The sequence below is a fragment of the Micromonospora sp. SL1-18 genome, assembly GCF_047921505.1.
GTDB lineage: Bacteria > Actinomycetota > Actinomycetes > Mycobacteriales > Micromonosporaceae > Micromonospora.
On record NZ_JBLROA010000042.1, the window covers coordinates 1 to 50,220 of the forward strand.

Sequence of the window (50,220 nt, forward strand, 5' to 3'; positions counted from 1 at the left end):
TGGCCACCGATTACCCGGTTCGCACCGGCAGACACTGCCCTTTCCTGCTCCACGCCCACTTGGTCTTGTCACGAAGCACCAAGCACGGGTCTTCACCGACGAACACCTGCGCTACCTCGAACAAGTGATGCGCCAGGTATGCGAACAGTTCGAGTGCGAACTGGTCGAGTTCAACGGCGACGACAACCACATCCACCTACTGGTGAACTTCCCGCCCAAGGTGGCCCTGTCCAAACTGGTCAACTCCCTCAAGGGCGTATCCTCCCGCTACCTACGCCGCGACTACCCCAACATCCGCCGCCACTTCTGGCGCGGCACCCGCCTGTGGTCCGGCTCCTACTTCGCCGGCACCATCGAAGGCCCACCCCTGTCAGTCCTGCACCAATACATCGAACAGCAGAACCAGCCGGGTTAAAACACGCCCGGGCCTTGGCGACCCTCCCGCACGGGCCTTCACCCCCGGCCCTAAACGGCGGAGCACTGCCCCGCATCCTGGTAGAAGCGGCTGGGCTCGACGACCGGCGGGTGGGCCGGGGACACATGGTGGCCCCGACCCACCCGTGTTTCTATGTGCTCGGCGTGGCGCCGCCGGCCCGCTCCGCGTCAGGGCGACCCCATTTGACGGTGACTTCGAGGTTCCCCGATATGCCGGTTCGCGCGATGATGGCACCGACCTCGGCATCCAACTGGACGCTGAACTTGATCTCGACCTCGTCCGGCTCGTGCACCATCCCACGGAACTTGTCTAGGGCGGCGGACGCGGCGTCGCGCACGTCGGTCAGGGCGTTGGCGAAGGACAGTCCGGCGTCCTGGATGAGTTTTCCCGGCTTGCCCGCTGGCTGTACGCCCTTTTTCTCATCGACCTCGACGAGCACCGAGCCGCCGCCGTCAAGGTCGAATCTTGCCAACTGGGTCACGTTACCGATTTCCCTTCAGTGGGTTGTACGGCGGGCATGGCGGCTATCGCGGCTCGGCGCACACGGTCGCCGGGTCCCACCAGTACTTTCGGGTCGCCGTCCCGCCGCTCGCCGTCCCGCCGCTGTCGCGCAGTGCGGCGAGTCTGACGGTGTCGAGCCGGCTCAGCAGGTGTTCGGGCGGTGCCGTGCGTCTGCTGTCCAGGCCGATCAGGTACTCCACGATCGTGCGGTAGAGGGCGGCGGTCACGGCCGGCGGCATCAGGTCCGAGGCGTCGAAGCAGAGGGTCGCCTGATCTGGATGGCCGCACCAGTCGGGGCCGTCATCGCAGGCGACTCCGGCGAGAACGGCCGCGATGTTCCGGCTCGCCGGGGTCGTGTAGACCGCGTCGGGGCCGGCGCGCTCGAATTTGTTCACGGAGAAGACGGTGCCTCGGCTGTTCTGGGGCCAGATCTGTTGGGCCTCATCACTCGCCAGGTACCGCAGCAGCTTGCGCGCCGGCTCCGTGTTGTTGAACATGCCCGCGAGGTTGGCCGACACCTCCCACCTTCGTCCCGGCCCGCCGGACGAGTCGGGAAACGGCACGACGTCGACAGCGTTGGCCGGGTAGCCGGCCAACGCGAAGGATCCTTGGTGGTTCGCGGCGCACTGCGGTGTCCTGCCGGCCCGGTCGGGGTCGGCCAGGTCGCGGTCGGCCTTGCCGAAGTTGGTGAGCAGCGCGGTGCTCAGGCCGCCGGGCACCGCGCCGGATGCGGTCAGCCGGTCCCCCCAGGCCTTCCAGGCCCGGCTGACGCTGGGGTCTGACCATCGCATGGCGCCGGAGGCCCATTGCCGATACGTGTCCGTGGCCAGCTTTGGGTCCGTGGACCCGTTCGCGTCCGGCGGGTGCAGCAGCAGGTCCTCTACCCAGTCGGTGCCGGGCCAGCCGGACGCGGGGGTGGCTTCCATGCCCAGGCACCATGGCTTTCCCTTGAAATCGGACCAGTTCGATGGCCGCTTCGGGAACTGGTCGGTGCGGTACCAGATGAGGCTTTTGAGGTCGGCTTTGATGGTGAGGCCGTACTGTTGGTCGGTACCCAGCTTTTCCAGCGTCTGCCACTGTTCGCTGCGGGTTGCTGGCGCCTCCAGCACCGTGTCCAGCGGCTTGAGGCCGTACCCGACGTAGCTTGCCAACTCTCCCGGGCTGGACAGCACCGCGATGTCGGGCGGGGATCCGCGCTGTACGGCCGAGGCGAGGACCTCGCTGACGGCGCGGGAGCCCGTGTACCGGACCTTGATGTCGGGGTTGTGCTCCTCGAACTTGTCCAGCACGGCTCGGAACTGGTCTTTTTCGTCCTCGGTCCATGGCACCAGCACCGAGACGCTGCCACTGCCTCCGCTGGCGCAGGCGCCCAGGCCCGTGGTCAGCAGCACGGCGGCCACCGCGGCGGCGGCGCGTACGTATCGTCTCGGTTCGAAAGTCATCTCGATCGGTACCTGTACTCGTCGATCCGTTTACGGAAGCCCAGCACCACGAGCGCGATGATGCTCAACGCCGCCGCGAGCACCAGTGCTTGGTTCAGGTTGGTGTTGGCGGCACCGGCTGCGAGCGCGTTGGCGGCGTGCAGGTCGTTTCCGGGGGACAGGGCGGCTGGCCGGGCGCCGCAGCCGATGTTCTGGTTCGCCGCTCCGAAGCTGCTGGCCGGGGTGGGGCATCGGGCGTCGGTCGTCTGCGCGCAGCCGCCCAGCACGGCGGAGTTCAGTTGCCGCTCCACCTGCTGTGCGGTGCTGGTCTGCTCGTCCTTCCAGCGGGCGGCGGCGGCATCGGTGGTGCGCCAGGCGTTCGACACCTGTTGTCCGTGGTGGGCCGTGACGGCCATGCCGGCCACGAGTCCGAGCAGCAGGATCGTGGCCAGGGCCAGCCATGGGTGCACTCGGCGGCGGAAGCGGCGGCTCAGGTAAAGCTGGGCGAGCACCAGCAGCGTGAGCAGGGCGGCGGACGGTAGCGCCCAGGCGAGGATCCACCATCCGCTGGTGCCGCCGAGGCGCAGTTGCCCCTCCAGCGCCTGTTTCTCGGCCTCGTAGAGCTCGTCGAGATGGTGCAGGATGCCTGCCTTCGGGTCGTGGAGCAGACGGAAGGCGTACCACAGGTAGACGGCGCCGAGGGCTTGGTTCTGCCGGTACGCCGCGTCGGCCTGCTCGATGAGGCCGGTGTACGTGACGAGCAGGCCGTTGACCAGTTGGACCGTCTGGATGGCGTCGTCGCCCGCCACGTTGTGCTGGGCGACCTGGGCGAGGCTCTGGTTGGCGACGGAGATCTGGTTCTGGTATTGCTCGCCGGGTCCGGCCACCCGAGCACCGCCGCTGGCGAAGCTGCACACCGCGCTCGCATCCGCTTCGATCAGCGCTCCCTGGGCGGCGCGTACGGCCACGATGGAGGGTGCGCCGTGGGTGTGGAATTCGCTGGCGGTGCCGCGCAGCGCCAACCCCGCACCCACCGAGATCAGCAGGACGGCCGTTGCGGCAGCGATGAGCGCGGCGAACCACCGCCGCAGCGCCAGCCGGGTCGACGAGGTTCCGCTCACGTCCCCACCCCCGGTGCGGGTCGGCTGCCGAGCCGCGTGTTGCACTGTTCGCAGAATGCCGCTCCGGCGGGCGCCCGCCGTTCGCACTTGGGACAGATCTGCTCGGGCCCGGTCGGTTGATCCGGGCGATCGGCGGTGGGGTCGTCGTGCGGGCGTGACGTGTGGGAAGCACCCACCTGTGCCGTGTGCAGCCAGATGGGTTGGATACCTTCCTTGATCCGTACCTGGCCGGTGGCGGCGTCCGTGATCTCGACGAGGCGCTCCAGGACGGCCATCGCCCGCTGGTCGTGGTGGGTGGCCGCCCACCGTGCGGCATCGCCCCATTCGGCCTGCGCGGCGGCCGGGTCGCCGCGTTCGTAGGCTCGGCACCCGGCGGCGATCGCGTGCTGGAACCCTTCCCAGCCCAGGTAGTGCGCCACGTCGGAGTCCACGACGCTGGACGCGATCCGGTCGTGGGTCCAGTGCACCAGCACCGGCACCGGGTCGGTCTGCCTGCGGTCCTGCAGCAGTAGGTCGACGCGGGCCACCCGGAGATCCTCGAATTCCGGGCTGTCGCCCCGGTCGAGGTCCAGGCAGAGGTGGTAGGCGCGTACGTCGCCGGCGCCCCAGGAACCGGTGGAGAAATCCGCGGCACGCGCGCCGATGGCCGCGGTGGCGTCGGTGAGGGCGGTCTCGGTGGGATACACCTGCTTGATGAAACGCAGGCGGGCCTGCGGTGTGGTGCTGATCCGGAGGCGTAGGTCGGGGATGAGCTTGCGCAACGCGGCTTGCATGGTGGCCTCGAAGTCTGCCCGCAGCTCGGATTCGGCGGTGACGGCGCGGGCGGCGCCGCGCAGCACCGAGGTGATCCGGAGCAGTTCGTCGGCGTGCCAGTCGTCTCCGATGCCACGGGCGTCGCAGACGAAGTGCCCGGCGCACTCGTCCAGCGCGGTGGTCAACTGCGCCGCGGTCTCGTGCTGGTTGTGGCCGTCGGTCAGCAGCAGCGCATGGCGCACGGCCGACGGGTACGGCTCCATCAGCCGCCGGGTGTGGCTCAGCCAGGAGCCGATCGCGGTTCCGCCGTACGCGTCAAGGCCGGCGACGGCCTGCTTGGCCTCGGCGCGGGTCTGGGCGCTGGCGACCGCGAGGGCATCCTTGTCCGGGTACACCATGGACGAAGTGCTCGTGCCCTTCACGATCGCGAACCGCACGCCGTCGGGGAGCATGTCGACCGCGGCCTTGGTGGCGCGTCTGGCCGCGGCGATCTTCGTGCTCGGGTAACCCATCGACCCGGAGCAGTCGATGACGATGACCTCGGCGATCTGCCGGGCATCCGGCTCCGCGGCCGGCACCGGGCCGTCCCTGGGCTCGGGGTGGGTCGCGGACACCGTGATGACCGCGTGCATCTCCCGGTCTTCCAGCCACAGGTACGGGTTCTGGCTGACCGTGAGCGCGAACCCGAGCGGAGCCGTCGTGTGCTGCATGCTCACCTCACCACAGTGTGATCGGGCGGACGGTGTTGGCCAGGTCGGTGAGCGCGCCGTGTTCGTCGACGCTTCGCGCCTGCCGAGCCAGCACGCGGTACGACTCTTCGAGGCGGCTACGCAGGCCGTGCTCGGTGACCGGGTCGCCCAGTACGGCGTTGCCGGCCAACAGCTCGTTCGTGCCGGCCAGGAACCACGCCAGCACGGCCCCGCGTACGGCGGCGGTCAGGCGTTCCCCGGCCTCGCCCGTGCCCGGCGAGCCGCCGTCCTCGCCGCGCGACAGCCGCGACACCGCATCGGTCAGGTCCGCGGCCGTCGGCGCCGCGCCCGAGGAGGCGTCGAGGTCGCTGATGCCCGCGCGGATAGCGGCGGTACGGGCCGCGCGGAAGTGCGGTGAGACCCGGGGAACCTCGTCCAGGATCGCCCGCGCGCGGTCTCGTTCGCCGCGGGCCAGATGGATGCGGGCCAACCCGAACGCGGCGCTGGCGTACGCGCGGTCCCGGTGCCACACCACCCGGTAGTAGCGTTCGGCCTCCTCGGCCTGCCCCGCCAGCTCCGCGCACAACCCGAGCGCCAGCTTCGGCGCCACCTCACCGGGCAGTGCGTCGTAGACCGTGTCGAACGCGCCCCTCGCCTCGTCGAGCTTCCGGCCGGCGAGCGCGAGCAACGCGCGGTACCAGGCCGTCTGCCAGTGGTGGCCGCCCGCTGCGGCACCGGCGAGTTCCTCGGCCCGGTCCAGGCACGCGCCCGCGCGGTCCAGCTCGGACAGCTCAAGGTGAGCACGGCAGCGGATGAGTTGCACCTCGACGGAGTCCGGCTCGATCGCGGCGGTCTGCCGCAGCAGGCTGTCCGGGTCGGGCGCGGTCATCGTGGCCAGCAGTTCGGCATTCGGGTCATCCGGATGCGCGAGCGGTACCGGCAGCCCGGTTGCCACCTGTCGCGGGTCCGGGCGGCCGGGCACGGAGACGATGTCCGCTGCCGTCCAGTCAGCCAGGGGCGGTGCCGCGCCGAGCCCGACGTCGAGCAGTACGGGCGTTGGCGCGAACAGGGTGGAGCGCTCGGGGTGCTCCTGGTGTTGCCGCAGCGCCAGCACCTCGCGCAGCACCCCGGTCAGCTGCTCGGACATGTCCGCCGCCGAGCGGAACCGGCCGTCGCGCTGCGCGGCGTCGAGGATGGCCCGGTTGACCAGACGCCGGAACGACTCCACGGCCGGCCCGACCTCGTCGTCGTGTCGGGGGCCGCTCCGTGCGAACAGGAATTGCAGGGTCATGCCGAGCGCATACAGGTCGGTCCCGACGCTCATGTCCCTGTGGTCTGCTTCCGCCCGGTCGCAGAAGCCGTCGGTGACGGCGAGCGGTGAGTCCCGGTCGCCGAGGCGGCGCACCCCGCCCGCGTCGATGAGCTTGACCCGGTCCTCGGTACACATCACGTTGGGCGGCTTCATGTCGGTGTACTGCAGCCCCCGCCCGTGCAGGTAGTCGAGTGCGGCGAGGATCACGTGCCCGTACCCGAGGATGTGCTCGAGTGGCATCGCCGCGCGCCGGGCCGCCGCCTCGCTGACGATCGTCTCCAGCGTCTTGCCGTTGAGGTACTCCATCACGATGTACCCGGTCTGCTCGCCGAGCTCGTCTGTCCCGTGTCGGGCGAAGTCGAATATCCGCACGATGTTCGGGTGGTCGATGCTCCTGAGGAAGTTTCGCTCGGCGATCGCGATGGCCACGTCTTTCCGGCTGTTGTTGATCAGTCCCTTGAGCGCCACGTAGTTGCCGCCCAGGTGCTGGTCCTTGGCCAGGTACACCCAGCCGAAGCCGCCGCGCTCCAGCGGGCCGATGACCTCGTACTGATCGGCCACCACATCACCCCGCTCGAGGTGGGGCTTGAAGGAGTACGGGGTACGGCATCGCGGGCAGAAACCCGTCAGCAACGCCGGCTGGTCGCCGTACGCCTTGCCGACGGGTTCCTGGCAGTTGGCGCAGCTGCCGCCGGTGCCGCGCGACAGGCTGCGCTCGTCCTTGACCCGGCTCGACGGGTCGGGGAACGTGTGCCGGGGCAGTCTGACCAGGCCGGCCACCGGCACGCCGGTGTCCGTGGGCCGGGGCGTGTCCGGCAGCGGAGGTGCGGCCTCGACGTTGGCCGCCGCCGGTTGGCGCCCGCACCCGTCGCAGTACCCCGTCTCGTCGATGGTCCCCTGGCACGGCGGATACGGGCACTTCCTCATGAGGCACCCCGATGGTTCAGCTTCTCGTGTACCGCCCGCACGTAGCGGGTCACCGCCTCTGCCGCCACCGCCAGGTCGCAGCGGCCGCGCCACAGCGGCCCCCGCGCCGCCCCGTACAACTCACTGAGGTCGATGTCCTCGACCAGCTCGCCCGCCGCGGCCATCGCCCGGTACGCCTCCAGCCGGCCCCGCAGCTCATCGCGGCGGGCGAGGGACTCGTCCAGCCGCGCCACCACGTCGCGGATCACCTGGCGGGCCCGCTCGGCGTCCCCCGCCGCCGCGGCCACCGCGGCAACCACCTGCCGTCCATCGGCGGCCGCCCGGAGGTCGGCCAGCCGCTGACGCAGCTCGGCCGCCTGGCTCGGTACCTCCGGTACGCCTGCGATCCGCGCGGCTACCCGCCGCTGCCGGACCTGCGCCGCGCGCTCTGCTTCGCCGATCTCGTCCACGAGGGTGGCCAGTGTCTCGACGCCGAGGGCTACGGCGCTGGGTGGCGCCGCCCAGCGGAACGCGGCGACCACTCGCCCGTTCCGGCGGACGAGTGGGGTGACCACCTCGGAGACCACCAGGTCGGGGTCGGCGGCCCCATCGATGTCCTCGAGGATCACCCTCTTCCCGGACATGCTGCCCTGGTAGTCGCTCAGCGCTCGTGCCCCCTCTGCATCGAGCCCGAGCGCGCTGGCGACCTGCACGGCCACCTCCTCGGCTGTCTTGCCCGACGCATCGATCCGCACGTTGCCGTCGCTGCCCGCTGGTTGCCCGTCGCCGGGCCGATCCCGCGGATCGCTGCCGGAGAGCACCCTCGACGCGGGCGAGTCGGCGGCACCGGTGAGGACCACGATCACGGGCATCGGTAGGTGCCCAGCCAGGTAGTCCTGGATCAGCCTGGCGACATCGACGGTTCCCGGTGGCCAGGGTCGCACCCGGTCCGCGAGCATCGGCAGGCGCCGCACGACCGTGTCCATCGGTACCATCCACGACGCCCCAACCGATTTGCCGTGCTCGTCCAGCGCCACGCTGACCACATACGCCGGGTCGTCCGGCGGCGCACAGACACCAGCACCGCTGAATCCCGGTGCCACCCTCAGATGTGGCTGATCCTTCTGGACGAGCTGCACCCGTTCGTCGCTGTCCCAGCCGATGAGTCGCACATCCACCCACAGCCCGTCAGGAAAGTCCTCCGGGTAGCCGTACGCCTTTCCCTCCGGCCACCAGTCCGGCAGCAGGCGTAGGGCGGCAACCTGGTCATCCGGCACCTGCCGGTCAAGTTCGAGCAGGGCCAGGTCGCCGTGCTTGTCGTCGGTTGGCGGCAACCAGCTGTCGGGCATGACCCGGGCGTTGACCACGGAGGGTCCGGGCGGGCCCACCACGTCCACGACGAACGTGGCGTGCCGCGGGCAGCCGAGCGGATCGGTGGGCTCGGCCAACACATGCGCGCAGGTCAGCACCTGGCAGGGCGAGACAATGATTCCGGCGCCGAGAACTTCCCCTTCGGTGTTTCGAATCCGGACACGCCAAGGTGCCCGGCCAGTTCCCCCGACGGCTTCTGCCACGCTTGAAAAGCCTACACAGGTAGTGATGCATATCAACCGTCAGATTCCTGGCAGTCCGGATCTGCCATAGCCACATCCAAATACCTGGATCTAATATTGGCTCGCCGCTCGCAGCGAAGTGCACAGTGGGCAGCGCAGGTCCCTAGCGGATACACCCCGTCCGAGGAGGCATGTGTGCGATCCGATCCCGTAAGCAGAAGATTCCCGTGGTGGCAAGGCGCCGGCCGGACTCGGCCGGCGCGGCTGCTGGCCGTGGCGCTGGCCGCCGTATTGATGATTCCGCTAGGTGCGGCCCCAGCCTCGGCCGCCGGTAGCGCGAATAGCGCCGCATGGGTGCCGGCATCCCTGAACGCGGGGGCCGCCGCGTCCGCGGACACGATGACCGCGGCGGCCTCCGCCGCCGCCACGGTCTGCGCCAAGGTGGCCGCCAAGGCCGGCTTCTCGTACACGGCGAACGTCAGCACCTCCGCGGGCAACGTCCGGCAGATCGTGGTCGCGGTGGCGGTCGCCATGGCCGAGTCAAGCTGCAACCCGTCGGCGAAGGGCTACAACCCCGGCTCGATCGACCGGGGCCTGTGGCAGATCAACGACTACTGGCACTCCGAGGTCAGTGACGCCTGCGCCTACCAGGTCCAGTGCAACGCCAACGCGGCGTGGAACATCTCCAGCCACGGCAGTAACTGGACGCCGTGGTCGACGTACAACAACGGGGCGTGGAAGAACTACCTGAACACGGCGCGCGACGCCATCACCGGGTTCTCGTTCCAGCTGAAGAGCCGGGGCGCCGGCACCTGCCTGGACGCCATCTCGTCCGACGTACGCAACGGCGGCCGGATCGCCCAGTGGCCCTGCAACAGCAGCGACAGCTACCAGCAGTGGCGCGTGGTGGTCGGTGCGAACAACTACAACCCGGTGCTCCAGAACGTCGGTACCGGCACGTGCCTGGACGCCAACGCATCGGACGTCCGCAACGGCGGTGCGATCTTCCAGTGGGCCTGCAACACCACTGGCGATGCCTACCAGCGGTGGTGGTTCTCGGGCAGCGGGCAGCTCAACACCAACGGCGACGCCAACGCCGGGCTGCACAACGCCGGTTCCGGGACGTGCCTGGACGCCGACGCATCGAGCGTCGGCCAGAACGGAAAGATCTTCCAGTGGGCCTGCTCCGGCAGCGACTCTTTCCAACTGTGGAACTGAGCGCGTGACAAGAGGCCCCGCGGGCTGAACTGCCCGCGGGGCCACCAGGGGCGTTCTCGGTGTGATCAGTCAAGGCAGAAGCTCGACGTACCCGTCGGTTCCGTGCACGCGGATCCGTTGCCCATCGGGGATCAGTCGGGTGGCATCTACCACACCGACGACGGCCGGCAATCCGTACTCCCGTGCGATCACTGCGCCGTGAGTCATCAATCCTCCGACCTCCGTCACCAAGCCTGCGATGGCGACAAAGAGGGGCGTCCAGCTGGGGTCCGTGTGGGCCGTGACGAGGATGTCGCCCGGTTCGAGGTCGACCCGTGCCATGTCGAGGATGACGCGGGCCCGCCCTTCGACGGTCCCGGCGGAGACCGGTAGGCCGATCAGCGCACCGGCCGGCATGTCGTCGCGTCGGTACGCCCCGGCGACGCCCTCGCCGTCGGACGTGAGCACCCGGGGCGGCGTGAGCGCTTGATACGACCTGAACGCGTCCCTGCGCCGGCCGATGAGCTGGTCATCCACGCGGTTCGTGCGCACGACGTCGTGGAGCTCCTGGAACGTGAGGTAGAAGATGTCTTCCTTCTCACGAAGTACGTGGGCCCGCACGAGGCGCTCGGCTTCTTCCAGCAAGGCCTGCTTGTACACGAAGTAGCGGCTGACCATGCCGTACTTCGGATACTCCCGGTACCCGATGAAGGTCCGGACCCGGTCGATCATCCGCTTCGTCTCTTCGGCCTTGCGCTCCCCGTCCGGCAGGGCCCGCAAGCGCTCCAGCAGCTCCTGCTCCCTCTTCCAGGCCTCCTGCCGGCCTTGCTCGAAATGCCGCTCGCCGGCTCCCGGCTCGAAGTTCTTGATGTTGCCGAGGATCATGGGCACGAGCGTGGAGGGGCGTTCGCTCCAACGCGGCCGCGTGATGTCGATCTCGCCGACGCAGCGCATGCCGTACTTGTCGAGCCACGTCTCGATGGCGTCTCGCGCTTCCCGCCCGCCCGTGAGCTTGGGCAGCTCGTCCAGGAAGCCCTCGTCCTCGACGTGCCGCAGAAACGCCACCACGTCCGGATGTGGGCGGATCACGTCAGCGACGTCGAGCAGCGCCAGCCCCATCTCCGACGTGACGTTGTGGGGCACGGACTGCGTGAGCGTGTCCGCCGCGTTCTTCTCGCCCAGCCACGCCTCCAGCCGCTCGTTGAGCCACCACGTGGCCTCCATCGCCGACATGAACACCTGATGGCTCTGCGGATCGAACAAGATCCGCCTCAGCTCCTGGATGTCCGCCCGGATGAAGTCGAGCAGCGCCTCTCCGGACTTCGTCCGGATGTCGCGTTCCGAGGCGGCGATGGATGCCTCGCTGCGCCCGATCAGCTCGGTGACGATGGCCGGATCGGTCTCGATCGGGGCTGGCGCGCCGCCAGGCAGTGGCCCGGGGGGACCCTCGTCAGGGAGCGGCCGGATGAAGCCGTCGCGCTCGAGGATGGTCTGCAGCGCGTCCCCGGTCAGCGGATCGGATCTCCCCACGAGTTCCAGGAGGCCGGCGCGGCTCGCCGGCGAGGCCAGCCTTTGGGTGACGTCGACGAACAGGCGGCCGCCGGCCTCGGCCATCGGCGCGGGGGTCGTCATCTGCCAGAAGGAGAGCCCCAGGGGCTTCATCGGGTCGGTCATCATCTGCTGATGGCCGACCGAGAGATAGACGTGGTTCTCCCGGTCGCCGGACTCGGGGATGGGGAACAGCGTGGTGATCGGCCGGCTCTGGACGATCTGGAAGCCGTCGTCGACCAGGCACCATTCGATGTCCTGGGGGCGGCCGAAGTGCGCTTCGATCCGCCGGCCGAGCTGCGCGAGCCGCACGACCTGCGCATCCGTCAGCGCCGGCTGCTCCTGCCGCTCGGGCTCGATCGCCACGTCGCGCGTCCCGCCAGCCGGCACGGCGAGGACGGCGCGCTGCTTGGTGCCGACCGCCTTGGCGACGACCTCGCCGTCGCGCACCTTGTAGACGTCCGGGTTCACCAGGCCGGAGACCAGCGCCTCGCCGAGGCCGAAGCTGGCCTCTACGGAGGCGACCTTCCGATTGGACGTGACGGGGTCGGCGGTGAACAGGATGCCGGCCGCGTGCGGGAAGACCATCTGCTGCACGACCACGGCCATGTGCACCGTACGGTGGTCGATGCCGTTGCGCTGGCGGTAGGTCACGGCCCGCTCGGTGAACAGCGACGCCCAGCACCGGCTGACGTGCTGGAGAATCGCGGCCGGGCCCACGACGTTCAGGTACGTGTCCTGCTGGCCGGCGAAAGAGGCCGTAGGCAGGTCCTCTGCCGTCGCGCTGGATCGGACGGCGTAGGCGGCCTGCTCGCCGAGCCGGGCGAGAGCGCGGGTGATCGCCGCCGCGAGATCGCCCGGGATGGCGATCCCTTCGATGGTCCGGCGGATCTCCGCGCTGAGCGTGCGGATCGCCTCCCGGTCGTCCGGGTTCAGGCGCGACAGCTGATCGAGCCGATCATCGATCGACGGCGCTTCCGCCATGATCCGCCGGAACGCGTCCGTCGTCAGGCAAAAACCAGCCGGCACGCGGATACCTTCGATCCGCGACAGCGCCCCCAGGTGCGCGCCCTTGCCGCCAACGACCGCGACCTGCATCTCGTCAACCTCTTGAAGACCCAACACGTACTGCTCGCTCACCGCGATACCTCCGAGGCAGCCGTGCTGGACGAGTCGGCCGGCCACTCCGCCCAGTCGGGCGGCACGCACACCCGCACCTCCGCGCCGGGCGCCCGCAACCGCATCGCCAGTCCCACCAGCGGTCCGACGTCACCGCGTCCCCCACAGGTCGACAAAAACACACGCACGTCGTGCCCCCATGCCTTCGTCCGCTCTTGGTCCGGCCGACGATTCTGCGGCACGACCCGGGTCTTGCGGCAAGCCCCCCAGTCCGCTATAGGTTAAAAGTGGCAGGGGGTGAGATCTCCTTGCATTGCCTTTTGGTCGTCCGCTGCGGACGGACACCTTCTCGTGAAGCGGCGGCGCGCCGCGCCCGGCGGTACACGTCGTCGTTGGCCCAGGAGGATGTCAGCGCCCGCCACGCAGGATGACGTTCACCGGATCCCCTCGTCGGATCCGGCCCGCACGCACAGGGCGATGCCAACTCCACGCCGAGCGCTTCCCAGCGGCTGTGGGCTGCCCTCAGACGCCGACCCGCTGCTCGGGGATGGAAAGCCCGTAGAGCGCCATCAGTTCCGGACTGTCGATCCGGCTGCCGTCGGCCACGGAGTCGCAGGCGATGTCGACGATCTGGTCCTTGTGTGCCAGCAGATACGGCCGGGCGCCGACGTCTGCGCTGGCCAGGGTCGCGATGCCGGACCAGTGCCGGCGGCCGAAGAGCATCGGGTAGCCGCGCAGCCCGTCGTAGGTGGCGCAGACCAGCACGTCCGGATACGGCAGGGCGGCCACCCGCCGGACCGCGGTGGCGGTGAGCCCGGGCATGTCGACGGGCACCACGACGACCGCTTCGATCCCCTCGTCGGTCAGCGCGGCCAGGCCGGCTCGGATCGAGGAACCGACCCCGGTCCCCCACGCCCGGTTGACCACCACGGTGGCCCCGGCCAGGTCTGTCGTCTCGCGGACCAGGTCGGCCGCCGCTCCCAGCACGACCACGACTTGCTCGCAGCCCGCCTCACCCATTGTGTCGATCATCCGGCTGACCAGGGGCTTCTCCCCCTGGTGCAGCAATGCCTCGGGTCCGCCGATCCGGCGACCGCCACCAGCGGCGATGATCATTCCTGCGATCCGGTTCAGTTGTGCCCCCTCGACCAGGGGGACGGACCGGCGCAGCCGCGTCCGGTCCGTCCCGTCGTACGCACACCCGACCAACGAGTGCCCCCGCACGGGGGTAGCGGGGCAAAACGGAAATTTGTGGGACTATGCCGCGTCGGCGTAGCAGTCGACGATGGACAGATCCAGCGGGAACCGGACCGGGGTGTCGCCGAAGAGCAGCCGGGTGGCCTGGGCCTCCGCGGCGGTGACCGCCGCCGCGACCGCGTCGGCCCGCCCGGCCGGGCAGTGCACGATCACCTCGTCGTGCTGGAAGAAGACCAGCTCAGCACCGGTGCCAGCGAGGGCCGCCCGGAGCGTGGCCAGCATTGTGGCGGCCCACTCGGCGGCGGTGGCCTGGATGACGAAGTTGCGGGTGAACCGGCCCCGGGACCGGGCCGCCCGGGCCTGCGGGCTCTGCGGATCCGCCCCGGCGTCCGGATCCGCCTCCTCCCCGCCGCCGAAGCCCACCGAGCCCGGTGGGCAGGTACGCCCCAGCCACGACCGCACCAGCCCGCCCGCCTCGCCGGTGCGGGCGGCCGCCTCGACGTACCCGAACGCGGTCGGGTAGTTGCGCTTGAGCACCGCGAGGGCGGGCACCGCCGCGCCGCCGGTCTGCCCGTACATGGCGCCGAGCAGGGCCACCTTGGCGCGGGCCCGGTCACCGCCGAAGGCGTCCCGGGCCAGCGCGGCGTAGAGGTCCCCGGCACCACCGGCGGCGGCCAGCCGCTCGTCGCCGGAGACCGCGGCGAGCACCCGCGGTTCGAGCTGCCCCGCGTCGGCCACCACGAACGTCCAGCCGGGATCGGCCACCACCGCGCGCCGGATCACCTTCGGGATCTGCAACGCCCCGCCGCCCCGGGTGGCCCACCGGCCGGAGACCACCCCGCCCGGCACGTACTCGGGGTGGAAGCGCCCGCCGGAGACCCAGGCGTCCCGCCACGCCCAGCCGTGCGCCGTCCAGATCCGGTAGAGCTCCTTGTATTCCAGCACCAGCGGCACCGCCGGGTGCTCCACCCCGCGCAGCACCCAGGCCCGGGTGTTCGGCAGCTCCACGCCGGCCCGGGCGAACGCCTTCAACAGCTCCGCCGGGGAGTCGGCGTGCAACTGGCGTACGCCGAACGCCTCGGCGATCCGGGCGGCCAGCTCGGCCAGCCGGCGGGGCGGCCCGCCGACCGGCGACGCCTCACCGAGCAGGTCGGCGAGGATCGCGTCGTGCACGTCGGCCCGCCAGGGCAGTCCGGCCGCCCCCATCTCGGCGGCGATCAACGCGCCGGCCGACTCGGCGGCGACCAGCAGCCGGAACCGGCCGGGGTGCCCGGTGGCCGCGACCCGGTCGAGCTGGTCCGCGTACACCCGGGTCAACGCCTCGATGCCCGGACCGGGCGGGCCGGACGGCGCGTCGAAGAGCGCGTCCTGGCCGTGGCCGGGTGGCTCCGGCGGGCGGGGTGCCGGGTCGGGCGGCACCGGCGCGCCGGTCAGTCGGGCCCAGGCGGCGGCGAGCGAGCGGGGCTCGCCCCAGCGGCCCGCGTGGCCGAGCAGCAGCGCCTCGGTGAGTTCGACGTCGTGGCAGCGGTCCAGCCGGACACCGGCGCGCAGCAGCGCTGGGTAGAGCGGGACCCCGGTGGCCCAGATCCAGCGCGGCCCGTCGGCGGCTTCCCGGGCGGCCACCGCGGTGGCCAGGTCGACCACCGACTCGGCCGGGCCGGCGGGCCGACCGGCGGGATCGAGGGGTTGCAGCACTCCCCCGCCCCGCTCGTCCGACACCACCGCCACCAGCACGAACGCGATTCTGCCTCGGCCCTCCGACACTCCCCCGCGCGCCGCCCCGGGTCGGATCACGAGTGCCCTCTTTCAGAGCAAAGAGTGGCCATCCGGCGCGGAATGGCCACTCTTTGCGTGAATCTGTGCCCTCGGGGCGACCGGCGGGGTTACTTGCTGACGCCGGCGGTGAGGCCGGACTGGACCTGGCGTTGGAAGACGATGTACACGATGAGGACCGGGAGCGTGGCCATGGTGACGCCGGCAAAAAGGCCGGACCAGTCGGACCTGTAGCCCTGGTTGACCGACAGTTCGATCAGCCCCTGGGAGATCACCTGGTGCTTCGGCTCGCCGGACAGCGACTGCATGAGCAGGGTCGGCAGGTACCACTGGTTCCACTGGCCGAGCACGTTGAAGATGCCGATGCTGATCAGGCCCGGCTTGGCCATCGGCAGCATCACGCTGAAGAAGGTCCGGGTGTGGGAGGCCCCGTCGACCATGGCCGCCTCGGCGATCGAGTCGGGCAGCGTCCGGAAGAACGAGTGCATGAAGAAGATCGTGAACGACAGCGACCAGGCGATGTAGACCACCATCAGCATGAGGTGCTTGTTGGGCCCGAGCAGCGGGAAGGTGACGCCCATGTTGTAGACGCCCTTGAACAGCGGCACCGCGGCCAGGTAGATCGGCAGGGTCAGGCCGGACAGGAACATGAAGTAGATCAGCCGGTTGCCGCGGAACTCGTAGCGCGCCAGCGCGTACGCGGCCATCGAGCCGAGCAGCATGGTCAGGGTGACGCTGCCGGCCAGCACCAGCACCGTGTTGAGGAAGAACGACCCGAGGTGCCCACCGAACCAGGCGCGGGAGAAGTTGTCCCAGTGCAGCTTGCTCGGGATCAGGGACAGCGGCTCGCGGATCACCTCCGAGTCGCCCTTGAACGCCGACATCACCACCCACAGCAGCGGGTAGATCACCATCAGGGCCCAGACCACCAGGAACAGGTGGGAGAAGCCGTTGAAGATCCGGGCACCCACGCCTGCCCGTGGACCTCGCGCTCGCCGTACGGGTGCCGGGCGGGACGTGCCGGCCTGGTCGGTACGGCCGAGACCGTGTGTCGCCGTGCTCATCGTCGCGCCTCCTTCAGAACTCGATACGTTCACGACGGGTGATCCTCAGCTGCACCGCGGCGAGCAGGATCGTGAAGATGGCCAGCGCGACACCCATCGCGCAGGCATAGCCGTACTGGCCCTTCTGGAACGCGGTGAAGTTGAGCACCGACGCGAAGATCTCGCTGGCGTGGTTCGGGCCGCCCTGGCTCGGGGTCATGACGAAGACCAGGGCGTACATGTCCAGCGCGATGAAGCCCAGGTAGACCCAGGCCACCGAGACGGTGTCCCGCAGCAGCGGCAGGGTGACCCGGAAGAAGGTGTGGAAGCGTCCCGCACCGTCGAGGATCGCCGCCTCGTAGATCTCCTTCGGGATCGACTGCATCGCCGCGGAGAAGAGCACCATGTAGAAGCCGGCGCCGCTCCACACCGCGATGAACAGCAACCACCACAGCACCGCCGGCACGCCGAGGAAGGGCTCCGGATCGGCGGTGAACGCGATCGGGTTGTCCGCGTCCACCAGCCCGATCTTGATGAGCAGGCCGTTGATCAGGCCCTGGCCGTCGGTGCGGTAGATCTGCTGCCACATGACGGCGATGAGCACCAGCGACAGCACCTGCGGGAAGAAGAACACGATCTTGTAGAACCCGGAGCCGAACACCCCGCGGATGCCGGCCCTGTCCTCGCGTCCGCCCACGTTGAGCAGGAACGCGAGGAGCAGGGCCAGCGCGATGGTGAACAGCGGCACGGTGACCAGGAAGAAGACGTTGTGCCAGAACGCCATCCTGATCAGTTCGTCGGAGAACAGCCGGACGTAGTTCTCCAGTCCGACGAAGCGCTGGGAATCCGAGTACCCGCCCCAGTCGGTCAGCGAGTATCCCGCCGCCTGCGCGAAGGGCCACACCACGTAGAAGAGGTACAGCGCGACGGGCAGGGCCAGGAAGCCCGTGACGAAACGCGTAACTCCGTGCCGCATTCGACTCACACTTCCGATCAGGTCAGGAGGTACGGGTCTGCTTCGTGATCGACGAGTCCTTGGCGACCTTGTCGGCGGCCGCCTGCATCTTGTCGACGAACTGCTGCGCGGTGAGCCGGCCCGCCATCAGCTCCTCGGACAGGTTCTGGCTCTCCTTGTCCAGGTCGGCGTAGAAGTCCTGGAACTTGACCGAGATGAACTCACTGCCGCCGTTCTTCATGAGATTGTTCGCGCTGGCGAGCGCGGAGTCCTGCACGTTGTCGCCCGAGCCCTTGGTGGAGGCCAGGGACTTGGTCAGCTCGGCGAACTTGGCCGAGCCCTCCTTCGACAGGACCGCCCGCAGGAACTCCTTGGCGGCCGCCTTGTTGGGGGCCTTGCTCGGCACGACGAGACCCTCGCCGGAGGCGGCGAACACGTCCTTCGGCGCCTTGTCGTCCGCGTTGGACCAGTAGTCGGACAGGGTCAACTCGAAGCCCGGCGGAATGGTCGCCGACATCTCGTTCTTCAGCCAGGTGCCGACCTGGATGAACGCCGCCTTGCCGTCGAGCCACGCCTGCTGCGACTGGGTGTGGTCGAGCTTGCCGGGCAGGAGCAGCTTGTCCTTGACCAGCTTCTCCCACGGCTCCAGCGCCTTGAGGACGCCATCGGCCTTCCACGCGTTGTCCTTGAGGTTGTCGATGTCGACGATCACCTGCTTGCCCGCGGTCTTCCAGATGCTCGCCATGAGCGCCCACCGAGGGTAGTAGCCGTGGACCGCGTCGTGGACGTACGGCGCCATGCCCTTGGCCTTGATCTGCGGGGCGAGCGCGAAGAACTCCTCCCAGGTGGTCGGCGGCTGCCAACCCTCCTTCTTGAACAGGGCGGCGTTGTACCAGTTGCCCCAGACCGTGAAGGCCACGTTCACGACGTAGAACTTGCCGTTCTGGCTACCGTCGCTGACCGTGCCCGGCAGCAGCGAGTCGGCAACCGTGCCCTCGCCGTCCCACGCCGGAGCGGTGAGCAGGTCGTCGAGCGGCTCGATGGCACCCTCGTTGATCAGCGTGCTGCGGTCCATCTGGTCCGCACCCGAGTTCATGACCACGTCGCTCGGCTGCGTCGCCATCTTCGGCTGCTCTTCGGTCTTGATCTTCTGAGTGGAGCTCATGTTGACCGTGATGTTCGAATGCTTGGCATTGAAGATGACCTTGTCTTCCTTCGCCCACTGGTCACCGAGGCCACCGTTGAAGATGACCACCTTGACGGCACTGCCGTCCTTCACACCGAACGGGTTGTCCTTGCTCTTCGCGCCACCGGTGTCGTCGGACTTGCTCGGCGAGCTGCCGGCGCAGGCGCTGAGCAGGCCCATCGCCGGGGTGGCGAGCAGGCCGGCCGCAGCGGCACGCCGCAGCAGGGTCCGACGGCTGAGGTCGCCGAGGTTCTCGGGAGTAACCGGCATCTTCGTCTCTCCTTGGTGGTGTCGGGTCAGGCGGTACGCCGGAGGCGCCCGGCGTACCGCGACTCGAGGGCGAGGTTGTGCTCGTCCCCACCGGGGACGTTGGCGGAGAGGTAGATAGGGGATACCTCCCCGGCCTGGTGGAACCGTCGTACGACCTCGGCGGTCAGCAGCCGCGCCAGCAGCGCCGCGGTGACCGATGAGACCGCACAGACCGTGCCGCCGCCCTCAAGCGGCAGCAGTGCGTCGCCGTACGGCGCGCCGTTGTCCGGCACAACGTCGGCGAGGTCGGCGAGCCGGTGCCCGGACGGGTGCCGAGGGGCGACCCGGGCGGTGTGCTCGACCGAGGTGACCGTGCTCAGCGGGTGGCCGTGCTGCCGGACCAGCGCCGCCGGGCCGCCGGCGGCCTCGGCGTACGGTCGGGCACTGATCATGACGCGGCCCCCTTCGCGGCCTTGTGGCCGTGGACGGCCTGGGCGGTACGCCGGAAGGCCGCATGGGCGCGGTCGTGGGTGCGCTGCGCCACCGCGACGTAGAGCAGGTCGAGCACGACGAGCTGCGGGTGCCGGGCGGAGAGCGCGTCCGGCCGGAAGGTGGTGGCCTGGCTGGCGGTGACCAGCACGATGTCGGCCAGCTCGGCCAGCGGCGAGCGGGGGAAGCCGGTCAGCGCGATCGTGGTGGCGCCCCGACTGTCCGCCTCGGCGAGCAGCTCGATGGTCTCGCGGGTCTGCCCGGTGTGCGAGATGCCGAGCGCGACGTCGCCGGCGCCAAGCAGCGCGGCGCCGGCCAGCCCCTCGTGCACGTCGCTCCAGGCCCAGGCGGCTACCCCGATGCGGTGCAGGCTGAACTGCATCTCCTCGCCGACCAGGGCGCTGCCGCTGGCGCCGAAGATGTTCACCCGGCTCGCGCCGGCGATCGCGACCGCGGCCCGCTCCACCTCGGCGAGGTCGAGCAGCGCGGCGGTGTCGTGCATGGCCCGGGTGTCGGCGGCCATGATCTGGTCGAGGACCCGGGACAGCGGGTCGCTGGGCTGGATCTCGCGGCCGATGTCGACGGTCCAGCCCGCCGAGCGCGCCCGGCCGGTCTCCGCCGCGATGCCGAGCCGCAGATCGGCGTAGCCCTCGAAGCCCATCGCCCGGCAGAACCGGGTGATGGTCGCCGGTGAGGTGCCGCTGCGCTCGGCCAACTCCACAATGGTGGCCCGCGCCGTCGCCTCCGGGTCGCTGAGCACGTGCTCGGCGACCCGGCGCAACGCCCCGGTCAGCTCCCCCGCCCCGGCCCGGACTCTGGCCAGCACGCCGTCGGCGGGAACGCCCGCCGCACCCCGCCGGTCGACCGCGTCGGCGTCGACCACCGCGGTCCCCGCGGGGGTGTCCACCTCGTGATCAACCATGGGATGCCCTTCCGAAAAGAGTGTTTACTGTTAGTGGTAAAAGTTCTTACTAAACGACCCTCCGTGTCAAGGCCGTGGGCGAAGTTTTCAAACCGTTACCTGGGACACAGCCCGGATCTTGCTTCTGCAAGCCGGGCCGACCAGCATGAAGGATCACGACACCCGAGCGCAGGGAGGCCGCACCGGATGTCCGACAGCGTCGTGGTCGGCCTCGACGTCGGGGGTACCGCCACCCGCGCCGCCGCCCTCAACCTCGACGGCGTACGCCTCGGCACCGGCCAGGCCGGCGGCGGCAACCCGACCAGCCACGGCGCCGAACGGGCCGCCGCCGAACTGCTCGCCGCGCTGCGCGCCGCGCTCACCGACGTCGACCCCGCCCGGGTACGCGCCGGCGTCATCGGGCTCGCCGGGGCCGGCCGACTCCTCACCGACCCACAGGGCCAGGCCGCCTTCGACCGCGCCTGGGCCGACGCGGGCCTGCGCTGCCCGTACACCGTGCACGGCGACGCCCTGGTCGCGTACGCCTCGGGCACCTCCGCTCCAAACGGCACGGTGCTCATCGCCGGCACCGGCGCCATCGCCGCCCAGGTACGCGACCTGCACCTGGACCGCACCGCCGACGGGCACGGCTGGCTGCTCGGCGACGCCGGCTCCGGGTTCTGGCTGGGCCGGGAGGCGGTCCGCCTTCTACTGTCCGACCTGGACCGCGCCGACCCGCCCGGCGAGCTGGGCCGCCGGGTACTCGCCGAACTGACCGGCTCGCCCGAGGTGGCGGCCCGCCCACGAGCGACCGCCGAAGCGGTCGTGCAGGCGGTCACCCGGCGCCCGCCGCTCGAGCTGGCCCGGCTCGCGCCGCTCGTGGTGGCTGCGGCCCGGGAGGCGGAACCAGCCGCCCTGGCGCTCATCCGGGAGGCCGCCACACTGCTCGCCGAGAGCGTCTCCCGGATCCGGCCGGTCGGAGCGGCCGAACCGGTCGTGCTCGGCGGCGGGCTGCTCACCGGGCACACCCCGCTCGCCGACGCGGTCCGCGCCGAACTGGCCCGCCGCTGGCCGGACGCGCCACTGCACACGGCCGGCGACGGGGCCGCGGCAGCCGCCTGGCTCGCCGCCCGCGACCTCCCCGAGGTGGCCGACCCGGCGGGTCTGCACGCCCTCCTGGTCCCACCGACTGCCTGACGCCCGGCGCCCGGCGCCCGGCGCCCGGCACCCGGCACCCCGCGGGCCGCGGGCCGCGGGCCGCGGGCCGCGCCGACGGACGATAACCGGAGTCCGCCTTTGGAGCTGACATCACGAACGACTCACCGGCCCGGCCCCTCCAGGCACCCACCCGGCGAACCGACTGAGTCGTTGACGACATCAGCTCCAAAGCGCTTCACGGATCCATCGCCGCCGAGCCAGCACGCCAGGTGGCCGGCCCGCGCCACACCGCAGAGGTGGGCTGGGCGTGGGGGTCAGGGCAGAGCGGGGAGCGGTGTGGAAAGTGAACCGGTGCCCGGGGACAGGACCGAAGTCGTTCGGCATCAGCCAGCGGGCCAGCAGATCGGAATCGGTCAGCGCGCGCCAGACCTTGGCTGGCGGGTGAGCCAGGAACTGGTCCACGGCGATGCTCGTCGGCTCACTCATCGGGCAGCTCGTCCAGCACCTCGCGCAGGTCGGCCAGGCGGGCCCGCCAGAACCGCTCGTACGGGCCGAGCCAGTCGGCCACCTCGCGCAACGGCTCGGGCCGCAGCGCGTAGTACCGCTGCCGGCCGACCGGCTGTTCGGTCACCAGCCCGGCATCCTTGAGCACCTTCAGGTGCTCCGACAGGCTGGGCCGGCGCATGTCGAAGTGGTCCGCGAGCCGCTGCACCGGCTGCTCGCCCCGCTCCAGCAGCAGCCGGAGCACCTCCCGGCGGGTGGGGTTGGCCAGCGCCGCGAAGACGTCCCCCTCAGACACGGGTCGCCTGGAGCACAATGCCGTTGCCGTCTGGGTCGTCGAAGGTGACGTACCGGCCCCAGGGTGCGGTCTGGATGCCGTCGTCGGCGCGGATCACACCCTGTTCGCGCAGCCGGGCCACGTCGCCGTCGAGGTCGTCGGTCTCGAGGACGAGGCCCTTGAGCGAGCCGGGTGGCATGGTAGGGAACCAGGTGACCAGGGTCAGGGCGGTCGCCGCGCCCTTCGGGGCGACCTGGACCCAGCGGCCGCCGGGCCCCATCGGGTTGTCCCAGACCAGGTCGAAGCCCAGGACGTCGACGTAGAAGTCGCGGGCCTGGTCCTGGTCGCTGACGGGTACGGAGACGAGCTGCACGTAGGTAACGGTCATGACCGCACAATAGGTAGGGAATTTCCTACCAGTCAAGCTGGTCTCGGGCCTGACCCGCCCGGTCCGCCGGCCTCACCCGGCCCGCCGGTCCCGCCGGGGTCTCGCTGCGTCGGCGGTCGCAGTGGCGGCACGGCCGGCCGCGAAGCCGGCGGCGTGGGCCCGGGCGCCGCGACGGGCACCGCCGGGTGGGGTGGGCCGGCCAGGCCCGGCCACATCACCGCCGGGCGGGGTGGGCGGACCAGGCCCGGCCACATCGCCGCCGTGCGACTGCTCACTGCCCTGAGCCGGTTTGCCGCCCGATGATGCCGCTCGGCGTGCACCGTCGCCAGATACAGGACCGGATGCAGGCCGGCCGGGGGTGCGGGCCGGACGACCGCCGCGACCTCGGCCATCAGCTGGCTGGCCAGCCGGCTGCGGGCCGGTTCGCGCAGCTCCGCCGACCGGTACAGGAAGTGCCGCACCACCAACGCCAGATCGTCGTCCAAACCGGCCAGATCCAGCGTCGCGGCCCAACCGGCCAGGGCGGGGGGCAGTACCGGGTAGCGCCCCCAGCGGGCCGCGGTCCGCTCGTGGATGACCAGCGTGCCGGCGGCGTAGTCGCCCAGCCGCTTGGCCTGCGGGCTGACCGCCATCGTCCAGATGCTGGCCAGCCAGGTGAGCGGCGGCGCGATCAGTCCAGGCCACTCCACGGCCACGCTGACCAGCCCCCGGGTGGCGGCCTGCCGGAACCGGATCGGCCCGCCGTCGTCGCGGACGACCCGCAACCCGAGCGCGAGCTTGCCGAGGGTCCGGCCGCCGGTCAGCGCCTCCATGGTCACCGGGTAGCCGACGAGCACCAGCGCCGCGACCAGGACCATGGCTCCGGCGTAGAGCGCGTCGTCGAACGCCACCACCCCGATCGCCTGCAGCAGCAGGAGCAGGATCGGCACGACCATGGCGAGCACGAGGTAGAGCACCACCTGGATCACCAGATCGACCAGTCGGGCCAGCATCCGGGAGCCAAGTTGGGCCACCGGCAGATCCAGGCTGACCGCGTCGCCGGTGACAAACCGGACGGTGCCGCCTCCCGCCGTCGCCGACGGGGAGGACGGTCCGGCGGCACTGGGCGCCACGGCGGACGACGCCGGCCCGGCGGCGCTCGGTGGGGGCGGCGGCGCGGGCGATGACGGCGCGGCGTCGGCGGATACGGCCGGAGTGGCGTCGAGGGTCACCGCGACAGTCTGACCGACCGGTAGGCTCTGCGGGGGCCGCCCCCGGGCCGGCCGGGAGGTCGGCACCGGGTCGCCCTTGTCGATTACGCCGCCGACCTCGGGGAGCCGTCGTGGACGTGGACGCGTTCGCCGCCGAACACGGGCCGGAATGGCAGCGGCTACGCACGCTGCTCAGCCGGCCTCGCCGCAAGTTGACCGCGGCCGAGGTGGACGAGATGGTGATGCTCTACCGCCGCGCGGCCACCCATCTGTCGATCGTGCAGAGCCGCTCACCCGATCCCGATCTGGCCACCACGCTCACCCGCCTGGTGCTCGCCGCGCGGGCCGCGGTGACGCCATCCACCGGGTTTCGCTGGACCGGCGTACGTCGCTTCTTCACCACCGCGTTCCCGCTTGAGATCTACCGGGCCGGGTTGTGGTGTATCGGAACCGGAATCGCGTTCGTGGCGCTGAGCGCGCTGCTCATCGCCATCGTGGCCGGCAACCCCGACATACCACTGCGGTTCATGTCGCAGGAGGAGATCACGTCTTTGGTGGAGCATGACTTCGAGGCGTACTACAGCAGCGCGGCCGCGCAGAACTTCGGCTTCGCGGTGTGGACCAACAACGCCTGGGTCTCCGCGATCTGCCTCGCCTCCGGTGTGATCGTGCTCCCCGCTTTGTACGTGTTGTGGGAGAACGCGCTCAACCTGGGGATCGTCGGCGGCGTGATGGTCGGCCATGACCGCACCGACCTGTTCCTCAGCCTGTTGCTCGTGCACGGCCTGCTCGAACTGACCTGCGTCTTCGTGGCGGCCGGGGTGGGGCTACGGATCGGTTGGTCGTGGATCGCCCCGGGGCCGCTGCGTACCCGGGGGCAGGCGGTCGCCACCGCAGGCCGATCCGGGCTGGTGGTCGCCCTGGGCCTCGTGCCGGTGCTGTTCGTCAGCGGCATCATCGAGGCATTCGTCACGCCGTCGCCGTTGCCACCCGTGGTGAAGCTGGTGATCGGCACGCTGGCCTGGCTCGGTTTCCTCGCGTACGTGCTGGTCTGCGGCGGCGTCGCGCACCGGGCCGGCCGGACCGCCGATGTCGACGCCGCCGACCGGGAGGCCGTCGCGCCTACCGCCTGACGCGGCTACAGGCGGCCGGCCGCCTTGAGGTCGAGGTACCGGTCGGCCACCGCCGAGGCGAACGTCTCCACCGGCGCCTCCACCACGTGCACGCCGTGCCGGGCCAGCGTCCGCCGTACCCGGTCGACCTCCTCCAGGGTCCGCTCCGCGGCCGCCGCCGTGTAGAGCTGGGCCACACCGTCCCGGCCGGCGGCGAGGGTCGGCACGGAGGGGTCGCTAACCGCCGCCACCAGCACGGTGTGTTTCGCGATGAGTTGCCCGAGCACCGGCAGCAGGCCCTCGCCGAGCGCCCCGGGGTCGAGGGTGGTGAGGATGACGACCAGCGCCCGTTTGCGTTCGGTCCGCAACACCTCGGCGGCGACCCGGCCGAAGTCGGTCTCCACCAGCGACGGCTGCAGCGCCGCCATGGCCCGGGTCAGCCGTTCCAGGGAGGTCCGTTTGTGCGTGCCGGCAACCGTGACGCGTACATGGCTGTCCACGGCGAGCAGGTCGACCCGGTCGTCGGCGTGCGAGGCGAGCACGGCGAGCAGCAACGCCGCGTCGATCGCCGCGTCCAGGCGCGGTTCGCCGGGCGGGTTCGGCACCTGCTCGGTCGGGGCGGTGGCGACCCGCCCGGCGCTGGTCCGCCCGGTGTCGACCACACAGAGAATCCGCCGGTCACGCTCCGGGCGCCAGGTCCGTACCACGGCGTGTCCGCTGCGCGCGGTGCCGCGCCAGTCGATGGAGCGCACGTCGTCGCCGACCACGTACTCGCGCAGCGAGTCGAATTCGGTGCCCTGGCCGCGTCCCCGGATCACCACCTGGCCGTCGATGACCCGCAGCCGGGACAGCTTCTCCGGCAGGAACTTCCGCGCGGTGAATGGTGGCAGCGCGGTCAGCGTCCACGGTGGCGTGAGCCGGGCCGCACGCCGCTGCGAGACCTGCCGGAAGGCGAGCCCGAACGGCCCGTACGAGCGTACGGTGACCCGGGCCGCGGGCCGGTCGCCCCGTCGGGTCGGGGTCAGCCGGGTGATCACCTCCGCAGACTCGCCGGGATCCAGCTCCACCACGTGGGCGTACGGCTCGTGCGCGCCGGCCGAGGGCACCCAGGCATCCCGCACCAGCCCGCGCAGGGTACGCAGGGACGTGTTGGTGATGGTCAGTGCCACCTCGGCCGTCTCGCCGAGGCGTACCTGCCGGTTGCCGGCGCGGACCAGCCGCACGTCGCCGGGTGGTGCCGCGATCAGCCAATCCAGCCCGGTGGCCAGCAGCACCACTCCGGCCGTGCCGGCCAGCCCCAGCCACATTCCGGCCGGGTCGAGCAGTATCGCACCGGCCGCCAGCACGCCCCCGCCGAGCAGCCCGAGCAGCGCCGGTACCCGCCAGGTCAGCATGGGTCACCCGTCATCGCGGTGCCGGAACGGTATGCAGCAGACCTTCCAGGATGACGTCCGCGGTCGCGCCCTCAAGCTGCGCGTCGTGGCGTACCCGGATCCGGTGCCGCAGCGCGGGTCGGGCCACCCCCTTGACGTCGTCCGGGGTGACGTAGTTCCGTCCACCCAGCCAGGCGGCCGCCTTCGCCGCGTTGAGCAGCGCGGTCGCGCCCCGTGGCGAGGCACCCAACTCAAGCGAGGGCGCCGACCGGGTGGCCCGGCACAGGTCCACCATGTACGCGAGCACCACGTCGGCCACCTGCACCCGGCGTACGGCCTGCCGGGCGGCGGCGAGATCGTATGGGGTGGCCACCGGTCGCACCCCGGCGGCGACCAGGTCGCGTGGGTCGAAGCCGTGGTGGTGTGCGCGCAGCATCCCGAACTCCTCGTCGCGGGACGGCAGCGGCACGGTGAGCTTGAACAGGAACCGGTCGAGTTGCGCCTCGGGCAGCGGATAGGTCCCCTCGTACTCGACCGGGTTCTGGGTGGCCGCCACCAGGAACGGCTCGGGCAGCGGGCGGGGTACGCCCTCGACGGAGACCTGCCGCTCCTCCATCGCCTCCAGCAGCGCTGCCTGCGTCTTCGGCGGCGTACGGTTGATCTCGTCGGCGAGCAGCAGGTTGGTGAAGATCGGCCCCTCGCGGAACTCGAATCCGGTGGTCTGGGCGTTGAACACCAGCGACCCGGTCACATCGCCCGGCATCAGGTCGGGAGTGAACTGGAGGCGCTTCGACTCCAGCGACAACGCCGCCGCGAGGGTCCGCACCAGCAGTGTCTTGGCCACCCCGGGGACGCCTTCGAGGAGCACGTGACCCTGGCAGAGCAGGGCGATGAGCAGCCCGGTGACCGTAGCGTCCTGGCCCACCACGGCCTTGCCGACCTCGGCGCGCAGCCGGCTGAGGGCCTGGTGGGCGCCGGCCTGGTCACCGACGGGTGGGGCGGCGGCACCGGGCATCGTGGTTTCTGTCACGGCAGTCCTCCAGGGAAACGATCGGACCGGGGGGCGGTCCGCGCGACGATGTCGACCAGGGCGTCCAACCGGGCCACCGCGACGGTGAGATCGTCGTCCGTGACCGGTGCGGCGGGGTGCAGGATGGCGTGGACCTCGGCGGGCGGCAGGCCGGACCGCTCGGCCAACCGGCCGATGAAGCTGGCCGCGTCGCGCCCGGCGAACGCGGCGGCGTCGGCACCCGGTGGCACCGGACCGACCACCGGGGCGAGCCGGCGCAGCGCGGCCGTTCGGACCGCCTCCAACGCGGCGGTACGGGCGGACACGCGCTGGTAGAGCCGGCCTCGGCCGGTGACGATCTCGGTGACCGGTACCAGCACCGGCAACGGCTCGGCGACCGGCGGCCCGAGTCGGCGGGCGCGGACCAGCGCGATCAGCACTCCGAGGGCGAACAACAGCAGCAGCCCGGCCCACAGCGCCGGCGGGAACGCCGACCACAGGCCATCGTCCTCGCCGCTGGACCGGTGCGGCTGCCGGTAACGGGGCAGCGGCGGCGCGTTGAGCGGGATCGGTTCCCGGACGTGCACGTCCACCCAGACCACCTGGCGGGTTTCGGACAGCAAGCCGGTGGCGAGGGCAGCGTTGCCCACCTCGTCGATCCGGCCGTTGCGGAACGGATCCGTCGAGCCGGCCGCGATCAGTTCCCCGCCGCGCGTGGCGGTGGGCATCGCGACCAGACCGCCCTGGTAGCAGCTGTAGGTCTCGTCCTCGGCCCCCTCGTAGTAGGACCGGAACACCGCTGCCGCGCCGGCCGTCACGGCGACCTTCGCGGAGCAGTCCGGGTCGACGACATCGGTCGCCCACCGGGGATAGCCGGACAGAAACCCGGTGATCCTCGCGGCCCGAAACCCGGGCCGGACAAGCACCACCCGGTGCCGGTCCTCGGTCAGATCGGCCAGGAACCGCGGGTCGACCAGGTCCGGCGCCGGCACGAACACGGTGGCCGGTTGGCCGCCGACCAGCATTTCCCGGGCCTGCGCCGAACTGGCCGCCCGGCGCACCGTGACGCCGCGCTCGGCCAGTAACCCGGCAAGCCGGCTGGACCCGTCCCGGCCGATGCCGGCAGGGGAGAGAGTGCCGGGATCGCCGAGATCGGGTTCCTCCATCGCGTGGGGGACGCCGGCCACCAGGTAGAGCAGCACCAGCAGGCCGAACGGGATGGCCAGCCGGTGCCAGCGGCGCGGCCGTCGCGGGCTGGCCGGGTGGGCGACGGGCGGCGTAGCCGCGGGCGCCGGGGCGGGGGTGGTCACCGGTTGACCTCCGCGGGATACGAGCCCACACCGCCGGGCCGTCCGGCGGCCGGATCGGCGTCGAGCACGGTGTTGACCTGCTCCGCCCAGCCGCGCATCGCGCCGTCGTCCTCGACGGTGGCCGGGCGGAAGCCGTACCAGATCTCGGAGAACAGGCCCGACGCGGCGTGCAGCGGCGCGGCGACCGGTGGGTGGGCCCGGCCGGCCGCCGACGCCAACTCGGTGACCGTCCAACCGGGAACGGCGGCGATCACCTGGCGCTCGATCAGGGACCGCACCATGGCGCGTAGCCGTTCGCGGACCGCCTCCTTGAAGCGCCCCGCGGCGGCCAACTGGTCGGCGTTGAGCTCCAGCACGGCCGCCGGCACGTCCGGCAGCCGGTCCTCGGCCAGGTCCGCCGCGTCGGTGGGCGCGTTCCGCCGCCGGCGCCACGGCCACCGCCAGCGGAACCGCAGCCGGCCCAACCGGAACCGGCCCGACCGCCGGCCGGACCGCTTCCGGTCGCGGTTGCGGCCGCGCCGGCGCGAACCGGAGCGCCCGGTGGGCAGCCAGGCCGGCCACCAGTACCACAGCGCGGCGACCAGCAGGGTGGCCAGGAACGACAGGATCACCAGCGTCGGTACGCCGCCGGGCACGAAATCGGCCAGGCGGGCGACGAACTCGTTCACCCGCCGGGTCACCGCGGCACCGCCAGCGCCGTGTCGCAGGAGACCCGGCGGCTCAGCGCCCGCCGCAGACTGAGATCCAGCCCCTCGGTACGCATCCGCAGGTCCAGGTGGAGCACGGTGTCCAGGCAGGCCAGCGTCGGGTACGCGAGGGTGTTGACCATCAGCCAGGCGACCCCGGTGGCGAGATGGTCCCGCTCGGCGGTGCCGGTGTCCAGGAACAGGCCGAGGGCAGCCCACCCGGCCACACCGGTGGCCAGCCGGATGAACAGCCAGGACAGGTAACCGAGCAGCCGGATCCAACCGGCCCGCAACGCTCGCCGGCTGGACAGCGACACCGACCGCAGCAGCGCCCGGCCGGCTCCTAGCCGATCGATGACCAGCGCCGGCATGGCCAGGCCGACCAGCAGGAAGACCACCGGTCCGGCGAGCACCGTGGCGCCGGCCACGATCGCCAGCAGGCCAATGGCCGGCGCGAGCAGGGCGGCCCGGCCGACCGGCACCGGGCGGGGCGGAGCGGAGGCGCCGAGCAGCGCCCGAGGTCCGGCGGAGGAGGTCACCGCACCGAGTACGGCGATGCCGGCCATCTCGGTGCCGAAGCCGACCAGCAGCAGCAGCAGGTACCAGCCCCACCGCTCCTCATGGGGAAAGACCAGGTATGTCACGTCGGCGGCCTGGCGGAGCGGGAACAGAACGGCCTGTTCGACCAGGGCGACCACCAAACCCACGCCGAGCAGCAACCGGGCTCGGGTACGCAGCAGCGTGGTGGCGGCGTCGAGCAGCTCTCCGATGGTCATCGGTCGCAACGGCAAGGCGCCCGGCGTCGTGACTGACTGGCGCAAAGCATCCCCCGTCGAGCAGCGAACGGCGGCCTATCCTGGCACGCCGGGCACCCCCGGCGCGACCCCGGAACCGCGCTGCGGCAACATCCACCGGCCGCGCCGCCCCGTTGCCCGTGGCAACCGCCACCTCACTTGAGCTGGCCGGCGGTGAGACCGCCCTGGACCTGCCGCTGGAACACCGCGTAGACCACCAGCACCGGCAGCGTGGCGATGGTCAGGCCGGCGAAGAGACCGCTGAAATCCCCCTGGTAGCCCTGGCTGACCGCGAGCGCGGACAATCCCTGGGCCAGCACGTACTTCGAGCTGTCGCCCTCTAGGAGCACCGCCGGCAGGATGAACTGGTTCCAGTGGCTCAGGAAGTTGAAGATCGCCACACTGATCAGTCCTGGACGCGCCATCGGCAGCATCACCCGGAAGAACAGCCGGAAGTGGCCGCACCCGTCGATCAATGCCGCCTCGGCGACCGCCGTCGGCAGGGTGCGGAAGAACGCGGTCAGGAAGAACACGGTGAACGGCAACGAGTACGCTGTGTACACCAGGATGAGGCCGGGCCAGGTGCCGAGCAGGCCGGCGCTGCGGACGACAAAGAAGAGCGGCACGAGGGCGAGGAAGACCGGGAACATCATGCCGCCGACGAACAGGTAGTAGACGATCTGCCGGCCGCGGAACTCGTAGCGCGCGAAGACGTACGCCGCGGTCGCGCCGAGCAGCATCGTCAGCGTGAGCGAGCCGGCCACCACGATGGCGCTGTTGAGGAAGTATCGGCCGATGTGCGCCTCGGTCCAGGCCCGGACCCAGTTCTCCAGGCGCAGCGCGCCGGGCAGCCCCCACGGGTCGGAGAGAATCTCGCCGTCGCTCTTGAACGAGCTGAGGAACATCCACAGCAGGGGCAACACGGTGAGCGCGCCCCAGAGCAGCAGGAAGGCGTGTGACGCCACGTTCACCACGCCCAGCTCGCGGCGGGGCGGCCTGGGGTCGCGGCTCGGGCCCGGCTCGGCGCCGGTGGCGGCGGGCTTGTCCAGGACGGTCAAGAGTGCTCGATCCTCTCGCGTCGGGCGGCCCGCAGCGCCAGCACCGCCACCGTGAGGGTCAGGAAGAACATCACCACGCCGATCGCCGAGGCGTACCCGAACTTGTTCTCACTGAAGGCGGTGTTGTACATCCGCAGCCCGATCACGTCGGAGGAGAAGTTCGGGCCCCCGTTGGTCATCTGCTGGACGAGGATGAAGCCGTCCAGCGCGGCGATGGCCAGATAGATCCAGGCCACCTGCACGGTGTCCCAGAGCAGCGGCACGGTGACCCGGCGCAGGGTCACCCACCGGGACGCGCCGTCGAGCAGCACCGCCTCGTAGATGTCGCGCGGGATGGCGGACATCGCCGCACCGAAGAGCACCACGTAGAAGCCGACGTTGCTCCACACCATCACCGCCAGCACGCACCAGAAGGCGGTCCGCGGGTCGCCGAGCCAGGTCGGGGCGGGCAGGCCGAGGGCGCGCAGCGCGCCGTTGAGCAGGCCGTTGTTCGGGTGGTAGATCTCCCGCCAGAGCAACGCGATGATCACCACCGAGAGCACCTGTGGGAAGAAGTAGACCAGCCGGTAGACGGCGGTGCCGCGGACCCCGGACACCCCGGCCCGGTCGCTACGGCCGCCCATCGAGAGCATGGTGGCGAAGAACAGGCCGAGCGCGATGGTCAGCACCGGCACCACGGCGAGCAGGATGGCGTTGTTGCCGATCGCGTTCCACACCCGGTCGTCGTGCAGCATGGTGCGGAAGTTGGCCAGGCCGACCGGGTCGGCCTTGGCCGAGTAGCCCAGCCAGCTCGTCGTCGAGATCTGGAACGCCTGCAGGTACGGCGAGATCACGAACAGGACGTAGAGCGCCAGCGGCGGCAGCAGGAACGCGATGATCAGCGGGTACTTGCCATGTCGCACGACGGGAATCCTTCTCCAACCGGCCGGAGTGGGGGTGGGCGGGGGCCCACCCCCACCAGAGGGCTAGGCGGCCCGCTTGTACTTCTTGAAGGAGCTGTCCTGGGCGATCGAGTCGGCGCCCTTCTGGCACTGGTCGAGGAACTCGTCCGGGCCGATCCGCCCCGCGAAGAACTCGCCGCACGCGGCGTCCACGAGCTCCCGCTCCAGCTTGCGGTAGTAGCTGTTGTAGACCCAGTTGAAGCCGTTGGAGCCGGACGCCTCCATCGCCTTGACCACGCTGCTCAGGCCGAACGGCAGCTCGACGCCCTGGCTCGAGCCGGCCACCACGGTCAGGCTGGAGACCTTCTTGGTGAAGTCCTGCGCGCCCTTCATGGACAGCATGGTCCGGAGGTATTCCAGGCCGCCGGCGACGTTCTTGGCCTTGGCCGGGACGATGAACGGCTCGGCCGCGGTGCCCCGGATCGCCTCGAACGGCAGCTTGTCGCCGGCGCCCAGGCTGGGCGTGGGCACGACGGTCATGTTGAAGCCGGCCGGGGTGACCTTCGCCTGCTCGTTCTCCAGCCAGGAGCCGCAGGAGACGAAGGCGGCCTTGCCCTGGCTCCAGGCCGTCTGCGACTGGATGTGGTCCAGGCCCGCCGAGCCGGCCAGGATGTACTTGTCCTTGACGATCTGGTGCCACGCGTCGGCGGCCGCCTTCATCGCGTCGGACTTCCAGGCGTTCGGCTCGAGGTTGTCGATGGCCAGCGCCACCGACGGCCCGCCGAACTTGATGGCGGTGGAGATCACCGGCCAGCTCATGTAGCGGGGGTGCGCGCCGGGGTAGGTCCAGGGGGCGATGCCGGCGGCCTTGATCTGCTTGCAGAGCGCGATGTGCTCGTCCCAGGTCTTGCCGTACTGCCAACCACGGTCGGTGAAGAGCTTGGTGGAGTACCAGATGCCGTACGCGGCGTAGGTGTAGTTGAGGACGAGGAACTTCCCGTCGTACGAGCCGACCTCGACGGTGCCGGGCAGCAGCGTGTCGCGCACCTTCTTGCCGGGGATGTCGAGGCTCGGGGCGTCGAGCAGCTCATTCAGGTCGGCGAGGGCGTTCTGGCTGACCAGGCCGTTGGGGTCGATCTGGTCCTTGCCGGAGTTGTTCACCACGTCCGGCGGGCTGCCGTCCACGAAGCGCGGCTGCAGGGTCTTGCCGATCTCCTGGGTGGCGGCGTGCTTGATCTCCGCCTTCGGGTACTTCTCCTTGTACATGGCCTCGTGGGACTTGGCGTACTCCTCGCCGAAGCCGCCGTTGAAGATCACCACATCGAGCGGGGCGTCCTCCTTGACGCCGAGCGGGTTCTGCTCGCTCTTGGTGCCCTTGTAGCCGGCGTCCTTCTTGTCGTCGCCACCGCCGGAGGTGGCGCAGCCGGCGAGCAGGCCGGCGGCGGGGGTGGCCAGCAGACCGGCGGCGGCGGTGCGCCGGAGGATCTCACGCCTGTTCATCGCATCTCCTCGGTTCGGGTACGGGGCGGCCCGCCGAGGGTGGGGGACGGCGGCCGCGGCATCGAGGCACGGGTGGGTCACGTGTTGCTTGTCTTCAGTTGTGCAGATCTTGCTGAAGAATTTCTACGGCAGTGCGGCGCGGACCACAAGACCTGACAACCGAACCGTTATCACCACCGGTCGTCAACCTCTCGAATAACCTGGGTCCATGCGCCGCCTGCGGCAGCTCGCCGAGCGCACGCCGGCCGGGCGGGAGCGCTACGCCGACCTGCTCCGGGCACTCGCCATCGTCCTGGTCGTCCTCGGCCACTGGATCATCTCAGTGATCGGGCGCGACCAGGCCGGCCGGCCCACCGGGCACTCCGCGCTCGGCGACCTCCCCTGGGCCTGGCCGCTGACCTGGGTGCTCCAGGTGATGCCGGTCTTCTTCCTCGTCGGTGGATACGCCAATGCCGCCGCGCTGACCGCCTGGCGGTCCCGGAACGGAAATGCCACCGGCTGGCTGATCGACCGCAGCAGCCGGCTGATCCGCCCGACCACCGCGCTGCTGGTGATCCTTGCGATCGGCGGGGCAGTCGCCTGGCTGCGCGGCGCCGACCCCAGCCAGATCCGCACGGTGGTCTGGTTCGCCACCATCCCGCTCTGGTTCCTCGTCGCCTACCTGGTAGTGGTCCCGCTGACCCCCGTCATGTACGCGCTGCACCGCCGCGTCGGGCTGGTCGTACCGCTGGTGCTGGTCGGGCTGGTCGCGCTCGGCGATCTGGGCCGGATCCTCGGCCCGGACAGGCTGGCCACCGGGAACTACCTCTTCGGCTGGCTGGCCGTCCACCAGCTCGGTTTCGCCTGGTACGACGCCCGAGGCCCGAGCCCCGCCGAACCGCGTCGGGGCGGCGCCGACCGTCCCGGGCTGCACCGGCGACGGCTGCCCACCTCGCGGCGTGCCGGGGCGGTGCTGCTGCTCGTGGGGCTGGTAGCGCTGGTGCTGTTGACGCGCGTCGGGCCGTACCCGGTGGCGATGCTGAACGTCCCGGGCGAGCGTCTGGACAACACCGCCCCGCCGAGCGTGGCGCTGCTCGCGGCGGCCACCGCGCAGCTCGGGCTGATCCTCTTGCTGCAGAATCCCGCGCGACGCTGGCTGCGAGGCAGCGGCCCCTGGCAGGCGGTGATCGCGGTGAACGCGGTGGTGCTGACCGTCTTCCTCTGGCACCTGACCGCCGCCGTCCTGCTGGTCGGCCTGCTGGACACCCTGGGCGTGCTGCCCACCCCGCAGGTCGGCACGGCGGCCTGGTGGGCCTGGCGGGTGCCCTGGCTACTAGCCCTGGCCGTCGTCCTGGCCGCGCTGGTCGCCGTGTTCGGCCCGATCGAGGCCCGCACTCGCCGGCACGGTAGGACGAGCGCCGGTGGTCCGGTCCGGACCGCACTGGTCGCGCTCGGCTACGCGGGTCCGGTCGCCGGCCTGCTGTGGAACAGCCTGACCCCGAAGATCGCGGCGGAGCCGCTGGGGCTGCCCGCCCCGGCGCTGGTGGCGTACCTGGCCGGGGCGGGGCTGCTGCGACTGCTCAGGTCTGGGTGGGGAAGCCGAGGTTGACCCCGCCGTGCCGCGGGTCGAGCCAGCGGCTGGTGACCACCTTGCCCCGGGTGTAGAAGGCCACCCCGTCTGCGCCGTGCGCGTGCAGGTCACCGAAGAGCGACGCCTTCCAACCACCGAACGAGTAGTAGGCCATCGGCACCGGGATCGGCACGTTGATGCCGACCATGCCGACCTCCACCTCGTGCTGGTACCGCCGGGCGGCCCCGCCGTCGTTGGTGAAGATCGCCGTGCCGTTGCCGTACGGGTTGGCGTTGACCAGCTCGACCGCCTCGTCGTAAGAGCCGACCCGCAGCACGCTGAGCACCGGGCCGAAGATCTCGTCGGTGTAGATCGACATCTCCGGGGTGACGTGGTCGAAGAGGGTCGGGCCGAGCCAGAAGCCGTCGTCGTCCCCGTCCGGGGTGACCTGCCGTCCGTCCACCACCGGGATCGCGCCGGCCGCGATCCCGGACTCCACGTAACTGCGGACCCGCTCGGCGTGCGCGGCCGTGACCAGCGGGCCCATGTCGCAGCCCCGCCGGCCGTCGCCGGTACGCAGCCGGGCCATCCGCTCGGCGATCTTCGCGACCAGCGCGTCGGCGACCGGCTCCACCGCGACCAACGCGGAGATCGCCATGCACCGCTCCCCCGCCGATCCGAAGCCGGCGTTGACCACCGCGTCGGCGGCCAGGTCCAGGTCGGCGTCGGGGAGCACCACCATGTGGTTCTTCGCCCCACCCAGCGCCTGCACCCGCTTGGCGGCCATCGAGGCGCGCTGGTGCACGTACCGGGCGACCGGGGTGGAGCCGACGAACGACACCGCCTTCACGCCGGGGTGGTCGAGCAACGCGTCGACCGCCTCCTTGTCGCCGTTGACCACGTTGAGCACGCCGTCCGGCAGGCCCGCCTCGGAGAACCACTCGGCCAGCAGCAGCGCCGCGCTCGGGTCCTTCTCGCTGGGCTTGAGCACCACCGCGTTGCCGCAGGCGATCGCCACCGGGATGAACCAGAGCGGCACCATCACCGGGAAGTTGAACGGCGAGATCACCGCCACCACGCCGAGCGGCTGCCGCAGGCTGTACGAGTCGACCTCGGTGGAGACGTTCTCGCTGAAGCCGCCGCGCAGCGCCGACGGGATGCCGCAGGCGTACTCGATGACCTCCAGGCCGCGCTGCACCTCGCCGGCGGCGTCCGCGAGCACCTTGCCGTGCTCGGCGGTGATCACCTCGGCGAGCCGGGCGCGCCGCGCGTTGACCAGCTCGCGGAACGCGAACAGCACCGCGGTCCGCTTGGACAACGAGACGTCCCGCCAGGCCCGCGCGGCCCGCTCGGCGGACTCCACCGCCCCCGCCACGTCCGCGGCCGAGGCCAGCTCGACCAACCCGGTACGCCGGCCGGTGGCCGGATCGAACACGTCTCCCCGCCGCTCGGAGTCGCCGCCGACCCGCTTGCCGTCGATGAAGTGGCCGATGACCGTCGCACTGTCCACGGTGCTCACGCCGCCACCTCCGCGGCCGCGCAGGAACGGATCGCGTCGACCAGGATGGCGAGCCCCTCCCGGGCCTCGTCCTCGGTCAACGTCAGCGGCGGGCCCATCCGCACCACGTTGCCGTAGAGGCCGCCCTTGCCGACCAGCAGGCCACCGGCCCGGCATGCCTCGAAGATCCGGGTGGTGAGCGCCGAGTCGGGCTCGCTGCTGCCCGGTCGGACGAACTCGACACCGAGCATGAGGCCCTTGCCGCGTACCTCGGCGACGCAGTCGAGGTCGGCCACGGCGGCCCGCAGACCGTCGCCGAGGATCGCGCCGACCCGCTCGGCGTTGGCCTGCAGGTCGTGCTCGAGCACGTAGTCCAGGACCGCGTTGCCGGCGGCGGTGGAGATCGGGTTGCCACCGAAGGTGGAGAAGCTGATCGCCGGCACCGACTCCAGCACCTCGGCGCGGCCGACGACGCCGGCCAGGGCGAAACCGTTGCCGATGCCCTTGGCGAAGGTGAGCAGGTCCGGGGTGACGCCGTGCGCCTGGTAGCCCCAGAAGTGCTCGCCGGTGCGGCCCCAGCCGGTCTGCACCTCGTCGCTGATCAGCAGGATGCCGTGCTCGTCGAGCACCTTCTTCCAGGCCGCGAAGAGCCCGTCCGGGCCGTGCACGAACCCGCCGACGCCCTGGATCGGCTCCGCGATCAGGCAGGCCACGTCGCCGGAGGTCTGGGTGGCGAGCACCTCGCGCAGGTCCTCCACCGCGGCGTCGATCCGGTCGCCCTCGTCGAGCCGGGCCAGCAGGCCGCGCAGCCGCTCACCGGAGTGCAGCCAGGCCACCTGCAGCGGGTTGAGCGCGCTGGCCGACCAGCTCCGGTTGCCGGTGACGCCCATCGCCGCGTACGACCGGCCGTGGTAGCTGTTGCGCACCGCCAGGATCTGGTGCGAACGGCGGTAGTTGGTGGCGACCAGCAGCGCCGCCTCGTTGGCCTCGGTGCCGGAGTTGGTGAAGAAGACCCGGGCGTCGGGGATGCCGGAGATCCGGGCGATCTTCTCGGCCAGTTCCACCTGCTGCCGGATCAGATAGAGCGTGGAGCTGTGCACGATCCCGGTCCGCAGCTGCCGCTCGACCGCCTCCCGGATCTCCGGGATGTCGTAACCGATCATGTTGGTCAGCACGCCACCGAAGAAGTCGAGGTAGCTGCGGCCCTGCGCGTCGGTCACCCGGCAGCCGGAGCCGGAGACCAGCTCGACCGGTTCGGCGTAGTAGAGCGGCATCCAGGACGGGAGCACGGCCCGGTGCCGGGCCAGCAGGTCGTCGGAGGTCATCGTCGCACCCTTCAGCGGCGGTTGATCCTCGCACGCTCTCACCGCGCGGACGACCGGAACAACTGTCACTGTGTAGCGCAGCGCCCGCCCTCGCCTGACACGACGTCAACCACCATCGGCAATCCCGATCCGGTCGAATCACCGGGTAGCCGCGATCCGCAACGGCCGGTGTCCTCGTACGGACGGGCGGTAGCATCCGCCGGGTGCGGACGACGGAGGTGGCGCTGCCGGCCGGCGCGGCGGGAACGACCGACGGGCGGATCGCAGCGGGGATACGGGCCTGGGTGGAGGCCTCGCCGCTGCGCGGCCTGGTCGGGCACTTCGGCGGCGACTGGCCGACCGGCGACCTGTCGACGATGCTGGCCACGCTGGACGACTTCACCGCCCAACACTGGGACTTCCGGCAGGGGCGGGAACGCCCCGAGGCACGCGAGCCGGCCCTCGACCCGGCCACGGTCCGGCTGGTGCTCGACGCGGCGGCCGCGCTGGGCCTGGTCCGGGCCGCCCCGCCGGCCCTGCCCCGGTACGCCCACCTGCTGGTGCTCGGCGGGCTGGCGCACGCCTGCCTGCGGCGCACCGCGTACGCCGCGCACCTGGTGCGTACGGCTGCTGAGGTCGACGGTGAGGTGGCGGTGCTGGGCAGTTGCCGGACGCTCTCCCCGGCCGAGTCGCGGAGGCTCGCCGACGTCGGCATACGGGACTGCGCGACCGAGGTGGACGCCCTCGACGCGGGCGTGCGCGTCGCGTTCGGGGTGAACGCACCGGACGAGGAGACCGGCGAGGAGGCGGACCACCCGCACCGGGCCTGGTCCTCGCGCACCTACCGCCCGCCCGGCCTGCCCCCGGTCCGTGTCCTCGCCGCCCCGTCCAGCGAGCCGGACCGGCGCCGGGCGCACACCGCCGACACCCAGCGGTTCTGGGCCGAACACGTCCGGCTGCGGGCCGGCGACCCGGTGCTGATGGTGACCGCGCAGATCTACGTGCCGTTCCAGCACTGCGACGCGTTGCGCACCCTCGCCGTGCCGTACGGCTGCGGGATCGACACGGTCGGGGTCGACCCGGGGCTGACCGCGCTGGCCGGAGTGCCGGAGCCGACGCTGACCCCGGGCCGCTACCTCCAGGAGATCCGCTCGGCGATCCGGTCGATGCGAAACCTGCACGCTGTGCTCGCACCGTCCTGAGCGCCCGGCCCGTCGCCCGACGGATCAGGTCAGGCGACGCGCCGGGCGATCGCCGTCCGGGTGGCCGCCACGAAGTCCCAGAAGAGCGGCAGCGTGGTGTTCTTCCGATCGGCCCGGGTGTTGGTGCCGAACATCCAGGGCGGCGAGGACAGTACGGCGTCGTGCAGTGGTGGGCATCGCCTCTCCAATCAGGGGGGGAAGGGGCGAGCAGAGGTTAACCGACTTTGCGCTGGGCCTCGGGTGGCCTTTTGGCTTGATCGACTCCGTTTGCGGCATGTCGCGGTGTCCGAGCCACCCCGACACCGCTATGTCCCGCAACCGCGCTGCCGGCTGGCCCGGCGGCCGCCGGAAACCCGGCTGCACTCGGCGGACCGCCCCGGTAGCCTTCCCGGCACGGCGAGGACGGCTCCGGGCGCGCTTCCTTCTCGAATCTTTTGCAGAGACCTAGCACGCCCGATCTCCGTCCTCGCCGCTTGTCCGCTTCGGGGGTGAAGGCGATGACGCAGCAGACGGTGCCGACCACGATCTCCGGCGTGCACCCGGTCGCGGTGGCGCTGATCCGCCGCACCGGCCTGGTCGCCACCGGGCTGCTGCACGGCGGGCGCAAGGTCCGCCGCCCCGGTCGCCACGTGACGACCGAGGCCGGAGTGACCGCGCTGGAGACCGACGTCCTCGCGCTCGGCTGGCTGATCGGGCCCCGGCTGCACGCAGCGCTGGCCGCGCTGCCCACCGAGCGGCTCGCCGCCGTGGGCCACGGCCTGCTGGCCACCCTGGCGGCCGCGGTCGGGGCGCACACGCCGCACGTTCCGCTGTTCAAGGACTTCCCGCGCCGGGTGCCGGCCGACACCGGGGAGCTGTACGTCCGGCGCATGTTCGCGCTGCTGCTCCAGCTCCCGGAGCAGCCCTGCGTGCTGTGCGGCCGGGTCGGAACGGTGCACCCGGTGTCGCCCTGCGCCCACCTGACCTGCGTCGCCTGCTGGGACGAGGGCTACACGGCCTGCCCGATCTGCCACCGCCGGATCACCCACGGGCCCTTCCTGGCCGTCGTCGCCCCGCCAGCCGGCGGCCGTACGGAGGACCTGCCCCGCCGCGCCGAGGTGCTGGAACTGGCCGACGACGTCGACGGCGCGGTGCACCGGGCGCTCGGCGCGCTGCTGGCCCGGCGTACCCCGCTCTCCCCCGCCGACCGGCGCGACCTGCTGGCCCTGGTCGACCACGCCGGCCTGGCCGAACCGACCTGGCTGCCCGACGAGGTGCCGGTCCGGGAGACCCGAGCGCTGCTGCTGGACCGGCTGCTCGCCGGGCCCGTCGACCCGGCCCGGGCGGCGGCCCTGCTGGACCGGTACGTCACCACCGCCACCGATGTGCTGCGGCTGCTCGCGGTCCACGACGGTGGCGACTCGGGGCTGGTGGAGCCGCCGAAGCGGCGTACCTCCCCGCCTCGCGCCGTGCGCCGGGCACTGCTGGCCCGGCTGGACGCGCTGGGGCTGCCCGCCCTGCTGGCGGACCTGCCCCGGCACCGGAACCGCTGGCTCGCCGCCGCCGAGAACCTGCACCCGTTCGAGCAGCCGGCCCGGCACCCGGAGGCGGCCACCGCCTTCGCCGTGCTACGCCGCACCACGGTGGCCCCGGACAGCCGGCTCGGGCGGGTGGTCGCCAAGGTGGTGGCCGCGTACGCGTCGCTGGTCCGGCCGGCGGCGGGGCGGCTGCGCGCCGCTTCCCCGGGGGCCCGGACCGCGACCGCGCTGGCCGACGGCGACCTCGACACGGCCGTCGAGCTGCTCGCTCGCCGGCCGGGTGAGCTGCTGCGCCGGACCGTGGCGCTGGCCGCGCGCGGCGGGGACGCCGAGCAGCTATGCGCGGCGGTGGCGGTGGCCGCCCGTACCGTGTCGCCCGGCGTGCTGATCGCCGCCCTCGGCGCCGTCCGCGCGGCGACCTGGCCGGCCGGCACCCGGCTCTTCTTCCCGCGCGGCGGGCGGGCCCGGCTGTGGGCCGAGCCGGACCGCAGGCCGCGGCTGCCCGCCACGCTGGGCGGTGCGCTGGATGACCTGCTGGTGACCGAGCTGCGTGCGCGGGCGGCCCGACTGCCCCGGGTGGAGGTGGCGCTGCTGGACGCGGCGCTGGCCGACCTGATGGCGCCGTTCGCCGAGCGGACCGCCTCGGACACGCTGGTCCGGCTGCCGCGCGGCAGCGCTCGGCCGCTGCCGGACGATCGCCGGATCCGGCTCTTCCTGCACTGGACCGAGCCGACCGGCACCCGCGTGGACCTGGACCTGTCGGTCGCGATGATCGCCGACGACGGCGGTTTCGTCGGCTGGTGCGACTACACCCGGCTGCGGTTCGGCGACCAGGCGGCGGTCCACTCGGGGGACCTGACCTCGGCGCCGGCCCCGCTGGGCGCGAGCGAGTTCGTCGACCTCGACGTCCCCGCGCTGACCCGGTGCGGGATCCGGTACGTGGCGATGGTGGTGTTCAGCTACAACGACGTGCCGTTCGACGAGATGACCGACGCCTTCGCCGGGGTCATGGGCGACCCGGGGAACGGGGCGCCGTTCGAGCCGAAGGCGGTCGAGCAGCGGTTCGACCTCACCGGCCAGGTCAAGATCGCCACCCCGCTCCTGGTGGACCTGCGCTCCCGGACGCTGCGCTGGATCGACGCCACCATGACCGGCACCGGCGGCGAGCACTCGGTGGCCCGCTACTCGCGTACGCTCGCGCGGCTCACCGTGGCGGCCGACGAGCACTTCGCCGCCGGACGGCGGGTGAGCCTGTGGGAGCTGGCCTGCTGGCACGCGGCCGAGCGGGCCGACACCGTGCTGGTCCGGGGACGCGACGGCGCGCTCGCCGGCTACCGCCGGACGGCCGGCGAGTCGGCGGCGGCCTTCGTGGGGCGGCTGACCGCGCTCGGGCCGGCCGACGAGGTGCCAGCCGACCTCGAGCCGCGCTTCGCCGCGCTGGTCCGGGGTGACGTCCCGCTTCCCTCCGGGGCGCAGGCGTACGCGCTGCACCGGGCCGACCTGGACGCCGGGCGGATCGACCCGCTCGACGCGGCCGACCTGGTCGCCGCCCTCGCACCCCGGGGCTGACCCAGCGGAACCGCGACCGGCCTCAGCGGGCCGTGTCGGCGACCGCCTGCGCGAACACCTCCGACCGGTGCTCGAAGTTGCGGAACCGGCCGTAGCTCGGCGCGGCCGGGGAGAGCAGCACCACCCCGCCGGCCGGGGTGAGCTTGCGGGACAGCCCCACCGCGGCGACCAGGTCCTCGGCGAGCTCGGCCCGCACCGCGGGCAGCCCGGCGAGCGCCTCGACGATCCGTGGGCCGCTGTCCGGGATGCCGATCACGGTGATCTCCCGCTCGGCCAGGTGGTCGCGCAGCGGGGTGTAGTCCAGGCCCCGGTCGGTGCCACCGACGATCACGGTCAGCGGCCGTCCCTCGTACGCGTCGATCGCGTGCATGGCCGCGTACGGGCTGGTGGCCAGGGTGTCATCGACGAAGGTGAGGCCGGACGGGTCGGGGATCTCGGTGAGCCGGTGGGCCAGTCCCTGGAACCCGGCGACCGCGACGGCGAGGCTGTCCTTGCGGTCCACCACGTCGACGCCGAGCGCGTCCAGCACGGCGAGGGCGGCGCAGAGGTTGGTCTCGTTGTGCCGGCCCACCAGCGGCAGCACGCCGCGCGGAAAGAGCGGGGTGTCCCGCAGGTGGAACCAGGGGGAGCCGTCCGGGCCGGAGGCGACGTGGGTGGCGCTGGGCAGGCCGGCCCGCACCGCGGCCCGGTCCCCCAACTCCAGCTCGAGCCGCGGATCGGCGCCGTTGACCACCACCGTGTGCGGGCCGTGTGCGAGCAGGTTCAGCTTGTCCCGGTAGTACTCCCGCTCGCCGCCGTGCGCGTCGAGGTGCTCGGGGAAGAGCGCGGTGACCACCGCGACGCGGGGCGAGTCGGTCAGGTCGGCGCACTGGTAGCTGGACAGCTCCAGCACGTACAGCTCGGCCTCGGGCAGGTCGAGCAGCGGTACGCCGATGTTGCCGCCGAAGACGTTCGGCCGGCCCATCGCGGTGAGCAGGTGGCTGATCAGGCTGGACGTGGTGCTCTTGCCCTTGCTGCCGGTGACCCCCACCGTCCGGTCCCCGTGGTCGGCCATCCACAGCGCGCTGCCCTGGGTGACCGGGATCGCCCGCCGGCGCAGCTCGACCATCCACGGGTGGGTGCTCGGCACACCCGGTGACCGGACCACCACGTCGGCGGCGGCCAGCCGGGCGAAGCCCTCCTCCCCGGTCACCAGCGGCGCGGCCGCGGCGACCGGTCCCTCCCAGGGCAGGCTGAGGAAGTTCGCGCTGTCGTCGACGGCGACCAGGCCGGCCGGGCCGTGCGCGGCGATCGCGGTCACCGCGGCCCGACCCTCCCGGCCGGTTCCCCAGACGGCGACATGACGTCCGCGCAGATCAGACAGGCGCACAGGCACTCCTCAAGGGGTTGCATCGGCGGTCGGCGGGCGCGGTCCGACGCAGCCGGGCACGGTCGGACGAACCAGGGCCTAGTATGGCGTGTGCCTAACGAGCAGCTCCGGCGGATGGACGCCTTCACCTTCCCGTCCTACTCGATCGACTTCGCCACCGGGGAGGTGTTGTTCGACTACGCCCTGACGGGCCCGGACGGCGACCAGCGGTTCACCGAGGCGATCACCCTCCCCCTGCCGGCCGGGCCGGTGTCGGACGAGACGGCGGCCACCCTCGCCCGGGTCCTCGAACTGCTGCACGTCGTCGCCGGGGTCAGCTACTACAAGACCGCCGCACCGCGCAGGCTGGTGCTGCCGGCACCGCTGGGCGCCGCCGCCGTCGAGCTGGTCACCGCCGTCTACACCAAGGGCCTCGCCGAGTACGCGTACCGCAACCGGCTGCCGCACGTGCTGGAGCTGCGCCCGGAGGTGCCGGCCGGCGAGGTCGCCCCACCCCGGGTGTACGACGACTCGGACCGCCGGCCGCTGTCCGCCGTCGGCGGGGGCAAGGACTCCATCGTCAGCCTGGAGGCGCTGCGCCGGGCCGGCTTCGACCCGGTGCCCTTCTCGGTCAACCCCAACCATGTCATCGACTCGGTCAACCGGGCTTCCGACCTGGTGCCCCTCGCCGCCCGGCGACGCATCGACCCGGTGCTGTTCGACCTCAACGCCGCCGGCGCGCTCAACGGCCACATCCCGGTCACCGCGATCAACTCGCTGATCGCGGTCGCCACCGCCGTGCTGCACGAGCTCGGCCCCGTGGTGATGTCCAACGAGCGCTCGGCGTCCGACCCGAACCTGGTCTGGAACGGCCACGAGATCAACCACCAGTGGTCCAAAGGCGTCGAGGCGGAGGGGCTGCTGCGGGCGGCCCTGGCGGAGCACGCCGGGCTCACCGAGCCGTACTTCTCGCTGCTGCGGTCGCTGTCCGAGCTGCACATCGCCCGGCTCTTCGCCGAGATCGACCGGTACGACGCGGTGGTGACCAGCTGCAACGCCGCGTTCAAGCTGCGCGACGCGAGCGAGCGCTGGTGCCGGGACTGCCCCAAGTGCCGATTCGTCTTCCTGGCCATGGCACCGTTCATGACCCGGGAACGGATCACCCGCATCTTCGGCGGCGACCTGCTCGCCGACACCACCCAGATCCCCGGCTACCGCGAGCTGCTCGGCGTGGACGGGCACAAGCCGTTCGAGTGCGTCGGCGAGGTGGAGGAGTCGGTGGTGGCGCTGAGCCTGCTCGCCCAGCAGGAGCAGTGGCGCGACGCACCGGTGGTGCGCGCCCTGGTGGACGCGCTGCCGGGCACCGCGTGGACGGCGGCGGCCACCTCCGACGTCTTCACCCCCGGCGGCCCGAACTTCGTGCCCGCGGCCTACGCCAAAACCCTCACCGCCCTCACCTGATCACCTCCCCCGCACCTGGCGCGGTGGCGTGGGCTGGTCAGGGGGTGCGGACGGCGTCCAGGGCCAGCAGGGCGACGTGGAGGGAGAGGCAGGCCTCGACCGAGTCGAGGTCGGCGTCGAGGATCCGGCCGATGCGGGCCAGCCGCTCGTAGAACGCCGGCCTGGACAGGTGCGCGGCGGTGGCCGCCGCCGACTTGTTCCGGCCCTGCTCCAGGTACGCCCGCAGGGTGCCGAGCAGGTGCTCGCGCGGATGCTGGGCGTCGTACGCCAGCAGCGCACCGAGCTCCCGCTCGACGAAGGTCTGCAGGCGCGGCTCGTCCCGCAGCAGGTGCAGCAGGCCGGCGAGCCCGACGTGCGGCAGCCGGAAGATCGGCAGATCCCGCCGGTCCCGCCGGGCCGCCTCGGCGATCTGCCGCGCCTCGACCAGCGATCGTCCCGCCTCCCGCAGGCTGCCCACCCCGGACCCGGCCGCAATGATCACCGCCGCCGGGCCGGCCGCCCGTGGCGCGCCGGTGTTGACCTGGCCCGGCCGGGCCACCCCGTCGACCGCCCATGCCTGGGCCATGGCGGTACGGGTGGCCCCATCCGCCGGGCGGGCGGACGGGGCGGAGCGGGGTGCCGGCGGGCGGGCCGGAGCGGCGTCGAGACGTACCCGACGCAACGCCGCCGCGAACGCGGCGAGTGCCTTCTCCTCGGCGGCCGGGTCGGCGAGGGCGAGCAGCGCGCCCACCGCATGGTCGTCGACGGCGCTGGTCAGGGCGGCGAGCTTGGCCTCCCGGAGCGCCTGTCCGACCGCCTCGGCGAGGTCACGCAGCCGGGCCGGGCCGGCCTCCGGGCCCGGCTCCGCGGCCTCCGCCGCGTCGTCGCACCGGTACCGCACCACGATGCCAACCAGGTGGCGGCGATCCACCGTCACGCCGAGCGCTTTGGCCCGCAACGCGACCTCGTCGACCGGACGGGAGTGGTCGATCAGGGCGGTGAGCAGGGTCCGGTGGATCTGCCGTTCCAGCCCCTCGGCGTCGCGCCGGATCAACCGGCCGAGGGCGAGCGCGGAGGCGGCCCGCTCGATGAGGATGGTGAGCCGGGTCGGTGGGCTCCCCGGGCAGGCCGTGGGACCGGCCGGACCCCCGTCCCGGTCCGCCGCGGACCGTCTCTGCGGCGCGGAGCCGGACGTGGGGCCCGCGCCGGTCCTGGCGAGGTACGTCGAGTCCACGACTGCCGGGCCGTCGGGCCCGCCGGCTTCGGCCAGGTCGAGTGGGCCGCTCGCCGCCACCGCGTCCGGCGCGGATTCGCCGGTCAGCAGCCGGCCGGGGCCACCGGTGGTCAGCTCGCCGCCCGCCGGCCAGCGCAGCAGCAGCCGCCCCCAGTCCTCGCCACGGGCGCCGACGGTGGTCACCAGCCACCCGCTGTCCGGGTCGTACGCGGTGCGCCCGCCGGGACGGATCCGCCGGGAGTGCTGTTCCCAACGCTCCAGCAGCAGCTCGGCGCTCTGCCCCGCCGGGTCGTACGCGAGCACCTGCCGGGAGAGGTTCTCCAGCACCACCGGACACCCGGACAGCTCGGCGGCCTGCCGCACCACCTCGGCCGCGCCGGCGCCCTCCACGGACAGCTCGGTGAACCGCTGGTGGATCTCCTCGGTGGCCCGCAGCTCGGTGAGCTGGGCATCCACGATCAGCGCGTGCACCGCCTCGGTGATCCGCACGAACGGGACGGCCCGGCGCAGCTCGACCAGGGGCAGCCCGCGCCGCTCGGCGGCGGCTGCCATCACCCGCGGCACCCCACTGACGTAGCGGCGACCCAGCTCGACCACCAGCCCGGAAACCCCGACGTCGGCCAGCTCACCGATGAACGCGCGCAGCCCCGCGTCGTCGGCCGGCAGCCCGATGCCGGTGGTGAGCACGAGCTCACCACCGCCGAGCAGGGTGGCGATGTCCGGCACCTCGGCGACGTGCACCCAGCGGACCAGCCGGTCCAGGCCCGCGTCGCCGGCCACCAGGCGCGGCGCACCGTGGCGCACCGGCACCAGGGCGAGCACCTCACGCACGGTCGGGAACACGCGCGTCACGCTACCCTGCGTCACCGCTGATCTAGAAGAACCGGCGGGCCGGGGATCAGAGCGAGTCGTCGCGGCACTGCCGCCGGGGCGGCGGGTTCGAACCCTACGGCTTTACCGATCCCCTCCCGAGGCGTCGCTCAGTCGACGCCGAACTCCATCGCGGCGCGGTCGAGTGCCTCGTCGTCGGCGGAGGAGACGCCCCGGGAGGCGATGGCCTCCGCGCCGCCCTGTGGCATCGCGCCGATCAGCCCGGTCGAGGCGGCCTGTGCGGCGCCGACCATCCGCTGAGGGGCCGCGCCGCCGACCATGCCAAGGGTGGCGTACTGCTCCAGCTTCGCCCGCGAGTCGGCGATGTCCAGGTTGCGCATGGTGAGCTGGCCGATCCGGTCCGACGGGCCGAACGCCGAGTCCTCGGTACGCTCCATCGACAGCTTGTCCGGGTGGTAGCTGAACGCCGGGCCGGTAGTGTCCAGGATCGAGTAGTCCTCGCCCCGGCGCAGCCGCAATGTCACCTCGCCGGTGACCGCCGTGCCGACCCAGCGCTGCAACGACTCGCGCAGCATCAGCGCCTGCGGGTCCAGCCAGCGCCCCTCGTACATCAGCCGACCGAGGCGGCGGCCCTCGTTGTGGTAGTTCGCCAGGGTGTCCTCGTTGTGGATGGCGTTGACCAGCCGTTCGTACGCGGCATGGAACAGCGCCATGCCGGGCGCCTCGTAGATGCCCCGGCTCTTGGCCTCGATGATCCGGTTCTCGATCTGGTCCGACATGCCCAGGCCGTGCCGGCCGCCGATGGCGTTGGCCTCCAGCACCAGATCGACGGGGCTGCCGAACTCCTTACCGTTGATCGTCACCGGACGACCCTGGTCAAAGCCGATCGTGACATCCTCGGTCGGGATCTCCACCGACAGGTCCCAGAACCGGACTCCCATGATCGGGTTGACCGTCTCGATGCCGGTGTCGAGGTGCTCGAGGGTCTTCGCCTCGTGCGTGGCGCCCCAGATGTTGGCGTCGGTGGAGTATGCCTTCTCGGTGCTGTCCCGGTACGGCAAGCCGCGTTCGAGCAGCCACTCCGACATCTCCTTACGTCCGCCCAGTTCGGTGACGAAGTCGGTGTCGAGCCACGGCTTGTAGATGCGCAGCTGCGGGTTGGCCAGCAGGCCGTACCGGTAGAACCGCTCGATGTCGTTGCCCTTGAAGGTCGAGCCGTCGCCCCAGATCTGAACGTCGTCCGAGATCATCGCCCGCACCAGCAGGGTCCCGGTCACGGCCCGGCCCAGCGGGGTGGTGTTGAAGTACGCCCGCCCGCCCGAGCGGATGTGGAAGGCCCCGCAGGTCAACGCTGCCAGGCCCTCCTCGACCAGGGCGGCGCGGCAGTCGACCAGGCGGGCGACCTCGGCGCCGTAGCTGAGCGCGCGCCCGGGCACCGAGACGATGTCGGGCTCGTCGTACTGGCCGATGTCGGCGGTGTAGGCGCAGGGAACGGCGCCCTTGTCGCGCATCCACGCGACCGCGACCGAGGTGTCGAGGCCGCCGGAAAAGGCGATGCCGACACGTTCGCCGATGGGCAGGGAGGTGAGAACCTTGGACACGAGGAAGATTATGCACCAGGCCGCATCATCATGCAAACAGAATGCAGGCGTCAGCTACCGGTGCCGAACGGTGGGTCGTCGCGACCCAGTTCCCAGAACGCCACCGCCGCGGCGGCGGCGACGTTCAACGAGTCCACTCCGCGCCGCATCGGGATGACCACCCGTACGTCGCTGGCGGACTGGGCCGCCGCGGTGAGGCCGGGGCCCTCGGCTCCCAGCAGCAGCGCCGCCCGCTCGCGCTGCGCCGGAGTCAACCGCTGGATCGGTACGGCGTCCGGGGCCGGCGTCATGGCAAGCACGGTGAAGCCCGCTTCCCGCACCTGGTCCAAACCCGCAGGCCAGCGTTCGAGCTTGGCGTACGGCACCGCGAAGACCTCCCCCATGCTGACCCGCACGCTGCGCCGGTAGAGCGGGTCGGCGCAGGACGGCGACAGCAGCACCGCGTCGATGCCGAGCGCGGCGGCCCCCCGGAAAACCGCGCCGAGGTTGGTGTGGTTGTTGACGTCCTCCAGGATCACCACCCGGCGGGCGTCGGCCAACACCTCGGCGGCGTTCGGCAGCGGCTTACGGTGGAACGAGGCGAGCACACCCCGGTGCACGTGGAAACCGGTGGCCCGCTGGAGCACCTCCGGGGTGGCCGCGTACACCGGGCTGTCCCCGGTGTCCAGGTCGGCGAGCTGGTCCACCCGCTTCGCGTCGACCAGGTACGACCGGGCCGGATAGCCGGCCCGCAGCGCCCGCCGCAGCACCAGCTCACCTTCGGCGATGAACAGGCCGTGCGGGGGCTCCCAGCGGGTACGCAGCTCGACGTCGGTCAGCGCGCGGTAGTCGGCGATCCGGCCGTCGGCTGGGTCGGTGATCTCGTGGACGGGCACCGGTCGATTCTGCCGGATGCAAGGAAGGGCCCCTTATTAACGCCTCCGGTAGAGAAGGGTTCCCTTCTCACGAGAGGCGTGGAACTCAGCGACCCCGCTCGTAGCGCAGCAGCACCGAACGGCCGTCGAAGCCGCGGGTCTCCACGAGCCGCAGGTCGAGGCGGTCCTTGCCGGGAAAGACGGGCGTGCCGCCGCCAAGCACCACCGGGTGCACGACCACCTGATACTCGTCGATCAGGCCCAGGTCGGTGAGCGCCGCCGCGACCCCTGAACCCCCGGTGAGCAGCAGGTCCTTGCCGGGCTGCGCCTTCAGCTCGGCGACCTCGGCGGCCAGGTCGCGGCCGATCACCCGGGCGCCGTACTCGGCGCTCTCCAGCGTGCGCGAAATGACGATCTTCGGGGTACGCCGCCACACCGGAGCGAACCGCAGGTCGTGCGGGTCCTGGGAGATCTGCTCCGCGCGAGGCCAGTACCAGGACATCAACCCCCACACCTTGCGGCCGTAGAGGAAGGCATCGGCCCGGCCGCACAGTTCGAAGGAGTACGCGGACAGCTCCGGCCCCATGGCCGGCCAGTCGAACTCGCCGTTCGGCCCCTCGATGAACCCGTCGACGGACTGGTGCACCCAGTAGACGAGCTTGCGCATGGTGTCCTGCTTCCTACTAT

38 protein-coding genes and 4 pseudogenes are annotated in these 50,220 nt (G+C 71.7%); 8 read left to right on the forward strand and 34 right to left on the reverse strand.

Translation table 11 applies throughout. From position 1 onward, the window contains the following. Positions 1–415: pseudogene (gene tnpA, locus ACNAW0_RS19945) on the forward strand (IS200/IS605 family transposase); the annotation flags it as partial. A gap of 151 nt (positions 416–566) precedes the next feature. Here tnpA and ACNAW0_RS19950 read toward each other — a convergent pair. From ACNAW0_RS19950 to ACNAW0_RS19975, 6 genes are read right to left on the reverse strand one after another with little or no spacing between them, the layout of a single operon-like run. Then, on the reverse strand, positions 567–917 hold the full coding sequence (locus ACNAW0_RS19950; RefSeq protein WP_416289442.1) for a CU044_2847 family protein: 351 nt from the start codon (positions 915–917) through the stop codon (positions 567–569). A gap of 43 nt (positions 918–960) precedes the next feature. Then, positions 961–2,379, reverse strand: a complete 1,419-nt coding sequence (locus tag ACNAW0_RS19955; RefSeq protein WP_416289443.1) for an ABC transporter substrate-binding protein — start codon at positions 2,377–2,379, stop codon at positions 961–963. Further along, the gene (locus ACNAW0_RS19960; RefSeq protein ID WP_416289444.1) at positions 2,376–3,479 is read right to left on the reverse strand and encodes a hypothetical protein; all 1,104 of its coding nucleotides are present in this window, start codon (positions 3,477–3,479) and stop codon (positions 2,376–2,378) included. Before ACNAW0_RS19960 ends, ACNAW0_RS19955 begins: the two co-directional genes overlap by 4 nt. Then, positions 3,476–4,942: a VWA domain-containing protein gene (locus ACNAW0_RS19965; RefSeq protein ID WP_416289478.1), complete on the reverse strand. Its 1,467-nt coding sequence runs from the start codon at positions 4,940–4,942 to the stop codon at positions 3,476–3,478. The genes ACNAW0_RS19960 and ACNAW0_RS19965 overlap by 4 nt, the downstream gene beginning before the upstream one ends. A gap of 7 nt (positions 4,943–4,949) precedes the next feature. Next, positions 4,950–7,160, reverse strand: a complete 2,211-nt coding sequence (locus ACNAW0_RS19970; protein WP_416289445.1) for a tetratricopeptide repeat protein — start codon at positions 7,158–7,160, stop codon at positions 4,950–4,952. Next, positions 7,157–8,713, reverse strand: coding sequence for a trypsin-like serine protease (locus ACNAW0_RS19975; RefSeq protein WP_416289446.1), 1,557 nt, complete (start codon positions 8,711–8,713; stop codon positions 7,157–7,159). The genes ACNAW0_RS19970 and ACNAW0_RS19975 overlap by 4 nt, the downstream gene beginning before the upstream one ends. 333 nt (positions 8,714–9,046) lie before the next feature. On the opposite strand from ACNAW0_RS19975, the gene ACNAW0_RS19980 reads away from it, so the two are divergent. Next, positions 9,047–9,910, forward strand: a complete 864-nt coding sequence (locus tag ACNAW0_RS19980) for an RICIN domain-containing protein (protein ID WP_416289447.1) — start codon at positions 9,047–9,049, stop codon at positions 9,908–9,910. Positions 9,911–9,979: 69 nt separating this feature from the next. On the opposite strand, the gene rph is transcribed toward ACNAW0_RS19980, so the two are convergent. From rph to ACNAW0_RS20020, 8 genes and pseudogenes are all read right to left on the reverse strand, one after another. Then, positions 9,980–12,577 (reverse strand): rifamycin-inactivating phosphotransferase, encoded by a 2,598-nt coding sequence (rph, locus tag ACNAW0_RS19985; protein WP_416289448.1) that lies wholly within the window; start codon positions 12,575–12,577, stop codon positions 9,980–9,982. A 501-nt stretch (positions 12,578–13,078) separates the two neighbouring features. Then, positions 13,079–13,672, reverse strand: coding sequence for a nucleotidyltransferase family protein (locus ACNAW0_RS19990; RefSeq protein ID WP_416289449.1), 594 nt, complete (start codon positions 13,670–13,672; stop codon positions 13,079–13,081). A 141-nt stretch (positions 13,673–13,813) separates the two neighbouring features. Beyond that, on the reverse strand, positions 13,814–15,487 hold the full coding sequence (locus tag ACNAW0_RS19995) for a bifunctional 3'-5' exonuclease/DNA polymerase (protein ID WP_416289450.1): 1,674 nt from the start codon (positions 15,485–15,487) through the stop codon (positions 13,814–13,816). A 149-nt stretch (positions 15,488–15,636) separates the two neighbouring features. Then, the gene (locus ACNAW0_RS20000) at positions 15,637–16,590 is read right to left on the reverse strand and encodes a carbohydrate ABC transporter permease (RefSeq protein WP_416289451.1); all 954 of its coding nucleotides are present in this window, start codon (positions 16,588–16,590) and stop codon (positions 15,637–15,639) included. Positions 16,591–16,603: 13 nt separating this feature from the next. Continuing rightward, positions 16,604–17,545: a carbohydrate ABC transporter permease gene (locus ACNAW0_RS20005; protein ID WP_416289452.1), complete on the reverse strand. Its 942-nt coding sequence runs from the start codon at positions 17,543–17,545 to the stop codon at positions 16,604–16,606. Between the two features lie 22 nt (positions 17,546–17,567). Beyond that, positions 17,568–18,980 (reverse strand): N-acetylglucosamine/diacetylchitobiose ABC transporter substrate-binding protein, encoded by a 1,413-nt coding sequence (ngcE, locus tag ACNAW0_RS20010; RefSeq protein ID WP_416289453.1) that lies wholly within the window; start codon positions 18,978–18,980, stop codon positions 17,568–17,570. A gap of 26 nt (positions 18,981–19,006) precedes the next feature. Beyond that, positions 19,007–19,369: pseudogene (locus tag ACNAW0_RS20015) on the reverse strand (sugar isomerase); the annotation flags it as partial. A 38-nt stretch (positions 19,370–19,407) separates the two neighbouring features. Continuing rightward, positions 19,408–20,370, reverse strand: a complete 963-nt coding sequence (locus ACNAW0_RS20020) for a MurR/RpiR family transcriptional regulator (protein ID WP_416289454.1) — start codon at positions 20,368–20,370, stop codon at positions 19,408–19,410. Between the two features lie 186 nt (positions 20,371–20,556). Here ACNAW0_RS20020 and ACNAW0_RS20025 point away from each other — a divergent pair, with 186 nt between their 5' ends. After that, positions 20,557–21,546: an N-acetylglucosamine kinase gene (locus tag ACNAW0_RS20025; RefSeq protein ID WP_416289456.1), complete on the forward strand. Its 990-nt coding sequence runs from the start codon at positions 20,557–20,559 to the stop codon at positions 21,544–21,546. A gap of 180 nt (positions 21,547–21,726) precedes the next feature. Here the strand turns inward: ACNAW0_RS20025 and ACNAW0_RS20030 are convergent, their stop codons facing one another. From ACNAW0_RS20030 to ACNAW0_RS20045, 4 genes are read right to left on the reverse strand one after another with little or no spacing between them, the layout of a single operon-like run. Further along, positions 21,727–21,993 (reverse strand): SRPBCC family protein, encoded by a 267-nt coding sequence (locus ACNAW0_RS20030; RefSeq protein WP_416289457.1) that lies wholly within the window; start codon positions 21,991–21,993, stop codon positions 21,727–21,729. Beyond that, positions 21,986–22,306 (reverse strand): ArsR/SmtB family transcription factor, encoded by a 321-nt coding sequence (locus ACNAW0_RS20035; RefSeq protein WP_416289458.1) that lies wholly within the window; start codon positions 22,304–22,306, stop codon positions 21,986–21,988. The genes ACNAW0_RS20030 and ACNAW0_RS20035 overlap by 8 nt, the downstream gene beginning before the upstream one ends. Further along, on the reverse strand, positions 22,299–22,673 hold the full coding sequence (locus tag ACNAW0_RS20040) for a glyoxalase superfamily protein (protein ID WP_416289459.1): 375 nt from the start codon (positions 22,671–22,673) through the stop codon (positions 22,299–22,301). Before ACNAW0_RS20040 ends, ACNAW0_RS20035 begins: the two co-directional genes overlap by 8 nt. A gap of 32 nt (positions 22,674–22,705) precedes the next feature. Further along, positions 22,706–23,884, reverse strand: coding sequence for an RDD family protein (locus ACNAW0_RS20045; protein WP_416289460.1), 1,179 nt, complete (start codon positions 23,882–23,884; stop codon positions 22,706–22,708). Positions 23,885–23,994: 110 nt separating this feature from the next. Here ACNAW0_RS20045 and ACNAW0_RS20050 point away from each other — a divergent pair, with 110 nt between their 5' ends. Further along, a complete protein-coding gene (locus ACNAW0_RS20050; RefSeq protein WP_416289461.1) occupies positions 23,995–24,996 on the forward strand; it encodes a stage II sporulation protein M in 1,002 nt (333 codons plus the stop codon). A gap of 5 nt (positions 24,997–25,001) precedes the next feature. Here the strand turns inward: ACNAW0_RS20050 and ACNAW0_RS20055 are convergent, their stop codons facing one another. From ACNAW0_RS20055 to ngcE (ACNAW0_RS20090), 8 genes are all read right to left on the reverse strand, one after another. After that, positions 25,002–26,369: a DUF58 domain-containing protein gene (locus tag ACNAW0_RS20055; protein ID WP_416289462.1), complete on the reverse strand. Its 1,368-nt coding sequence runs from the start codon at positions 26,367–26,369 to the stop codon at positions 25,002–25,004. Between the two features lie 10 nt (positions 26,370–26,379). Next, on the reverse strand, positions 26,380–27,363 hold the full coding sequence (locus ACNAW0_RS20060; protein ID WP_416289479.1) for an AAA family ATPase: 984 nt from the start codon (positions 27,361–27,363) through the stop codon (positions 26,380–26,382). 11 nt (positions 27,364–27,374) lie between these two features. Beyond that, complete coding sequence (locus ACNAW0_RS20065) at positions 27,375–28,667, reverse strand: DUF4350 domain-containing protein (RefSeq protein WP_416289463.1); 1,293 nt, start codon at positions 28,665–28,667, stop codon at positions 27,375–27,377. Continuing rightward, positions 28,664–29,347: a DUF4129 domain-containing protein gene (locus ACNAW0_RS20070; protein WP_416289464.1), complete on the reverse strand. Its 684-nt coding sequence runs from the start codon at positions 29,345–29,347 to the stop codon at positions 28,664–28,666. Before ACNAW0_RS20070 ends, ACNAW0_RS20065 begins: the two co-directional genes overlap by 4 nt. Further along, positions 29,344–30,129 carry a hypothetical protein gene (locus tag ACNAW0_RS20075; protein WP_416289465.1) on the reverse strand — a complete coding sequence of 262 codons (786 nt, stop codon included), beginning with the start codon at positions 30,127–30,129 and terminating at the stop codon, positions 29,344–29,346. The genes ACNAW0_RS20070 and ACNAW0_RS20075 overlap by 4 nt, the downstream gene beginning before the upstream one ends. A 173-nt stretch (positions 30,130–30,302) precedes the next feature. Beyond that, positions 30,303–31,205 carry a carbohydrate ABC transporter permease gene (locus ACNAW0_RS20080; protein WP_416289466.1) on the reverse strand — a complete coding sequence of 301 codons (903 nt, stop codon included), beginning with the start codon at positions 31,203–31,205 and terminating at the stop codon, positions 30,303–30,305. Further along, positions 31,202–32,107: a carbohydrate ABC transporter permease gene (locus ACNAW0_RS20085; protein ID WP_416289468.1), complete on the reverse strand. Its 906-nt coding sequence runs from the start codon at positions 32,105–32,107 to the stop codon at positions 31,202–31,204. Before ACNAW0_RS20085 ends, ACNAW0_RS20080 begins: the two co-directional genes overlap by 4 nt. A gap of 63 nt (positions 32,108–32,170) precedes the next feature. Continuing rightward, positions 32,171–33,586 (reverse strand): N-acetylglucosamine/diacetylchitobiose ABC transporter substrate-binding protein, encoded by a 1,416-nt coding sequence (gene ngcE / locus ACNAW0_RS20090; RefSeq protein ID WP_416289469.1) that lies wholly within the window; start codon positions 33,584–33,586, stop codon positions 32,171–32,173. A 208-nt stretch (positions 33,587–33,794) separates the two neighbouring features. On the opposite strand from ngcE (ACNAW0_RS20090), the gene ACNAW0_RS20095 reads away from it, so the two are divergent. Continuing rightward, positions 33,795–35,174 (forward strand): acyltransferase family protein, encoded by a 1,380-nt coding sequence (locus tag ACNAW0_RS20095; RefSeq protein ID WP_416289470.1) that lies wholly within the window; start codon positions 33,795–33,797, stop codon positions 35,172–35,174. Here ACNAW0_RS20095 and ACNAW0_RS20100 read toward each other — a convergent pair. Both ACNAW0_RS20100 and ACNAW0_RS20105 read right to left on the reverse strand, forming a co-directional pair. Then, a complete protein-coding gene (locus tag ACNAW0_RS20100; RefSeq protein ID WP_416289480.1) occupies positions 35,146–36,645 on the reverse strand; it encodes a CoA-acylating methylmalonate-semialdehyde dehydrogenase in 1,500 nt (499 codons plus the stop codon). The genes ACNAW0_RS20095 and ACNAW0_RS20100 overlap by 29 nt on opposite strands. Positions 36,646–36,650: 5 nt before the next feature. Further along, on the reverse strand, positions 36,651–37,958 hold the full coding sequence (locus tag ACNAW0_RS20105; protein ID WP_416289471.1) for an aspartate aminotransferase family protein: 1,308 nt from the start codon (positions 37,956–37,958) through the stop codon (positions 36,651–36,653). A 203-nt stretch (positions 37,959–38,161) separates the two neighbouring features. Here ACNAW0_RS20105 and ACNAW0_RS20110 point away from each other — a divergent pair, with 203 nt between their 5' ends. Beyond that, entirely contained in the window at positions 38,162–39,139 is a 978-nt protein-coding gene (locus ACNAW0_RS20110) for a hypothetical protein (RefSeq protein WP_416289472.1), read from the forward strand. A 497-nt stretch (positions 39,140–39,636) separates the two neighbouring features. Continuing rightward, entirely contained in the window at positions 39,637–42,225 is a 2,589-nt protein-coding gene (locus tag ACNAW0_RS20115; protein ID WP_416289473.1) for an MXAN_6230/SCO0854 family RING domain-containing protein, read from the forward strand. Positions 42,226–42,247: 22 nt separating this feature from the next. On the opposite strand, the gene murD is transcribed toward ACNAW0_RS20115, so the two are convergent. Further along, positions 42,248–43,594, reverse strand: coding sequence for a UDP-N-acetylmuramoyl-L-alanine--D-glutamate ligase (murD, locus tag ACNAW0_RS20120; RefSeq protein ID WP_416289474.1), 1,347 nt, complete (start codon positions 43,592–43,594; stop codon positions 42,248–42,250). Between the two features lie 90 nt (positions 43,595–43,684). Between murD and ACNAW0_RS20125 the strand changes: the two genes are divergently transcribed. Beyond that, positions 43,685–45,034, forward strand: a complete 1,350-nt coding sequence (locus ACNAW0_RS20125; protein WP_416289475.1) for a hypothetical protein — start codon at positions 43,685–43,687, stop codon at positions 45,032–45,034. 37 nt (positions 45,035–45,071) lie between these two features. On the opposite strand, the pseudogene ACNAW0_RS20130 reads toward ACNAW0_RS20125, so the two are convergent. From ACNAW0_RS20130 to ACNAW0_RS20150, 5 genes and pseudogenes are all read right to left on the reverse strand, one after another. Next, positions 45,072–46,163: pseudogene (locus tag ACNAW0_RS20130) on the reverse strand (PucR family transcriptional regulator); the annotation flags it as partial. Between the two features lie 186 nt (positions 46,164–46,349). After that, positions 46,350–47,090, reverse strand: a pseudogene (locus ACNAW0_RS20135) (PucR family transcriptional regulator ligand-binding domain-containing protein); the annotation flags it as partial. Positions 47,091–47,227: 137 nt separating this feature from the next. Then, positions 47,228–48,679 (reverse strand): argininosuccinate synthase, encoded by a 1,452-nt coding sequence (gene argG / locus ACNAW0_RS20140; RefSeq protein WP_416289476.1) that lies wholly within the window; start codon positions 48,677–48,679, stop codon positions 47,228–47,230. A 50-nt stretch (positions 48,680–48,729) separates the two neighbouring features. Then, the gene (locus tag ACNAW0_RS20145; RefSeq protein WP_416289481.1) at positions 48,730–49,572 is read right to left on the reverse strand and encodes a TrmH family RNA methyltransferase; all 843 of its coding nucleotides are present in this window, start codon (positions 49,570–49,572) and stop codon (positions 48,730–48,732) included. A gap of 67 nt (positions 49,573–49,639) precedes the next feature. Beyond that, the coding region (locus tag ACNAW0_RS20150; protein WP_416289477.1) for a dihydrofolate reductase family protein at positions 49,640–50,220 on the reverse strand (581 nt) is incomplete at its 5' end.

Excerpts from the sequence above, each read along its gene's own strand:
- ACNAW0_RS19955 (WP_416289443.1), bottom strand. The coding sequence starts at position 2,379 with ATGACTTTCGAACCGAGACGATACGTACGCGCCGCCGCCGCGGTGGCC.
- ACNAW0_RS19965 (WP_416289478.1), bottom strand. The coding sequence starts at position 4,942 with ATGCAGCACACGACGGCTCCGCTCGGGTTCGCGCTCACGGTCAGCCAG.
- ACNAW0_RS19970 (WP_416289445.1), bottom strand. The coding sequence starts at position 7,160 with ATGAGGAAGTGCCCGTATCCGCCGTGCCAGGGGACCATCGACGAGACG.
- ACNAW0_RS19990 (WP_416289449.1), bottom strand. The coding sequence starts at position 13,672 with ATGATCATCGCCGCTGGTGGCGGTCGCCGGATCGGCGGACCCGAGGCA.
- ACNAW0_RS20000 (WP_416289451.1), bottom strand. The coding sequence starts at position 16,590 with ATGAGCACGGCGACACACGGTCTCGGCCGTACCGACCAGGCCGGCACG.
- ACNAW0_RS20005 (WP_416289452.1), bottom strand. The coding sequence starts at position 17,545 with ATGCGGCACGGAGTTACGCGTTTCGTCACGGGCTTCCTGGCCCTGCCC.
- ngcE (WP_416289453.1), bottom strand. The coding sequence starts at position 18,980 with ATGCCGGTTACTCCCGAGAACCTCGGCGACCTCAGCCGTCGGACCCTG.
- ACNAW0_RS20020 (WP_416289454.1), bottom strand. The coding sequence starts at position 20,370 with ATGGTTGATCACGAGGTGGACACCCCCGCGGGGACCGCGGTGGTCGAC.
- ACNAW0_RS20025 (WP_416289456.1), top strand. The coding sequence starts at position 20,557 with ATGTCCGACAGCGTCGTGGTCGGCCTCGACGTCGGGGGTACCGCCACC.
- ACNAW0_RS20030 (WP_416289457.1), bottom strand. The coding sequence starts at position 21,993 with ATGAGTGAGCCGACGAGCATCGCCGTGGACCAGTTCCTGGCTCACCCG.
- ACNAW0_RS20040 (WP_416289459.1), bottom strand. The coding sequence starts at position 22,673 with ATGACCGTTACCTACGTGCAGCTCGTCTCCGTACCCGTCAGCGACCAG.
- ACNAW0_RS20055 (WP_416289462.1), bottom strand. The coding sequence starts at position 26,369 with ATGCTGACCTGGCGGGTACCGGCGCTGCTCGGGCTGCTCGGCGGGGGC.
- ACNAW0_RS20060 (WP_416289479.1), bottom strand. The coding sequence starts at position 27,363 with ATGCCCGGTGCCGCCGCCCCACCCGTCGGTGACCAGGCCGGCGCCCAC.
- ACNAW0_RS20075 (WP_416289465.1), bottom strand. The coding sequence starts at position 30,129 with ATGACCATCGGAGAGCTGCTCGACGCCGCCACCACGCTGCTGCGTACC.
- ngcE (WP_416289469.1), bottom strand. The coding sequence starts at position 33,586 with ATGAACAGGCGTGAGATCCTCCGGCGCACCGCCGCCGCCGGTCTGCTG.
- ACNAW0_RS20095 (WP_416289470.1), top strand. The coding sequence starts at position 33,795 with ATGCGCCGCCTGCGGCAGCTCGCCGAGCGCACGCCGGCCGGGCGGGAG.
- ACNAW0_RS20105 (WP_416289471.1), bottom strand. The coding sequence starts at position 37,958 with ATGACCTCCGACGACCTGCTGGCCCGGCACCGGGCCGTGCTCCCGTCC.
- ACNAW0_RS20115 (WP_416289473.1), top strand. The coding sequence starts at position 39,637 with ATGACGCAGCAGACGGTGCCGACCACGATCTCCGGCGTGCACCCGGTC.